General features: G+C 69.0%; 57 protein-coding genes and 1 riboswitch (1 of these 58 only partly in view). Of the genes, 24 read left to right on the top strand and 33 right to left on the bottom strand.

The window, feature by feature from the left end; translation table 11 throughout:
* The 11 genes from leuS to QSJ95_RS30670 form a co-directional block, all read left to right on the top strand.
* A protein-coding gene (gene leuS / locus QSJ95_RS30720) for a leucine--tRNA ligase (protein ID WP_069862104.1) crosses the window boundary here: on the top strand, positions 1-339 show its end. The gene continues 2,283 nt to the left of window position 1, outside the view; the window shows 339 of its 2,622 coding nt (coding positions 2,284-2,622); its start codon lies beyond the left edge, outside the window; its stop codon occupies positions 337-339.
* Between the two features lie 61 nt (positions 340-400).
* Complete coding sequence (locus QSJ95_RS30715) at positions 401-1,015, top strand: LPS-assembly lipoprotein LptE (protein WP_043273491.1); 615 nt, start codon at positions 401-403, stop codon at positions 1,013-1,015.
* Between the two features lie 39 nt (positions 1,016-1,054).
* Positions 1,055-2,092 carry a DNA polymerase III subunit delta gene (holA, locus tag QSJ95_RS30710; protein WP_009617330.1) on the top strand — a complete coding sequence of 346 codons (1,038 nt, stop codon included), beginning with the start codon at positions 1,055-1,057 and terminating at the stop codon, positions 2,090-2,092.
* A 347-nt stretch (positions 2,093-2,439) separates the two neighbouring features.
* Positions 2,440-4,176 (top strand): caprolactamase subunit beta, encoded by a 1,737-nt coding sequence (gene capB, locus QSJ95_RS30705; RefSeq protein WP_285647433.1) that lies wholly within the window; start codon positions 2,440-2,442, stop codon positions 4,174-4,176.
* A 10-nt stretch (positions 4,177-4,186) separates the two neighbouring features.
* The gene (capA, locus tag QSJ95_RS30700) at positions 4,187-6,268 is read left to right on the top strand and encodes a caprolactamase subunit alpha (RefSeq protein ID WP_285647432.1); all 2,082 of its coding nucleotides are present in this window, start codon (positions 4,187-4,189) and stop codon (positions 6,266-6,268) included.
* A gap of 105 nt (positions 6,269-6,373) precedes the next feature.
* On the top strand, positions 6,374-7,330 hold the full coding sequence (locus QSJ95_RS30695) for an AraC-like ligand-binding domain-containing protein (RefSeq protein WP_261746987.1): 957 nt from the start codon (positions 6,374-6,376) through the stop codon (positions 7,328-7,330).
* Between the two features lie 82 nt (positions 7,331-7,412).
* Positions 7,413-7,565, top strand: coding sequence for an alternative ribosome rescue factor ArfA (arfA, locus tag QSJ95_RS30690; protein ID WP_043313745.1), 153 nt, complete (start codon positions 7,413-7,415; stop codon positions 7,563-7,565).
* A 181-nt stretch (positions 7,566-7,746) separates the two neighbouring features.
* Positions 7,747-9,081, top strand: a complete 1,335-nt coding sequence (locus QSJ95_RS30685; RefSeq protein WP_285647428.1) for a purine-cytosine permease family protein — start codon at positions 7,747-7,749, stop codon at positions 9,079-9,081.
* Positions 9,082-9,143: 62 nt separating this feature from the next.
* Positions 9,144-10,313: a putative porin gene (locus QSJ95_RS30680; RefSeq protein ID WP_285647427.1), complete on the top strand. Its 1,170-nt coding sequence runs from the start codon at positions 9,144-9,146 to the stop codon at positions 10,311-10,313.
* 134 nt (positions 10,314-10,447) lie between these two features.
* Positions 10,448-10,738 carry a hypothetical protein gene (locus QSJ95_RS30675; protein WP_009617320.1) on the top strand — a complete coding sequence of 97 codons (291 nt, stop codon included), beginning with the start codon at positions 10,448-10,450 and terminating at the stop codon, positions 10,736-10,738.
* A 77-nt stretch (positions 10,739-10,815) separates the two neighbouring features.
* Positions 10,816-12,120, top strand: a complete 1,305-nt coding sequence (locus QSJ95_RS30670; protein ID WP_371263889.1) for a lytic murein transglycosylase — start codon at positions 10,816-10,818, stop codon at positions 12,118-12,120.
* A gap of 43 nt (positions 12,121-12,163) precedes the next feature.
* On the opposite strand, the gene QSJ95_RS30665 is transcribed toward QSJ95_RS30670, so the two are convergent.
* From QSJ95_RS30665 to QSJ95_RS30580, 18 genes are all read right to left on the bottom strand, one after another.
* The gene (locus QSJ95_RS30665) at positions 12,164-13,189 is read right to left on the bottom strand and encodes a fimbrial protein (protein ID WP_285647445.1); all 1,026 of its coding nucleotides are present in this window, start codon (positions 13,187-13,189) and stop codon (positions 12,164-12,166) included.
* A 243-nt stretch (positions 13,190-13,432) separates the two neighbouring features.
* Positions 13,433-14,419: a fimbrial protein gene (locus tag QSJ95_RS30660; RefSeq protein WP_058071577.1), complete on the bottom strand. Its 987-nt coding sequence runs from the start codon at positions 14,417-14,419 to the stop codon at positions 13,433-13,435.
* 8 nt (positions 14,420-14,427) lie between these two features.
* Positions 14,428-15,426, bottom strand: coding sequence for a fimbrial protein (locus QSJ95_RS30655; RefSeq protein ID WP_009617310.1), 999 nt, complete (start codon positions 15,424-15,426; stop codon positions 14,428-14,430).
* Between the two features lie 33 nt (positions 15,427-15,459).
* Positions 15,460-18,009, bottom strand: coding sequence for a fimbria/pilus outer membrane usher protein (locus QSJ95_RS30650; protein ID WP_081884753.1), 2,550 nt, complete (start codon positions 18,007-18,009; stop codon positions 15,460-15,462).
* A gap of 5 nt (positions 18,010-18,014) precedes the next feature.
* Positions 18,015-18,746 (bottom strand): fimbrial biogenesis chaperone, encoded by a 732-nt coding sequence (locus QSJ95_RS30645; RefSeq protein WP_064987593.1) that lies wholly within the window; start codon positions 18,744-18,746, stop codon positions 18,015-18,017.
* Between the two features lie 49 nt (positions 18,747-18,795).
* Positions 18,796-19,338, bottom strand: coding sequence for a fimbrial protein (locus tag QSJ95_RS30640; RefSeq protein WP_009617304.1), 543 nt, complete (start codon positions 19,336-19,338; stop codon positions 18,796-18,798).
* Between the two features lie 395 nt (positions 19,339-19,733).
* Entirely contained in the window at positions 19,734-20,717 is a 984-nt protein-coding gene (gene lipA, locus QSJ95_RS30635; protein WP_285647419.1) for a lipoyl synthase, read from the bottom strand.
* Entirely contained in the window at positions 20,714-21,376 is a 663-nt protein-coding gene (lipB, locus tag QSJ95_RS30630) for a lipoyl(octanoyl) transferase LipB (RefSeq protein WP_009617300.1), read from the bottom strand. The genes lipA and lipB overlap by 4 nt, the downstream gene beginning before the upstream one ends.
* Positions 21,376-21,666, bottom strand: a complete 291-nt coding sequence (locus tag QSJ95_RS30625; protein ID WP_009617299.1) for a DUF493 domain-containing protein — start codon at positions 21,664-21,666, stop codon at positions 21,376-21,378. The genes lipB and QSJ95_RS30625 overlap by 1 nt, the downstream gene beginning before the upstream one ends.
* A 196-nt stretch (positions 21,667-21,862) precedes the next feature.
* Entirely contained in the window at positions 21,863-23,023 is a 1,161-nt protein-coding gene (locus tag QSJ95_RS30620) for a D-alanyl-D-alanine carboxypeptidase family protein (RefSeq protein WP_009617298.1), read from the bottom strand.
* 89 nt (positions 23,024-23,112) lie between these two features.
* Positions 23,113-24,144 carry a septal ring lytic transglycosylase RlpA family protein gene (locus QSJ95_RS30615; protein ID WP_009617297.1) on the bottom strand — a complete coding sequence of 344 codons (1,032 nt, stop codon included), beginning with the start codon at positions 24,142-24,144 and terminating at the stop codon, positions 23,113-23,115.
* Positions 24,141-25,163 carry a lytic murein transglycosylase B gene (mltB, locus tag QSJ95_RS30610; RefSeq protein ID WP_099049029.1) on the bottom strand — a complete coding sequence of 341 codons (1,023 nt, stop codon included), beginning with the start codon at positions 25,161-25,163 and terminating at the stop codon, positions 24,141-24,143. Before mltB ends, QSJ95_RS30615 begins: the two co-directional genes overlap by 4 nt.
* A gap of 21 nt (positions 25,164-25,184) precedes the next feature.
* Entirely contained in the window at positions 25,185-26,288 is a 1,104-nt protein-coding gene (rodA, locus tag QSJ95_RS30605) for a rod shape-determining protein RodA (protein ID WP_099049098.1), read from the bottom strand.
* Between the two features lie 50 nt (positions 26,289-26,338).
* Complete coding sequence (gene mrdA, locus QSJ95_RS30600; protein WP_009617294.1) at positions 26,339-28,225, bottom strand: penicillin-binding protein 2; 1,887 nt, start codon at positions 28,223-28,225, stop codon at positions 26,339-26,341.
* 15 nt (positions 28,226-28,240) lie between these two features.
* Positions 28,241-28,708, bottom strand: a complete 468-nt coding sequence (gene rlmH / locus QSJ95_RS30595; protein ID WP_009617293.1) for a 23S rRNA (pseudouridine(1915)-N(3))-methyltransferase RlmH — start codon at positions 28,706-28,708, stop codon at positions 28,241-28,243.
* Between the two features lie 6 nt (positions 28,709-28,714).
* Positions 28,715-29,068, bottom strand: a complete 354-nt coding sequence (gene rsfS / locus QSJ95_RS30590) for a ribosome silencing factor (RefSeq protein ID WP_009617292.1) — start codon at positions 29,066-29,068, stop codon at positions 28,715-28,717.
* An 11-nt stretch (positions 29,069-29,079) separates the two neighbouring features.
* A complete protein-coding gene (gene nadD, locus QSJ95_RS30585) occupies positions 29,080-29,742 on the bottom strand; it encodes a nicotinate-nucleotide adenylyltransferase (RefSeq protein ID WP_043313759.1) in 663 nt (220 codons plus the stop codon).
* Positions 29,742-31,007: a glutamate-5-semialdehyde dehydrogenase gene (locus QSJ95_RS30580; protein WP_058488458.1), complete on the bottom strand. Its 1,266-nt coding sequence runs from the start codon at positions 31,005-31,007 to the stop codon at positions 29,742-29,744. Before QSJ95_RS30580 ends, nadD begins: the two co-directional genes overlap by 1 nt.
* A 318-nt stretch (positions 31,008-31,325) precedes the next feature.
* On the opposite strand from QSJ95_RS30580, the gene QSJ95_RS30575 reads away from it, so the two are divergent.
* Positions 31,326-32,552 (top strand): alpha/beta fold hydrolase, encoded by a 1,227-nt coding sequence (locus QSJ95_RS30575; RefSeq protein ID WP_285647416.1) that lies wholly within the window; start codon positions 31,326-31,328, stop codon positions 32,550-32,552.
* Between the two features lie 192 nt (positions 32,553-32,744).
* On the opposite strand, the gene QSJ95_RS30570 is transcribed toward QSJ95_RS30575, so the two are convergent.
* On the bottom strand, positions 32,745-33,599 hold the full coding sequence (locus tag QSJ95_RS30570; protein WP_009617287.1) for a class I SAM-dependent methyltransferase: 855 nt from the start codon (positions 33,597-33,599) through the stop codon (positions 32,745-32,747).
* 63 nt (positions 33,600-33,662) lie between these two features.
* Between QSJ95_RS30570 and QSJ95_RS30565 the strand changes: the two genes are divergently transcribed.
* Both QSJ95_RS30565 and QSJ95_RS30560 read left to right on the top strand, forming a co-directional pair.
* Entirely contained in the window at positions 33,663-34,382 is a 720-nt protein-coding gene (locus QSJ95_RS30565; RefSeq protein WP_061560635.1) for a DNA-3-methyladenine glycosylase, read from the top strand.
* Positions 34,379-35,692: a bifunctional DedA family/phosphatase PAP2 family protein gene (locus QSJ95_RS30560; RefSeq protein WP_285647415.1), complete on the top strand. Its 1,314-nt coding sequence runs from the start codon at positions 34,379-34,381 to the stop codon at positions 35,690-35,692. The genes QSJ95_RS30565 and QSJ95_RS30560 overlap by 4 nt, the downstream gene beginning before the upstream one ends.
* Before the next feature lie 3 nt (positions 35,693-35,695).
* Here QSJ95_RS30560 and QSJ95_RS30555 read toward each other — a convergent pair whose 3' ends face one another.
* Positions 35,696-36,598 carry a LysR family transcriptional regulator gene (locus tag QSJ95_RS30555; protein WP_285647413.1) on the bottom strand — a complete coding sequence of 301 codons (903 nt, stop codon included), beginning with the start codon at positions 36,596-36,598 and terminating at the stop codon, positions 35,696-35,698.
* A 103-nt stretch (positions 36,599-36,701) separates the two neighbouring features.
* On the opposite strand from QSJ95_RS30555, the gene QSJ95_RS30550 reads away from it, so the two are divergent.
* Together QSJ95_RS30550 and QSJ95_RS30545 are read left to right on the top strand one after the other, a co-directional pair.
* Positions 36,702-36,995, top strand: a complete 294-nt coding sequence (locus QSJ95_RS30550; RefSeq protein WP_064581873.1) for a putative quinol monooxygenase — start codon at positions 36,702-36,704, stop codon at positions 36,993-36,995.
* 9 nt (positions 36,996-37,004) lie between these two features.
* Positions 37,005-38,018 (top strand): zinc-binding alcohol dehydrogenase family protein, encoded by a 1,014-nt coding sequence (locus tag QSJ95_RS30545; protein WP_043313772.1) that lies wholly within the window; start codon positions 37,005-37,007, stop codon positions 38,016-38,018.
* Positions 38,019-38,483: 465 nt separating this feature from the next.
* On the opposite strand, the gene QSJ95_RS30540 is transcribed toward QSJ95_RS30545, so the two are convergent.
* The 12 genes from QSJ95_RS30540 to nrdR form a co-directional block, all read right to left on the bottom strand.
* Complete coding sequence (locus QSJ95_RS30540) at positions 38,484-39,284, bottom strand: cobalamin-binding protein (RefSeq protein ID WP_285647411.1); 801 nt, start codon at positions 39,282-39,284, stop codon at positions 38,484-38,486.
* On the bottom strand, positions 39,284-39,700 hold the full coding sequence (locus QSJ95_RS30535; RefSeq protein WP_276215057.1) for an MFS transporter: 417 nt from the start codon (positions 39,698-39,700) through the stop codon (positions 39,284-39,286). The genes QSJ95_RS30540 and QSJ95_RS30535 overlap by 1 nt, the downstream gene beginning before the upstream one ends.
* Positions 39,697-40,320 carry a GTP cyclohydrolase II gene (gene ribA, locus QSJ95_RS30530; RefSeq protein WP_285647408.1) on the bottom strand — a complete coding sequence of 208 codons (624 nt, stop codon included), beginning with the start codon at positions 40,318-40,320 and terminating at the stop codon, positions 39,697-39,699. Before ribA ends, QSJ95_RS30535 begins: the two co-directional genes overlap by 4 nt.
* A 261-nt stretch (positions 40,321-40,581) precedes the next feature.
* Entirely contained in the window at positions 40,582-41,229 is a 648-nt protein-coding gene (locus tag QSJ95_RS30525; RefSeq protein ID WP_058488453.1) for a retropepsin-like aspartic protease family protein, read from the bottom strand.
* 99 nt (positions 41,230-41,328) lie between these two features.
* The gene (locus QSJ95_RS30520; protein ID WP_009617274.1) at positions 41,329-41,844 is read right to left on the bottom strand and encodes a phosphatidylglycerophosphatase A family protein; all 516 of its coding nucleotides are present in this window, start codon (positions 41,842-41,844) and stop codon (positions 41,329-41,331) included.
* Between the two features lie 5 nt (positions 41,845-41,849).
* Complete coding sequence (gene thiL / locus QSJ95_RS30515; protein WP_285647406.1) at positions 41,850-42,809, bottom strand: thiamine-phosphate kinase; 960 nt, start codon at positions 42,807-42,809, stop codon at positions 41,850-41,852.
* 14 nt (positions 42,810-42,823) lie between these two features.
* A complete protein-coding gene (gene nusB, locus QSJ95_RS30510; protein WP_043273460.1) occupies positions 42,824-43,303 on the bottom strand; it encodes a transcription antitermination factor NusB in 480 nt (159 codons plus the stop codon).
* Positions 43,300-43,776, bottom strand: coding sequence for a 6,7-dimethyl-8-ribityllumazine synthase (gene ribH, locus QSJ95_RS30505; RefSeq protein WP_043273459.1), 477 nt, complete (start codon positions 43,774-43,776; stop codon positions 43,300-43,302). The genes nusB and ribH overlap by 4 nt, the downstream gene beginning before the upstream one ends.
* A gap of 100 nt (positions 43,777-43,876) precedes the next feature.
* On the bottom strand, positions 43,877-44,971 hold the full coding sequence (ribBA, locus tag QSJ95_RS30500; protein WP_058488451.1) for a bifunctional 3,4-dihydroxy-2-butanone-4-phosphate synthase/GTP cyclohydrolase II: 1,095 nt from the start codon (positions 44,969-44,971) through the stop codon (positions 43,877-43,879).
* Positions 44,972-44,985: 14 nt separating this feature from the next.
* On the bottom strand, positions 44,986-45,648 hold the full coding sequence (locus QSJ95_RS30495; RefSeq protein WP_043273458.1) for a riboflavin synthase: 663 nt from the start codon (positions 45,646-45,648) through the stop codon (positions 44,986-44,988).
* A gap of 176 nt (positions 45,649-45,824) precedes the next feature.
* A riboswitch (FMN riboswitch) is annotated at positions 45,825-45,990 on the bottom strand.
* 114 nt (positions 45,991-46,104) lie between these two features.
* Positions 46,105-47,205 (bottom strand): bifunctional diaminohydroxyphosphoribosylaminopyrimidine deaminase/5-amino-6-(5-phosphoribosylamino)uracil reductase RibD, encoded by a 1,101-nt coding sequence (gene ribD / locus QSJ95_RS30490; RefSeq protein WP_285647403.1) that lies wholly within the window; start codon positions 47,203-47,205, stop codon positions 46,105-46,107.
* Complete coding sequence (gene nrdR / locus QSJ95_RS30485; protein WP_024128042.1) at positions 47,202-47,666, bottom strand: transcriptional regulator NrdR; 465 nt, start codon at positions 47,664-47,666, stop codon at positions 47,202-47,204. Before nrdR ends, ribD begins: the two co-directional genes overlap by 4 nt.
* A 163-nt stretch (positions 47,667-47,829) precedes the next feature.
* Here nrdR and QSJ95_RS30480 point away from each other — a divergent pair, with 163 nt between their 5' ends.
* The 3 genes from QSJ95_RS30480 (at position 47,830) to trxA (ending at position 50,063) form a co-directional block, all read left to right on the top strand.
* Positions 47,830-48,276, top strand: a complete 447-nt coding sequence (locus QSJ95_RS30480) for a YbaY family lipoprotein (protein WP_285647402.1) — start codon at positions 47,830-47,832, stop codon at positions 48,274-48,276.
* A complete protein-coding gene (locus tag QSJ95_RS30475) occupies positions 48,273-48,932 on the top strand; it encodes a class I SAM-dependent methyltransferase (protein WP_285647401.1) in 660 nt (219 codons plus the stop codon). Before QSJ95_RS30480 ends, QSJ95_RS30475 begins: the two co-directional genes overlap by 4 nt.
* Before the next feature lie 261 nt (positions 48,933-49,193).
* Positions 49,194-50,063 (top strand): thioredoxin, encoded by an 870-nt coding sequence (gene trxA / locus QSJ95_RS30470; protein ID WP_043273454.1) that lies wholly within the window; start codon positions 49,194-49,196, stop codon positions 50,061-50,063.
* A gap of 324 nt (positions 50,064-50,387) precedes the next feature.
* On the opposite strand, the gene QSJ95_RS30465 is transcribed toward trxA, so the two are convergent.
* Complete coding sequence (locus QSJ95_RS30465) at positions 50,388-50,750, bottom strand: hypothetical protein (RefSeq protein WP_043273669.1); 363 nt, start codon at positions 50,748-50,750, stop codon at positions 50,388-50,390.
* Positions 50,751-50,885: 135 nt separating this feature from the next.
* Here QSJ95_RS30465 and QSJ95_RS30460 point away from each other — a divergent pair, with 135 nt between their 5' ends.
* The 5 genes from QSJ95_RS30460 to QSJ95_RS30440 all read left to right on the top strand — a co-directional run bounded on the left by QSJ95_RS30460 (position 50,886) and on the right by QSJ95_RS30440 (position 54,824).
* A complete protein-coding gene (locus QSJ95_RS30460; protein ID WP_285647400.1) occupies positions 50,886-51,464 on the top strand; it encodes a DUF2796 domain-containing protein in 579 nt (192 codons plus the stop codon).
* Between the two features lie 8 nt (positions 51,465-51,472).
* On the top strand, positions 51,473-52,180 hold the full coding sequence (locus QSJ95_RS30455) for an ABC transporter ATP-binding protein (protein WP_069862149.1): 708 nt from the start codon (positions 51,473-51,475) through the stop codon (positions 52,178-52,180).
* Between the two features lie 2 nt (positions 52,181-52,182).
* Entirely contained in the window at positions 52,183-53,448 is a 1,266-nt protein-coding gene (locus QSJ95_RS30450; protein WP_043313788.1) for an ABC transporter permease, read from the top strand.
* Between the two features lie 8 nt (positions 53,449-53,456).
* Positions 53,457-53,984, top strand: coding sequence for a DUF3299 domain-containing protein (locus QSJ95_RS30445; protein ID WP_043273451.1), 528 nt, complete (start codon positions 53,457-53,459; stop codon positions 53,982-53,984).
* A 135-nt stretch (positions 53,985-54,119) separates the two neighbouring features.
* Positions 54,120-54,824, top strand: a complete 705-nt coding sequence (locus QSJ95_RS30440; RefSeq protein ID WP_009617244.1) for an OmpW/AlkL family protein — start codon at positions 54,120-54,122, stop codon at positions 54,822-54,824.
* Positions 54,825-55,137 lie beyond the last annotated feature (313 nt).

The following is a 55,137-nucleotide window of genomic DNA, read 5'->3' as shown; positions in this document are numbered from 1 at the left end:
CTGCTGCAGGAAGGCCTGGAGACCGTCGCCCTGCTGCTGGCGCCGATCACCCCGCACATCTGCCACGTGCTCTGGCACGAGCTGGGCCACACCGGCGCGGTGATCGACGCGCCCTGGCCGCAGGTCGACGAGAGCGCGCTGGTGCAGGACACCCTGCAACTGGTGGTGCAGGTCAACGGCAAGCTGCGCGGGCACATCGAAGTGCCGGCCGAGGCCAGCCGCGAGGACGTCGAGGCCACCGCCCGCGCCAACGAGAACGTGCTGCGCTTCACCGACGGCCTGACCATCCGCAAGGTGATCGTGGTCCCCGGCAAGCTGGTCAACATCGTCGCCAACTGATGGCATTCGCCCGCGGCGCTTGCCGCGGGCAACCCGGATCAACAGGAGAGAGGGAAGCTTGATGAAACGTATCCTGACCGGCATCGCGCTGATCGGCCTGACCACCGTGCTGGCCGCCTGCGGTTTCCACCTGCGCGGCCTGGGCGATACGAACTTCGCGCTCAAGGAAGTCGACCTGAGCGCGCGCAACGCCTATGGCGACACCGTCAAGGACCTGCAGCGCCTGCTGGAGAACAGCGGCGTGAAAGTGACCAAGAGCGCGCCCTACCACCTGTTCCTCGCCAGCGAGGCCGAGACCCAGCGCACCGCCAGCTACAGCAGCTCGGCGCGCAGTGCCGAGTACGAGCTGACTACCACGGTCGACTACGAAGTGCGCGGCGCCGACAACCTGCTGCTGATGACCGACAAGGTCGAGGTGCAGAAGGTCTACCTGCACGACGAGAACAACCTGATCGGCTCCGACCAGGAAGCCGCCCAGCTGCGCAAGGAAATGCGCCGCGACCTGGTGCAGCAACTCGCCCTGCGCCTGCAGATGCTCACCCCGGCCCGCCTGGAATACCTGCAGCAGCAGGCCGAAGCCAAGGCCAAGGCCGAAGCCGACGCGCTCAAGGCCGCGGACGAAGCGGCCAGGCAGCAGCCGCAGCAGTCGCCGATCGAACTGCCCAAGGCGCAGTAAGAGGACCAGGGGGCCGGCCATGCCGGCCCCAGTACTTTCATGAAGCTCAATCCCGCCCAACTCGCCAAGCACCTGCAGGGCAGCCTGGCCCCCGTCTACGTGGTCAGCGGCGACGAACCGCTGCTCTGCCAGGAAGCCTGCGACGCCATCCGCGCCGCCTGCCGCCAGCGTGATTTCAGCGAACGCCAGGTGTTCAACGCCGAGGCCAACTTCGACTGGGGCCTGCTGCTGGAAGCCGGCGCCAGCCTCTCGCTGTTCGCCGAGAAGCGCCTGCTGGAGCTGCGCCTGCCCTCCGGCAAGCCCGGCGACAAGGGCGCCGCCGCCCTCCAGGAATACCTGCAGCGCCCGCCGGAAGACACGGTGCTGCTGGTCACCCTGCCCAAGCTCGACGGCGCCACCCAGAAGACCAAGTGGGCCAAGGCGCTGATCGACGGCGAGGCCGCGCAGTTCATCCAGATCTGGCCGGTGGACGTGCACCAGTTGCCGCAGTGGATCCGCCAGCGCCTGTCCCAGGCCGGCCTCGCCGCCAGCCAGGACGCGGTGGACCTGATCGCCGCAAGGGTGGAAGGCAACCTGCTGGCCGCCGCGCAGGAGATCGAGAAACTCAAGCTACTGGCCGACGGCAACCAGCTCGACGCCGCCACCGTGCAGGCGGCGGTGGCCGACAGCGCGCGCTTCGACGTGTTCGGCCTGATCGACGCGGCCCTGGCCGGCGAAGCCGCGCACAGCCTGCGCATGCTCGAAGGCCTGCGCGGCGAGGGCGTGGAGCCGCCGGTGATTCTCTGGGCCCTGGCCCGGGAAATCCGCCAGCTGGCCGGCATCGCCCAGCAGTTCGGCCAGGGCGTGCCCCTGGACAAGGCCTTCGCCCAGTGCCGCCCGCCGGTGTGGGACAAACGCCGCCCCCTGCTCACCCGCGCCTTGCAGCGCCACAGCGGCAACCGCTGGAACCAGCTGCTGCAGGACGCCCAGCTGATCGACGCGCAGATCAAGGGCCAGGCCCAGGGCGACGCCTGGAACGGCCTGGCGCGCCTGGCGCTGCTGCTGGCCGGCCAGCGCCTGCCGTTGCCGCCGGGTTGATTTCCCGGCCTGGCGCAATCGCGAATACGTCCTCCGGCAAACACGACACCCGTAGGATGGGTTGAGCGAAGCGATACCCATCACCACCACCGCATGGGTTTCGCAAGCTCAACCCATCCTACGAAAAGCGCCTCGGTGCAGTGGGCAAGACAGTCGCACGGCATCTCGTAGGAGCGCGCCCTGCGCGCGAATCGCGCGCAGGGCCCGCTCCTACAGGTTGATGCCGGACAGCCCCCGTTCGGCACCTGTGCGCTGTACGACAAGAACCACTGCGCTGCCGCGCAATACGCCCGGCCGGCGCCTCCCTATCGTCGCCCCATCGACCCGCCGATAAGGAGAACAAAGCGATGCCGGCCGATCCGATTACCCTGGCCGTGGTGCGCGGCGCGCTGGAGATGACCCAGCGCGAGATGACCCTGACGCTGGAGAAAACCAGCCGTTCCAGCGTCTTCAACCTCGCCCACGACTATTCCAACGCGCTCTTCGACCACCACTCGGAAATGATCCTGCAGGGCCAGGACATCCCCATCCACCTGGGCTCGCTGATCCCGGCGATGAAAGCCGTGTCCGGCTACTTCGGCGACGACATCGCCGAAGGCGACGTGATCTACCACAACGACCCCACCTACGCCGGCAGCCACATCATCGACTGCTGCATGTACAAGCCGGTGTTCTACCAGGGCGAGCTGGTGTTCTGGACCGTGTGCAAGGGCCACCTCACCGACATCGGCGGCCCGGTGCCAGCCGGCTACAACCCCGACGCCAAGGAAATCTATGCCGAAGGCCTGCGCATCCCGCCGGTGAAGCTGTGGGAAAAGGGCCGCCGCCGCGAGGACGTGATCAACCTGCTGCTCACCAACATGCGCGCCCGGCGCAACCAGGAAGGCGACCTCAACGCCCAGTACGGCGCCTGCCGCGTCGGCGAGCGCAACCTGGTCGCCCTGCTCGACAAGTACGGCGTGGCCACGGTGCGCGAGTGCATCGCCGAGCTGAAGGACATGGCCGACCGGCAGATGCGCGAGCTGATCCGCTCGGTGCCCGACGGCAGCTACACCGGCCACGCGGTGCTGGAGGACTCCGGCCACGGCCTGGGCGAGCTGGCCATCAGCGCCACCGTCACCATCGAGGACGACAGCTGCCACATCGCCGTGCAGAGCCCGCCGCAGGTGCCCTACTTCATCAACTCCTACGCCGGCAACTCGATGTCGGGCATCTACCTCGGGCTGATGATGTTCGCCCAGGTGCCGCCGCCCTATAACGCCGGGCTGTACCGCTGCGTGACCGTGGACCTGGGGCCGAAAGGCACCCTGTGCAACGCCGAGGAACCGGCGCCCCACGTCAACTGCACCACCACGCCCATGGAAACCCTCACCGACGCCGTGCGCCAGGCCTTCGAACAGGCCGCGCCGGAACGCGTCACCGCCTCCTGGGGGCACACCAGCGGGGTGAACATCGCCGGCGTCGACCCGCGCACCGGCGAGGAATACGTGACCATGGTGCTGGCCTCGATCATCTCCGGCGCCGGCGCCACCTCGGAGCTGGACGGCTGGCACGCCTGCGGCCCGCTGTGCTGCTTCGGTGCGCTCTACTCCGGGGACATCGAGCTGCTGGAGTACAGCTACCCGATCCTCATCCACCGCTACGGCCTGATGGCCGACAGCGCCGGCGCCGGCCAGCTGCGCGGCGGCTCGGGCACCTGCCTGGAAGTGGAGCCGCTGGACCACGAGATGACCGTGATCTCCTTCGGCGAAGGCCGCCAGCGCGCCACCATGGGCGCCGCCGGCGCGGCCAACGGCCTGGACGCGCCCAAGCTGGGCGGCGTGGAGATCGTCCGCGGCGGCGAGCACGAGAAGCACACCCGCAACGTCATGACCGTGCTCAAGCCCGGCGAACGCCTGGTCAACCGCACCCCGGGTGGCGGCGGCTACGGCCCGGCCTTCCGCCGCCTGCCCGAGGCGGTCGCCCGCGACGTGCGCGACGGCCTGGTTTCGCCGCAGGGCGCCGAACTCGACTATGGCGTGGTGCTCAGCCCCGCCGGCGAAGTCGACCACGACGCCACCGCCCAACGCCGCCAAACCGCCTGAGGAAACCGACATGCACAGCCAATACCGCCTCGGTGTCGACGCCGGCGGCACCTTCACCGACTTCATCCTGGCCGAGCGCGAAGGCCGCGTTCACCTGTTCAAGGCCCTTTCCACCCCGCAGGACGGCACCCTGGCCATCGCCGACGGCCTGCGCCAGATCAGCCAGGCGCTGGGCCGCCCGGTGGAAGAGGTCGTCGCCAACTGCGATCTCTGCATCAACGGCACCACCGTGGCGCTCAACGCGCTGATCGAACTCAAGGGCGTGAAGGTCGGCCTGCTGGCCAGCGCCGGCCACGAGGACAGCATCGAAATCCGCCTGGGCCACAAGGAAGAAGGCTACCGCTACGACCCCGACTACCCGCCGGCGCCGCAGCTGGCCCCGCGCTTCCTGCGCCGCCCGGTGCGCGGGCGCATCCTCGCCGATGGCCGCGAGCACACGCCGCTGAACGAGGACGACGTGCGCGAGGCCGCGCGGCTGTTCGCCGAGCAGGGCGTGGAGGCGGTCGCCGTGTCCTTCCTCTGGTCGGTGCGCAACCCGGCCCACGAGCAGCGCGCCGCGGCCATCCTCCGCGAGATGCTGCCGGGGGTATTCGTCTGCACCGGCACCGAGGTGTTCCCGCAGATCCGCGAATACACCCGCACCTCCACCACCCTGGTCAACGCCTACCTGAGCCCGGTGATGGCGCGCTACGTGGCTAAGATCGACGACTACTTCCGCCAGCTCGGCGCGCAGCGCCCGGTGCGCTACTTCCAGTCCAACGGCGGCCTGGCCACCGGCGAGCACATGCGCGGCCGCGCGGTGAACGCGATCAACTCCGGCCCGGCCTCGGCGCCCCAGGCCGGGCTGTTCGTGGCCCAGCCGTTCGGCATCCGCAACGTCATCACCGTGGACATGGGCGGCACCTCCTTCGACATCACCCTGACCCGTGAAGGCAAGACCAACCTCAGCCGCGACGCCGACTTCCTGCGCCAGCGCATCGGCGTGCCGATGATCCAGGTCGAGACCCTCGGCGCCGGCGGCGGCTCCATCGCCCACATCAACCCCTACGGCATGCTCGAGGTGGGTCCGCAGAGCGCCGGCTCCAGCCCCGGTCCGGTGGCCTACGGCCAGGGCGGCGAGCAGCCGACGGTGACCGACGCCAACCTCGCCCTGGGCTACCTCAACCCCGAGGCGCGCCTGGGCGGGCGCATCAGCCTGGACCGCGAGGCGGCGCTGGCGGCGATCCGCGGGAAGATCGCCGAGCCCCTGGGCATGGACGTGGACAAGGCGGCCTGGGGCATCCACGCCATCGTCAACGCCAACATGGTCAACGGCATCCGCCGCGTGTCCATCGAGCGCGGCTACGACCCGCGCGACTTCGCCCTGATCGGCGCTGGCGGCGCGGCGGGCGTGCACATGACCGCGCTGGCCGAGGACATGGGCATCGACACCGTGCTGATCCCCAAGGTCGCCTCCGGCCTGTGCGCGCTCGGGCAGATCCTCTCCGACGTGAAGCACAACTACCTGGCCACCTACCCCATCCTCGCCCGCGAGGACGCCGACCTGGCCGGCCTGGAAGCGGCCTTCGCCGAACTGGAGCAGCAGGGCCGCGCCACCCTGCGCGGCGACGGCTTCCGCGACGAGGACATCGCCGTGGTGCGCAGCCTGGAGATGCGCTACGTCGGGCAGATCCACGAATGCACGGTGGAAATCGGCGACCTGCAGGTCAACGCCGACACCCTGCCGGCCATAGTCGAAGCCTTCCACCGCCGCCACGAGGCGCTCTACACCTACGCCGAGGCGGACAACCCGGTGGAGATCGTCAACCTGGAAAGCCAGGTGATCGGCCGCGTCTCGCGCCCGCCCTTCCCCAGCCTGGCGGCCAGCGACGGCCATGCCCGGCGGGCCCTGGCCGGCAGCCGGCCGATGCTTTTCGGCGAGGACGGCATCCGCACCGACACGCCGGTCTACCAGGGCGCCCTGCTGCTGGCCGGCGACCGCCTGCACGGCCCGGCGGTGATCGAGGAAGCCACCACCAACATCCTCATCCGCCCCGGCTGGGTCGTCGAGCTGCACGAGTCCGGCTGCTACCGCCTGACGCGCCAGCGCTGAGCCGGGAGCGCCGGGCCTCCCGCGGAGGTCCGGCGCCCCTGCGCCTGGCAAGGCACAAGAGCTGCATGGATATTCCACCCCGAATACGCTGCAACCGCCGCCGCCATGACCAAGCAAGCCTGCTTCGACACCACCGATATCGCCAGCGAGCGGCGCCAGGACTACTGGAAGCGCTGCGTCAGCGACACCTATTTCCCGCTGGAACTGGACTACATGGCGGGCGAGCGCTTCCAGGGCCGGCTGGAGCTGTTCAGCCTGGGCGACCTGAGCCTGTCCTACCTCGACTCCTCCCCCCTGCGCTACCGTCGCCAGAACCATCATCTCGGCCAGAGCGAGGACGAGTCGTTTCTGCTCTCCCTGCCCCTGCGCAGCTGTTTCGAATTTACCCAGCGCGGCCGCCGCACCGTCTGCCAGCCCGGCAGCTTCGTGCTGGAGCGCAGCGGCGAACCCTATGAATTCCTCTACGCCCAGAGCAACGCCCTGTGGGTGCTGAAGCTGCCCGAACGCACCCTGCGCCGCCACGTCGCCACGCCCGACCAGCGTTGCGCGCTGAATTTCGACGCCACCCGCGGCGCCGGCGCGCTGTTCGCCGACTACCTGGCCCTCAGCGCGCGCCGCCTGGGCGAGCTCGAACCCGGCGATGGGCAACGCCTGAGCCGCCAACTGCTCGAACTGCTGGGCATGGCCCTGGAGCGCCAGCACCCCGGCGAAAGCCAGTCCAGCGCCGTCGCCGCGGCCCACCTGCGCCGCGTCGAGCAGCACATCCACCGCCACCTCGACGACAGCGCCCTGAACCCCGCCGGCATCGCCCAGGCCTGCGGCATTTCGGTGCGCTACCTGCACCGGCTGTTCCAGGGCAGCGGCCGCAGCGTGCAGGAGTGGGTCCGCGAACTGCGCCTGCAGGCCTGCCACGATGCCCTGCTGGCCACGCCGCCACCGCCGTCCATCGGCGAGCTGGCCTACCGCTGGGGCTTCGCCGACCAGGCCCACTTCAACCGCGCCTTCAAGGCCCGCTACGGCATCGCGCCCGGCGAGCTGCGCAGAGCTCCGCGGATCAACTGACCCCCGGCCTGGACTTCCCCGATAAAAGCGCCGATGATGCCGATGCCCGCAATGGGCGGGCGTTCATCCCGAGGAGAAGAGCATGGCGAAGAAAGCCAAGCGGCCGAACAAGGCCAAGTCCCTGGTAGCCCAACCGCTGTTCCGCAGCCGCCAGGAAAAACCGCAGAAAGGCAAAGGCAGCTACCGCCGCGAAGCCTCCCACAACTGGGAGGCTTCGTTCTTTCTGGCAGCCTGAAAATCCCCGCGAAAGCCCCCTCCTGCAACCGCCCGCATCATCCCCCCTCTCTGCAACCTCCTCGCCCTGAACCCGCTTGCGCTGGCCGACAAAACTTCCTGCGCTGTCGGCAAATACCTGGCGAAGCCGTTCCCCTAATGTCGTGCGACCGCTCATTTCAACAACAACAAAGGGGACGGTCATGGCAGGAGCAATCTCGAATTCGGCTTCATCCACGGAACTCGCCGCGGGAGTGATTCCCGAGGCCCAGCGGCTCGGCCGCGGCTCGCTGACGATGGCCTGGTGGGGCATCTGCAGCGCGATGTTCTACCTGGTGGTCGCCGCGGCGCTGGCAATGGGCTACGGCACCCTCAACGCACTCATCGGCCTGTTGCTGTCGGTGCTCAGCTACGGGGCGATCAATGCGGTCATCAGCCGCTACGCCATCGCCAGCGGGCTGTCGGTGGCGCTGTTCTCCCAGGTGCTGTTCGGCAAGGCCGGCGCGGCCCTGGCCAGCCTGATCTTCTGCGCCACGGCGGTCTACTACAGCGTGTTCGAAGGCTCGGTGATGGCCGTGGCGCTGCAGCACAGCTTCCCCGTGCTGGGCACGCACGCCTCGGCGCTGGTGGTGGTTATCTACAGCGTGCTGATGATCTTCGGCAACGCCATGCGCCGGCTGGACAAGCTCAACGGCGTGCTGCTGCCGCTCTACCTCATCGGCCTGTTCGCCCTGGTCGGCATGAGCATCGCCGAATACGGCTACTCCACTGCCTGGCTGGAACTGGCACCACCCGGCGGCCCGGTGGCGCACGGCTGGTGGAACTGCTTCACCTACTTCATGGGCGTCTGGGTGCTGATGATGTACACCTGGGACTACGCCCGCTACGGCCGCCCAGAGGATAGCGACTACCACGCGCGGGTGAACTTCGGCATCCCGTTCTACATGGTCACCTTCCTGCTCAACGGCACGGTCGGCATCTTCCTCGCCGCGACCATCCCCAGCGACGGCGGCCTGAGCGAGGTCTCGGTGGTCCTGGCGATCCTCAAGCTGATGGGGCTGGGCGGCCTGCTGTTCGTCTGGATCACCCAGACGCGCATCAACACCGGCAACTTCTTCCTCGCCGCGACCAACATGCAGGCCTTCTTCGGACGCCTGGGCCTGCGCCGGGTGCCCTACGCGGCCTGGGCGCTGCTGACCGGGACGCTGGTCTACCTGCTGATGCTGCTGGACGTCTTCGGCTACATCCTCCAGGCGCTGTCCTACCAGAGCATCTTCATCGTCTCCTGGGTGGCGATCGCCCTCGCGGAAATACGCAGGACGCGCAGCCAGCCGGGCCGCCATCCCGCGCAACTGCCCGCCTTCAACGCCCGCGGCCTGCTGACCTGGTTCCTTTCCGCCGCAGTGGGCATCGCCCTGCTCGGCCACGCCGAGCTGTCCACCTTCTCCGCGCCGGCTTCCTTCTGCCTGGCCTTCCTCGGCTACCTCTGGGCGCCCTCCCTCACCCGCCGCCCTCTGGCCGAAAGCGACATCGGCTGACCCCGAGCGGCCCGGCGCCGCTCGCTCCCGACAACAAGAACCGACAAACACTGGAGCACTCCATGCTGCACCTGCATCTGCGGCTCATCGCCTGCCTTTTGCCGCTGGCCCTGCTGGCCAGCGGCGCCCACGCGGTAGCCATCACCGACGATCTCGACCTCGGCGGCGCCCTGCGCGGCCGCCTGGACTACGACCCGGACCGGGATATCTCCAAGTTCAGCTTCGACACCTTCTTCCTCACCGCCGACTACCACTCCGACACCTGGATAGCCGCGGCCAAGTACCGCTTCTACGGCGACGCCTATCCCTACGAATACACCGACCGGGTCGGCGACATCGCCTTCGCCGAGTACGCCTGGGTCGGCTACAAATTCTCCGCGCAGCGCCAGGTGCAGGTCGGCCAGACGCCCATCCCCTTCGGCCTACTGCCGTATTTCGGCAGCACCTTCTTCGAAACCCTGGGCAACGTGATCGGCCTGGAAGACACCCAGGACATCGGCGTGAAATACCTGCAGAACAGCGCCGGCTGGGACCTGCAGGCCGCCTACTACCCCATCCCGGCGGAACAGGGGCGCGGCACCAGCCGCGGCGGGCGCACCTACGGCACCAGCGTGGCGACGGCCGACGACTACGTGGTCGACGGCAGCAACAACCATGAGCGCAACATCCTGGTCGGCCGGCTGGCCCGCAAGTTCGAAGGCGGCGGCTGGAACTCGGAGATCGGCGCCTCCGTCCTGGGCTCGACCCTGGACAACCGGGACACCGACGACAACGGCAGCCGCTACGCCTTCGCCCTGCACTACAGCGGCAAGCGCGGCCCCTGGGGCATACAGGCGCAGGCCACGCGCCAGCAGATGAATGCGAAGAACCCGGGCAGCGACAGGCTGGTCAGCTTCGGCAGCTTCGACGGCACCTTCAACGTCGCGGCCAAGGGCAACCTCTACGTCGCCGACCTCAGCTACGACATCCCCGGCCGCTACGGCTGGCTCTCCGGCATCAAGGTCTACGGCAACTACAGCCTGTTCGACAAGGACGAAAGCGCCTTCAGCGACTCCCAGCGGCTGATCCTCGGCAGCTCCTTCAGCCTCGGCCCGCTGTGGATAGCCCTGGAATGGCTGCACGGCAGGAACGATCCATACATCGGCGGCAGCGACTACACCCAGAGCCTGGGCGCCGGCGGCACCGGCCACTGGGAAAACCAGCTGTACAGCAACATCGGCTACTACTTCTGAGGCCCGGCCCACGCGCCGGGGGAGCGTGGAGGCTTCCCCGCCGCGAAGGGATCCTGAACCCGAGGCCAAGATCGATGGAACTCCGGCCCCCCGTGCGGCCTCCATGGAATAGGCACGACACCCGGAGAAGCACGATGAACACCAGGACACTCGCCGCCGGCCTGGTGCTGGCCCTGCTGCCCATGGCCGGCTCGGCCTGGGCCTTCTGTTCCGACCAGCAGGCCCTGGCCAAGGGCCGCCAGGTCGCGGACAAGGTCGCCGCCATCACCCAGCGCGACCCGGAAACCGCCAAGCGCCTCAACGCCCAGCTCGCCGCCATGAAGAAGAGCCGTTCCAGCAAGGAGCGCCCGGACGACTGCGCGGCCTACGACCAGATGCTCAAGGAGCTGGACCAGAGCGCCGCCAAGGCCAAGCCCGCCCCCTGAACCTGCAACAACCTGTCATCGCGGCGCCCGGCCCGGCGGCAGACGCTCCGGCGTCCGCGTGCTAAGGTGGCCGCTGCCTGAAGAACCCGCCGAGGAGCGCAATGCGCACACCCGCTTCACCCTTCCGTCTGTTTCCCCTCTGCCTGACCCTTCTCAGTGCCTGCGTGCTCTCCGCCTGCGCCGACGCGCCGGCGGCGAATTCGCAGCCGTCCACGGCCAGCGTGCTGCTCGACGCCGATGGCCAGCCGCTGCCGTCCATCAGCTTCGAGACCTGGCGCGAGGGCTTCCGCCAGCAGGCCCTGGCCGCCGGCATCAGCGCGCAGACCTTCGACCAGGCCTTCGCCGGCCTGGAGCCCGACCCGGCGGTGGTCACCGCCGACCGCAGCCAGCCGGAGTTCACCCGGCCGGTGTGGGAATACCTGGCCGGCGCCGTGTCGCCGGCGCGCATCCGCAATGGCCAGGGCAAGCTGACGCAGAACGCCGCCGTGCTGCAGCGCATCGACAGCCGCTACGCGGTGGATGCCGAGGCCGTGGTGGCGATCTGGGGCATGGAAAGCAACTTCGGCAACAACATGGGCGAGCGCAACGTGATCCGCTCCCTGGCCACCCTGGCCTACGAAGGGCGCCGCCCGGAGTACGCCCACGGCCAGTTGCTGAGCGCCCTGCGGATCATCCAGCACGGCGACGTGCCGGCCAGCGCCATGGTCGGCTCCTGGGCCGGCGCCATGGGCCAGACGCAGTTCATCCCCACCACCTACGACCAGTACGCGGTGGACTTCGACGGCGACGGCCGCCGCGACATCTGGCGCTCCGCCGACGACGCCCTGGCCTCCACCGCCAACTACCTCCAGGCCTCCGGCTGGAAGCCCGGCCAGAGCTGGGGCTTCGAGGTGCGCCTGGCCCAGGGCTTCGACTACGCCCAGGCCGACATGAGCATCCGCAAGCCGATCGGCGAATGGCTGCGCCTGGGCGTGCAACCGGTGGGCGGGCGCCTGCCGGGCAACCCCCAGGCCACGGCCTCGCTGTTGCTGCCGGCCGGCTACCGCGGGCCGGCCTTCCTGGTGCTGGACAACTTCCGCGCCATCCTCAGGTACAACAACTCCACCGCCTATGCGCTGGCCGTCGGGCTGCTGTCGGACAGCTTCAAGGGCCTGGGCCGCATCGAGGCCGGCTGGCCGGTGGAAGACCGTCCGCTCAGCCGCAGCGAGCGCATCGCCCTGCAGCAGGGCCTGGCCGCTCGCGGCTACCAGCCGGGCAACCCGGACGGCATCATCGGCGCCAACACCCGCACGGCCATCCGCGCCTACCAGCAGAGCCAGGGCCTGCCGGCCGACGGCTACCCCACTCCGGCGCTGCTGGCGCGCCTGCAGCAAGGCGACTGAAAGGTCCAGTGCGGGCCGGCAACGCCGGCCCGCACCGACCGCCTCATTCGTAGAACAGCGTGAACATCGCCGAAGCCCGCACCGCACCGCCGCTGATGCGGTTGGAAGTCTTGTAGTACCTGGCCACCAGCGGGATCGACAGCGGCAGGTTGGAGCCCGAGACGTTCGCCTGGGTCAGGCGGGTGGACAGCGGCAGCACCGTGGAACTGGACGCGTCGCCCTGGAACAGTTGGATGCCGACGCCCGCCGCGTAGTCCGCGCCCTTCGCATTGTCGATGACGTTGGCGACGGTCGTGGCGTTCAGCGGATCGATCCTGTAACTGACCTTCATGCTGCCGCTGCACAGCAGGCCGATATTGAACGGGGCGGCCTTGCTGTCGTCGGTCATCACCCCGATGCCCGGCGGGAAGTCGGTGACCGTCACCTGGGGCATCCGCACGCGCACGTCGGTGCCCGAGGTGATCTGGCAGGCGGGCGCGCTGACGATGGTCTGCCCCGACAGGGTCAGCTGGGAGACCTCGATGGCGTTGTAGAACACTTGTGACAGGCCACCGATCCGTATCACGCCGGGGCTGACGTCGCCGGTCTTCACCAGATACACGATGAAGTGCGTGAAAGGATCGTAGGTGCCGGCCCGGTAGCTCCAGTTCAGCGCCGAGACTTCCGACCAGGTGCGGTTGTCGGTCAGCCCGAGCGGAAACGGATCGGGCACACAGGAAGACTGGCCCACGTTGCACCAGAACACCGCGATGCCGATACCGGGAACGTTCGTGGCATGGACCGCAGGATTGCCGGTGGGCTGGCCGATGTCGCTGCTCAGGCGGCCGCTGATACGCCCCGCCGAACAGCGGTTGAGCATGCCGGTGGCCCCCCATTTCCAACCCGAACGCCAGAGCACCGCGCCTACCGGTTTATCCCGCGGAACCGACAGCGTGGCAGGTAGAGGCCAATCGACTTTGCCGGGGCCAGCATACCCCGAGCCGCCGTTACTCCAGGAGCAGTCGGCCTGGGCCAGCACCGGCGACAGTAGCGCCAGGCCCGAGGCGATCGACAACCCCAGGGATTTCATGGGCAATGACAAGGATCCGACACGCAAGCATTTCCGTGACACTTCTCGTTCTCCATCCAGTGGCAGACGAACGGTGCCCGGAACCTCCGCACACGACTCCCCCGCTCCGTGGCAATGTGCCCCGGCTCGGCGGCAGGCGCCTGCCGGGTCGGACCATGATCGGGGTGCCGCCGCCCTGGCTCAACGGCCCGTCCGCGCAAATGCAAACGGGTTCCGCCGCCAGGGCTCAGGATGTCGAATGCGTCACTCGTAGATCATGCTGAAGGTCGCAGCGGTGTTGAGGGCGCCGGGCGTGACCCGCGCGCCGGTCTGGTAGTAGCGGGCGAACAGCGAGATACGCTGCGCGCCGCCCTGGGTCCAGCCCTCGAACACCGTCATCCGCAGCGGCAGCACCACGCTCTTGCCGCCAAGCTCGCGGAACAGCTGGATGCCGACGTTGCGCGCCAGGCCGTCGCCCTGCCGGTTGGCCAGGACGTCGGGGAAGTTGCTGGGGTACAGCGGATCGATGCGGTAGCTCAGGCGAATGTCCGGATCGCACTCCATGCGCAGGTCGAACGGCCGCCCCAGCCAGGGGTCGGGCAACACGCCGCCCTCCTGGAAGGCATCCACCGGGACCGTCGGCAGGCGTATGGTCTGGGTGCTGCTGGCGGGGTCGAGCCGGCAGCCCCGGGCGGTCACCTTCAAGCGCCCGTGGATGCTCAGCTCGCCGACGTCCAGGTTGTCGTAGCGCACCGTCGCGGTGCCGAGGAAGTCGTGCACGCCCGAGGCGATCGGCCCGGTCTTGACCAGCAGCACCAGCCAGTTGTTCTCCGGATCGTAGTCCCAGGGCCCGACCTCCCAGTCCAGACTGGTGACCGGCAGCGAGGGCTCGCAGCTGTTGCCCCGGTTGCACCAGTACACGGCGACGCCCACGCCCGGCACGTTGGTGGAATGCACGCCGCCGTTGTACCAGCCCGGCACCTCGAGCAGCGGGCCGATGTGCCCCGCCACCCGCCCGGACACCCTGCCCGAGGCGTTGCAGGCGATGCGCACGCCGGTGGCGTTTTGCCAGGCGCTGGAATACAGCATCCGGCCTGGCGCCAGGTCCTGGGGGAAATCCAGGTCCGCCGGCAGCTCGACCTTGTAGACGGACTTCATGTAGCCCTGCTTGAAACTGCATTTCGCCCAGGCCGCCGGTGCGGCGAGGCACAGCAGCAGGCACAGGGCACAACCCAGGGTTCTGTTGAACATGGGAGGCCTCACTCGTAGGTCAGGGTCAGCGTGGCCGAGGTGGTCACCAGCCCCGAGGTGACCTTCGGGGAAATCTGGTAGTACCTGGCCAGCAGCGGGATGCGCACCAGGCCGGCCGCGGTCGAGGGGGTGTGCAGCAGCTTGGTCATGATGGGCAGCGGCTGCGCGTCCTCGCCATCGCCGTGGAACAGCTGGATGCCGACGTTCCTGGCCATGTGCGGCCCCTCGCGGTTGGCCATGACGCCCACCGCCGCGGCCGACAGCGACAGCGGGTCGACCCGGTAGCTGAGGCGGATGCCGGCGTCGCACTGCAGGTTGATGTCGAAGCGCTTCTGCCAGGGCTCCGGCAATACCCCCGGGCCCTGGAAGGCATCCAGGGGCGCGGTGGGCATCTGCACCACCAGGTTGGGCGTGTCCAGCCGACAGGTCGGTGCGCTGGTGGTCAACGAGCCCTGGACGCTGAGCGTACCGATGTCCAGGTCGATGTAGCGTACCGTCGCCGTGCCAGCGAAGCTGTGGAGGCCAGCCTGGAGCGGCCCGGTCTTCACCAGCCGCACCCACCAGTTGTTCCTGGGCGAATAGGTCTCGGCAAACACCCGCCAGTCCAGCTTCTGTACCAGCGACACGCTCTCGTTCGGCACGGGAGGGCTTCCGCACTTGGAGTCGTAGTTGCACCAGAACACCTGGATGCCCACACCCGGAATGTCGGTATCCAGCACCTCGCCATTGCCGAACCCGGGAATGCCCGACAGTGGCGCACCGAAGCCGCCGCCCAGTTGGCCCTGGGCTTGGCCGCTGCTGTCGCAGCGGATGGTCACGCCGGTCGCGCGCCGCCAGCCGCTGTCGAACAGCGCGGTGCCGACCGGCACGTCCCGCGGAACGGCCAGGACGTTATCGATGTGCACGCCGAAGGCCGAGGTCATGTAGCCCTCGTCGAAGGCGCAGGAAGCCCAGGCCGAGGGCGCGGCGAACAGCAGCAGGCAGAGCGACAGGGTTGTTCTCAGCATGGGGAGTCTCCGTGGACGCCGGGCGCCCACCTGTCAGTTGGCGGATCGGCGGCAGAGCGCCTCGAGACGGAAGAACGGCTGGCCTTCGGCCTTCGCTTCCGGCAGTTGGTAGGCGGCCGCGCACTGGCGGTCGGGGCTGGTTCCCCAGCGCACCAGCAGTTCGCCCTGCGCCTGTTCGGCGCGCAGGAACACGCGGCTGCCCTGCCCCACCAGGGTCAGGCTGGTACCCTCGGCATCCAGCACCTCGGCGCCCACCGGCAGCTTGCCGCCGTCCTCGTCCCGCAGCGTCAGCAGCAGCGGCTGGCCGTTGCGCGTCGGGTACTTGAGCAGGGCCACCGAGCCGAAGCGCGGGGCCACCGTCTGCTCGGTCAGTTGCAGTTCGACGTCCTCGCCCAGGCCCTTGGGGTCCAGCCCCACGCGATTGCGCCGGTAGGGGGTGAGGCCGCTGGTGAAGGCGAAGCCGTTGCCGGCGACCTGCGCGCCGGTGCTGTTGACCAGGCCGGCGCCGCTGGCGCCGCGGGCCTCGACCAGGACCTTGGTCTCGCCCTGGTCGGGGCTGAAGTTGATGCCGCCGGCATGGGCCAGCAGGCTGCCGGACAGGCCCACGCCCAGTTGCCGGTAGCCGTCGCCATCGCTGACGCTGGCCGACAGCGAGGCGGCCGAGGCGCGATACTGGGCATTGGCGCCGCTGCTGGTGCTGCTGCCGCCGTCGTTGCGGCTGCGCGATGCGTAGACGCCGTAGCTGAAGGCGCTGCGCTCGCCGAGGGAGCCGGACAGGCCGAGCTGGGCATCGCTGGCGCCGTTGTCGGTGCGGCTGTAGGAACTGCTCAGGTAGGGCGAGCTGGGCGCGCGGCCCAGGGGCAGCGACAGGCTGAGCATGTACTGGTTCTGGCTCTGCCCGGACTGCGAGCGGGTGCGGCTGGCCGACAGGTTCAGGCTGCCCCAGCGCCAGCCGTTGCTGTAGCCGGCCTGGTAGCTGAGGTCGCTGCCGGCGTCGACGTTCCAGTAGTTCTGCGCCGAGCCGCTGAGGTAGAAGCTGCCCCAGCCGTCCGCCAGGGGCTGGCTGATGTTGGCCTGCAGGCGGTTGCGCTGGCGGAAGCGCCCGGTGCCGCCGGAGCCGTCGCTCAGTTCGGCGAACTCGCCCAGCCCCAGGTAGCCTTCGCTGGAAAAGCGGTAGGCGGCGACCGCGAAGTTGGTGCGCGTCGACTCCACCAGCTTGCTGTAGCTCAGCCGGTAGCTCTCCCCGCTGGCATCGCCGCCCAGGCCGTGGACCGGGTCCAGGCCGGAGGCGCTGGAGCGGGTGACGTCGAAGGCGAAGGCGCCCACCGGCGTGCTCAGCGCCACCCCGCCCTGCAGCGCCAGGTAGTTCTGCGCGACTATGCCGCCGGTGTAGCCGGTCCACAGGTTGGACAGGCCGCGCTGGTAGGTGCCCTGGAGGAACTTAGGCGCGTCGTCCAGGCGCTCGTCGCGGTACTCGCCGGCGCTGAGGCTGTAGCGCGACACGCCCGGACGCAGCAGCTGCGCCACGCTGGCGAAGGGCACGGTGAAGCGCCGTTCGCGGCCGTCGGCCTCGGTCACGGTGACTTCCAGGTCGCCGGCATAGCCGGTGCCGTAGAGCTCGTCAATGATGAAGGGGCCGGGCGCCACCGTGGTTTCGTAGAGGATGTTGCCGCCCTGGCGCACCGTGACCTTGGCGTTGGTCTCGGCGGTGCCGCGGATGGCCGGGGCGAAGCCACGCTGCGAGTCGGGCAGCATGCGCTCGTCCGAGGCCAGCTGGACGCCGGTGAAGGGCACGCTGTCGAACAGGTCGGCGGGGGTGTAGTACTCGCCCAGGGTCAGCTGCGACTTCAGCGCGGTGATGTCGCGCTGGGCGTAGCTGCTGATGGCGTCGTACTCGGAAACGCCGTCGGAGCGGCTGTAGCTGCCGTTGTGGCGCAGGCGCCAGTCGCCGAGGTTCACCCCGCTGTTGAGCCCGGCGTAGTACTGGCTGGAGCTGCTGCCGCCGACGTCGCTGCGGTAGGCGTTGGCGTTGTAGTCGACGAAGGCCGCGGTGATGCCACGGTCCCAGTCGCGCGGGTCGACGTGGTCGGCGCGGGTGCGGCGCAGGTAGGCCTGGGGAATGCTCAGTTCCAGGCGCATGTCGGCCAGGTCGGGCGCAACCCGGCTGTCCGGGATCAGGCGCTGGAGGTCGATGCACGCCGGGTCGGCGGCCTGCAGCGCCTCGCGGGCCTCTGCCGGCAGGCGGTCGATGGCCAGCCCCAGCAGCGGCAGTTGCTCGCGCGCCCAGCACACGCTGGCGTCCTCGCGCACCTCGACGCGCTGCCGCCCCTGCCAGTTGTCGTTGAGGTACAGGTCCAGCGTGTAGCTGCCGGGCTGCACCGGGCTGCCCTGCTCGAAGCGCGTCAGGTCGACCGTCTGGCCCGGCGCGTTGCGCAGGAAGTCGGTGTCGAAGCGCACCGGCTGGTCGTCCGCCCAGCCGACGAGGCTCGGCAGGCCGGCCAGGGCGGCGGCGAGCGAGCCCAGGGCGACGGTGGTCCCGCGCCGCCCGCTCCAGCGCCGGATGAAGCCTGTGCAGGAGCCCATGCCGGTCACGGCAGCTTGACCTTGTCGTCGGTGGCGACGCCGTAGTCGCTCATCCAGCTGTACTCCAGGGTGCCGCCGGCGGCCTTCAGGGTGGCGGGCAGGGCGAAGTCCTCGTGGGAGAACGGCTTGAGCATGCCCGGGCCGAGATCGTGGCCGCGCCCGCCCTGCTTCAGCCCCAGGCTGGCGTAGGAGACGTGGTAAGGCGTGGGATTTTCCCCGCGCAGTACGCGCTTGCCCGCCTGCTCCAGCACCTGCCAGCGCACCTTGCGCACCGCCTCCGCGGCGCTGCCGGGCAGCCCCGAGGGGCGGTAGAACAGCTTCAGCCGCGAACGCACGGCGATCTGCATGTAGCTGCGCTCGCTGGCGTCCGGCAGCGGCGGGATCTCCAGGGCGTTGAACCAGAACAGCGACTCGCGGTCGTCCGGCAGCGTCTCGCCGCTGAAGGCCACGCGCACCGACTGGCCCTTGGCGGGGTCGAGGCGGAAGATCGGCGGGGTGATGACGAAGGGCGCGTCGGCATCCTGGGGTTGCGTCTGGATGTCGCCTTCGTCGACCCAGATCTGCATCAGCGCCGGGACCTTGCCGTCGTTGCTCAGGCGGACGGTGATTTCCCGCTCGCCGGCGGGGTAGACCAGGCGGGTGCCCTGGACGGTGACGGCGGCCCAGGCGGAAGTGCTCAGGCACGCGGCAAAGGCGAGCCCTGCCGTCATTGCGACAGCACGAATCAGCATGCTCATGGAAACCTCGGTGGATGCCCCGGGAGTCGCCTCCCGGGGGAAGCGGGACTTACTGGTAGCTCATGGTGTACTGCAGGTTGGTCTTCAGTACGCCAGGGGTGGTGGTGGCACTGCTCGCGGCATACTTGGCGACGAACCCCAGGGAGGCCTTGCCGTCGGCACCGGACTCCACCTGGTAGCCGCCGGAGCTGGAGATGTCGCTCAGGTCGATCTTGGTGGTGCCGTCGGCGCGGAACAGGGCGACTTGCGCATTGGTGCCGCCGTTCGCGGGAGGGATGGTGTTGTTCAGGTTGCCGGTGGCGGGGTCGACGTTGCCGCCGGTGGCGAACACCGCGGCGACCATGGCATTGGCGTCGCAGCCGGTGGTGTTGAGGGTGAAGGTCTGCGAGCCGGCAACCGTCCCTGCGCCCTGCAGGAGGTCGGCGTTCACCGGCTGCAGGGTGACGAGCTGGCTGGCGCTGGAAGGCTCGAGGGTGCAGGTCTTGGCGTTGACCAGGCCCTCGAAGGTCAGGGTACCGTCGGCAGCCGTTGCCGCACCGGACAAGCCGGCCACGGAAAGACACGCCAGGGCGGCGATTAGCTTCTTGCTCATTTGTTCGAACTCCAGGTCGATACGGCGTCAGGCAGCGCTTGGCTGGCACTGACTCGTTGGTTGTCAGGGCGTCTTCAAAGGCCCGGACAAATGGTCGAACAAACTCGGAAATGAATTAAGGTAAGGGAACCCCCAAAAAACGTAGGAAACGCCCTATACGCCCAATCGAACTTTTCCCCTATACAGTCAGGGAAAGGCGCCTTCAGCCCCACTTATTTCCTGGCAATGTGCCACTATTCCCGTAAGCCATATCTGTGACCGGCCGCACAGAGGCCCGGGGCAAGCGCGGTTCGTGGGTATGGCGCGGAGGGGAAAGAGAGGTGTCGCAGGGAGGGGAAAATTCGCAGGATGAACGGCCGGCCCCTTGCGGGCCGGCCGGGGGTATCGGGCGCCGGTCAGCCGATCTTGCTGCCGTGGGCCTGCTGGTCGGCGTGGTACGAGGAACGCACCAGCGGGCCGGAAGCGACGTTCTTGAAGCCCATCTTCGCGCCTTCCTCGGCGAACCAGGCGAAGGTGTCCGGGTGGACGAAGCGCTGCACCGGCAGGTGGTTGCGCGAGGGCTGCAGGTACTGGCCGAGGGTCAGCATGTCGATGTCGTGCTCGCGCATGCGCTGCATGACCTCGATGACCTCGTCGTCGGTCTCGCCCAGGCCGAGCATCAGGCCGGACTTGGTCGGCACGTGGGGCACCAGTTGCTTGAACTTCTGCAGCAGGTCCAGCGACCACTCGAAGTCCGAACCCGGGCGCGAGGACTTGTACAGCCGCGGCACGGTTTCCAGGTTGTGGTTGAACACGTCCGGCGGCTCGGCGGCGGTGATTTCCAGGGCGATGTCCATGCGTCCGCGGTAGTCCGGGACCAGGGTTTCCAGCTGGATGCCGGGGGACAGCTTGCGGATTTCGCGCAGGCAGTCGGCGAAGTGCTGGGCGCCGCCGTCGCGCAGGTCGTCGCGGTCCACCGAGGTGATCACCACGTACTTCAGGCGCAGGTCGGCGATGGCGATGGCCAGGTTGGTCGGCTCGTCCACGTCCAGCGGCTTCGGCCGGCCGTGGCCGACGTCGCAGAACGGGCAGCGGCGGGTGCAGATGTCGCCCATGATCATGAAGGTCGCGGTGCCGCCGGAGAAGCACTCGCCCAGGTTCGGGCAGGAGGCCTCTTCGCACACGCTGTGCAGCTTGTGCTTGCGCAGCAGTTGCTTGATGCGGTCCACCTCGGGCGAGACCGGGATGCGCACGCGGATCCAGTCGGGTTTCTTCGGCAGTTCCTCGGTGGGGATGATCTTCACCGGAATGCGCGCCACCTTCTCGGCGCCGCGCAGTTTCACGCCGACTTCCACCTTGCCCGGCTTGCCTTGGCCCGGGGTCTCCACAACAGTGCTCATCTCAGTTCGATCCCGCCCGTTAGGGTCTTCTGTTCAGCGTAGCCAAGACGCTCGGTGAGTTCGCCGCGCAGGCGTTCGCGCACCTCGGCCAGGGTGATGGGGCCGGCCAGCTCGCGCAGCTGGGTCATGGCCATGCCTGCGTAGCCGCAGGGATTGATACGACGGAAAGGCTCCAGGTCCATGTCGACGTTCAGCGCCAGGCCATGGAAGGACCGGCCGTTGCGAATGCGCAGGCCGAGGGAGGCGATCTTCGCGCCGTCCACGTAGACGCCCGGGGCGTCGGGTTTGGACACGGCGCTGACGCCGAAGCCCTCGAGCAGGCCGATCAGGCTCTGTTCGATGCGCGTGACCAGCTCGCGCACGCCCAGGTGCGAGCGGCGCACGTCGAGCAGCAGGTAGGCCACCAGTTGGCCGGGGCCGTGGTAGGTCACCTGGCCGCCGCGGTCCACCTTGACCACCGGGATGTCGCCGGGCATCAGCACGTGTTCGGCCTTGCCGGCCTGGCCCTGGGTGAACACCCGCTCGTGCTCCAGCAGCCAGACTTCGTCGGGCGTGCCCTCGTCGCGCTCGGCGGTGAAGCGCTGCATGGCGTGCCAGGTCGGCTCGTAGGGCAGCACGCCGAGTTCGCGGAAGCCCAGGGAAGAACCGGCCTCGGGCATCACAGCACCATGTGCACGCGGCCGCTGGCGCGCAGGTCGCTGTGGATGTTCTGCAACTGGTCGACGCCGGTGGCGGTGATCAGCACCTGCACCGAGAGGAAGCGCCCGTTGCGGCTGTCGCGGCTCACCAGGGTGGTGACGTCCAGGTCCGGCGCGTGGCGCTGGATGATCTCCACGACCAGGTCGGCGAAGCCGTCGCCGGCGTCACCGATCACCTTGATCGGGTAGCGTTCGCAGGGGAACTCGATCTTGGGCGCGGGAGGAGTGCTGGTATCAGTGGTTTCAGTCATGGCTGTCGCGGGCGGGTAGCCCGCCTCCGCACGAAGCTCCCGGGTCGGGAGGTTCCGGATGGATCGGACCTGACGGCTGCCGACGCCACGGGGGAGGTCGATCAGGCGCAGGCGCGCATTTTACCTGAGTCGAACGCGCGCATGCGTAGAAATTCCCGGGCTTGTATACAAAAGTACGAGCCCGGGGGACCGTCGGTCAGTTGAACAGGCCGTAGAAGAACAGGCGGATGCTATCCCACAGGCGGCGGAAGATACCACCCTCCTCCACGGCGTTCAGGGCCACCAGGTCGGAGGTGCGCACGACCTTGTCGCCCAGCTTCACTTCCACCTTGCCGATCACCTGGCCCTGCTGGATCGGGGCCATCAGCTGCGGCTGCAGCACCATGTTGGCCTGCAGCTGCTTGAGCTGGCCGCGCGGCACGGTCATGGTCAGGTCTTCGGACAGGCCGGCCTTCACTTCATGCTCGGAGCCCTTCCAGACCATGGCCTTGGTCAGCTCGGCACCCTTCTTGTAGAAGGTCTGCGATTCGAAGAAGCGGAAGCCGTAGGTCAGCAGCTTCTGCGTCTCGGCGGCGCGGGCCTGCTCGCTGTTGGTGCCGAACACCACGGCGATCATGCGCTGGCCGTCACGCACGGCGGAGGCCACCAGGCAGTAGCCGGCTTCCTCGGTGTGGCCGGTCTTCAGGCCGTCGACGGTCTTGTCGCGCCACAGCAGCAGGTTGCGGTTGGGCTGCTTGATGTTGTTCCAGAGGAATTCCTTCTGGGCATAGATGGCGTAGTGGGTCGGCTCGCCGTAGATGATGGCGCGGGCCAGGGTCGCCATGTCGCGGGCCGAGGAGTAGTGCTCCGGGTTCGGCAGGCCGGTGGCGTCCATGAAGTGGGAATTGGTCATGCCCAGCTTCTGCGCGGTGTTGTTCATCATGTCGGCGAAGGCGTCCTCGCTGCCGGCGATGTGCTCGGCGAGGGCGACGGAGGCGTCGTTGCCCGACTGGATGATGATGCCGTGCAGCAGGTCGCTGACCGACACCTGCGAGCCCAGCTTGATGAACATGCGCGAGCCGCCGGTGCGCCAGGCGTGCTCGCTGACGGTCACCATGTCGCTCTCGGCGATGCGCCCGCCCTCGATTTCCTTGGTGGCGATGTAGGCGGTCATCAGCTTGGTTAGGCTGGCCGGGGGCAGGCGCTCGTCGGCGTTGTTCTCCACCAGGACCTGGCCGCTGGCGCCGTCCATCAGCACCCAGGCCTTGGCCGCCAGCTGCGGCGCGGCGGGGACAACGGATTCAGCCGCCCAGCCGGCCACGGGGGCGCTGAGCAACACGAGCATGGACAGGCGTTTGGCGATGGTGATGATATTCATCCGTCTCTCTGGGTTCACTAATGGTCAAACAATCCCTTGGGGGAATTCCCGGGCGGCCTCTGGCGTGCCGCTTGATCGGTGCGCCGCGTTCAGTCCGGGCGCACCAGCTTGGGTTGGCCGAGGTTGGCCAGGCGGATGCTGTCCTGCATCCGCGCCGCTTCATCCTGCGTTCCGATCGGCCCCAGGCGTACCCGGTGCAGGGTCTGCTTGTTGACCACGACCGAGCTGATAAAGACCTGGGCGGAAGTCATGCCGCTGATCTTGTCCCTGAGCAGTTCCGCAGCGTCCGGGTTGGCGAAGGCACCCACCTGGAGATACAGGCCAGCGGCTGGTAATGAAGCGTTTTTTTTTGAGTCGACCTGCACCGGCGCCACGGGCGCGGCGTGCTGCGCCGGCGGCGGGGTGTAGACCTCGATCGGCTGGGCCATGGCCACCGCCTGGGGCTGCGCGCCGGCCGCCGGGGCGCTCTGCACCGGCGCCATCTTCGGCTGCGCCAGGACCATCGGCACCGGCCGCCCCTGGGCGGCCCACCAGCGCTGCGGGTCGATGCCCTCGACCTTGACCCGCGCGGTGCCGGTCTCGGCGTAGCCGAGCTTCTTGGCCGCGGCGAAGGACAGGTCGATGACGCGGTCGGAATAGAACGGGCCGCGGTCGTTGACGCGGACGATGACGCTCTTGCCGTTGTCCAGGTTGGTCACCCGCACGTAGCTGGGCAGCGGCAGCGTCTTGTGCGCCGCGGTCATGCCGTAGAGGTCGTACATCTCGCCGTTGGCGGTGGCCTGGCCGTGGAACTTGGTGCCGTACCAGGACGCCGTGCCGGTCACGCTGTAGGCGCGCGCGTCGCTGAGCGGGTAGTAGGTCTTGCCCAGCACGGTGTAGGGATTGTTCTTGAACGGGCCGTTGTGCGGCATCGGCACGGCATCGGGGATGCGCGATACGTCGACGTCCCACCAGGGGGCGCCGTCGCGGTGCGGCCGGTTGTAGTCCATCGGCCCGGAAAGGCCGCCGCTTTTCGCCGGCTGCGGAGCCCGGGAGCTGGTGCAGCTGGCGAGCAGCACGGCGCTCAGGCCGAAGCACGCCGCCGCCGACCAGAAGCCCGGTCGCTTCAGTCGCTGGTTCACTGGACACCTCGCGCCCGGACGATCTCGCCGGCCAGCTGATGGACCGCCATGGCGTACATGGCGCTGCGGTTGTAGCGGGTGATCACGTAGAAGTTGGGCAGCCCGACCCAGTATTCGGGGCCGTCGGCGCCTTCGAAGCGGATGGCGGTGACCTTGAGGTCGTCGCGCAGCACGTCATGGGTGCGCCAGCCCGCGGCGCGCAGCTGGCCGAGGCTCATCTGCGGCTCCAGGCCCTGGGTGATGGCGTCCTGGGCGCTGTCCATGCTCAGCTCGGCCTGCGACACCACCGGCTCGCCGGCCTGCCAGCCATGCTGCTTGAAGTAGCTGGCGACGCTGCCGATGGCATCGGTCGGGTCGGTCCAGATGTTGATGTGGCCGTCGCCGTCGAAGTCCACGGCGTAGGCGCGGAAGCTGCTGGGCATGAACTGCGGCAGGCCCATGGCGCCGGCGTAGGAGCCGTTCAGGCCGAGCGGGTCGACCTGCTGCTCGCGGGCCAGCAGGAGGAACTGCTTGAGTTCCTTGCGGAAGAAGTCGGCGCGCGGCGGGTAGTCGAAGGCCAGGGTGGACAGCGCGTCCATCACCCGGTAGTTGCCGGTGTTGCGGCCGAAGAAGGTCTCGACGCCGATGATCGCCACTATGTACTGGGCCGGCACGCCGTAGTCCTTCTCCGCGCGGGCCAGGGCCTCGGCGTTCTGGTTCCAGAACTCCACGCCGCGCTTGATGCGCGCGTCGGTGAGGAAGATCGGCCGGTAGTCCTTCCACGGCTTGACGCGCTCGGCGGGCCGGGAAATGGCGTCGAGGATCGACTGCTTGCGTTCGACGTCCTGGAACAGCGAAAGCAGCTGCTCGTCGGCGAAGCCGTAGTCGCGGGTCATCTCGCCGACGAACTGGGCGACCTGGGGCGAGCCGTCGTAGTCGCCCGCCTGGGCGGCGCCGCCGAAGCCGATGGCCCCGGCCAGCCCCACCCAATGGACACCCCTGACGGCCCACTCGCGCAGTATCTGCATTCCTTTCTTCACTCTGGTCTCAACGTTTCTTCTTCAAACCTGGGCGATCCATTTCCGGTGCGTATGAATCGACATCAAAACCCCGAACCCTGACATCAGCGTCACCAGCGAAGTTCCGCCGTAGCTGATGAAGGGAAGCGGAACCCCCACGACCGGCAGCAACCCGCTGACCATACCAATGTTGACGAACACGTACACGAAGAAGGTCATGGTGATGCTGCCGGCCAGCAGCTTGCCATACAGCGTCTGGGCCTGCGCCGTGATCACCAGCCCGCGGTAGATCACCATCAGGTACAGGGCCAGGAGCAGGCATACCCCCACCAGGCCGAACTCTTCGCCGAGCACGGCAATGATAAAGTCCGTATGGCTTTCCGGCAAAAAATCCAGGTGCGACTGGGTGCCCAGCAGCCAGCCCTTGCCGAACACGCCGCCGGAACCGATGGCCGCTTTTGACTGGATGATGTTCCAGCCGGTGCCCAGCGGGTCGCTTTCCGGGTCGAGGAAGGTCAGCACGCGCTGCTTCTGGTAATCGTGCATGACGAAGAACCACATGGCCACCGCCACCGGCACCGCCGCGGTCACTGCGCCGAGGATCCAGCGCCACTGCAGGCCTCCGACGAACAGCACGAAGGCGCCGGAGGCCAGCACCAGCATGGCAGTGCCCAGGTCCGGCTGCTTGAGGATGAGCACGAAGGGCACGCCGATCAGCGCCAGGCTGATCGCCAGGTGCTTGAGGTTGGGCGGCAGGTTGCGCTTGGACATGTACCAGGCCAGCGTCATGGGCATGAACAGCTTCATGAACTCGGCGGGCTGGAAGCGAATCACCCCGGGGATGTTGATCCAGCGCGTGGCGCCCATGGCGTTGTGGCCCATGACGTCCACCACCACCAGCAGCAGCACCCCGATCAGGTAACCCAGCGGCACCCAGCGCGCCAGGAAGCGCGGCTCGATCTGGGCGATGACGAACATCATCACCAGGCCCAGGCCGAAGGACGAGGCCTGCTTGAGCAGCAGGTCCCAGCTCTTGCCGCTGGCCGAATAGAGGACGAACAGGCCGGCCGCGCCCAGCACCAGCAACAGCAGCAGCAGCAAGCCGTCGATGTGCAGCCGCTGCAGCAGGCTGGCGCGCCGCTTCATCACGTCCTCGTTGGACAGCGTGCGGTCGAAGTTGGGGTTCATGTTCATGCTCATGGCTTCGGCGCCTCCGCCACCTGTGGCGCGAATTCGGGCTTGAGCTTGCCGCTCTCGTCCAGCAGCCAGGCGTCCATCACCTGCTTGAGCACGGGGGCGGCGACGCCGGAGCCGGACTCGCCGTTCTCCACCATCACCGACACCGCGATCTGCGGGTTGTCCGCCGGGGCGAAGCCGATGAACAGCGCGTGGTCGCGGTTGCGCTCGTTGAGCTTGGAACGGTCGTAGCGCTCGTTCTGCTTGATCGCCACCACCTGCGCGGTACCGGACTTGCCGGCGATGCGGTAGACCGAGGCGGCGCCGACCTTGTGCGCGGTGCCGCGGGCATTGTGCACCACTTGCTGCATGTCGGAGTCGATCAGTTCCCAGTTGCCCGGCTCGCGCAGCTCGATGTCGGGCATCGGCTCGGGGTCGACCGGCGGCTGGCCGTCGACGGTCCTGGCCAGGTGCGGGCGGATCCACTTGCCGTGGTTGGCGATCAGCGCGGTCATCTGCGCCAGCTGCAGCGGCGTGGACTGCATGTAGCCCTGGCCGATGCCGAGGATCAGCGTCTCGCCGGGGAACCAGACCTGGCGGCGGGTGGCGCGCTTCCACTCGCGCGAGGGCATCAGCCCCGGCGACTCGCCGTACATGTCCAGGGACACGCGCTGGCCGAAGCCGAAGCGGCTCATGTAGTCGTGCAGCCTGTCGATGCCGAGCTTGTGGGCGAGGTCGTAGAAGTAGGTGTCGTTGGAACGCATGATCGCCGTCTCCAGGTTCACCCAGCCCTCGCCGGAACGGTTCCAGTTGCGGTACTTGTGATCGTAGTTGGGCAGTTGGTAGTAGCCGGGGTCGAAGACCCGCGAGCTGGGCGTGACCACCCCGGCGTCGAGGCCGGCCAGGGCCACCGCCGGCTTCACCGTCGAGCCCGGCGGGTACAGGCCGCGCAGCACGCGGTTGTACAGCGGGCGGTCGATGGAATCGCGCAGCGCCGAGTAGTCCTTGAAGCTGATGCCGGTGACGAACAGGTTGGGGTCGTAGCTGGGCTGGCTGACCATCGCCAGCACCTCGCCGGTGGCCGGCTGGATCGCCACGATGGCGCCGCGGCGCCCGCCCAGGGCCTCCTCGGCCTTGGCCTGCAGCTTGCTGTCGATGCTCAGGACGATGTCCTTGCCCGGCACCGGGTCGGTGCGCTTGAGCACGCGCAGCACGCGGCCGCGGGCGTTGGTCTCGACCTCCTCGTAGCCCACGGTGCCGTGCAGCTCGGCCTCGTAGAACTTCTCCACGCCGGTCTTGCCGATGTGGTGGGTGCCGGAATAGTTGACCGGGTCGAGCACCTTCAGCTCTGCCTCGTTGATCCGCCCGACGTAGCCCACCGAATGGGCGAAGTGCTCGCCCAGCGGGTAGTGGCGGACGAACTGCGCGGTGACGTCGATGCCCGGCAGACGGTACTGGTTCACGGCGATGCGGGCGATCTGCTCCTCGGACAGCTCGAACATGATCGGCACCGGCTCGAACGGCCGCCGGCCCTGCTTCATGCGCTTCTCGAAGATCGCCTTGTCTTCCTCGGTCAGGCCGAGGATCTCCACCAGCGCCTGCAGCTCCTGCTGCAGGTTCTCGGTGCGCTCGCGGGTGACCGTGAGGCTGAAACTGGGGCGGTTGTCGGCGATCAGCACGCCGTTGCGGTCGTAGATCAGGCCGCGGTTGGGCGGGATCGGCTGGACGTGGACGCGGTTGTTCTCCGACAGCGTCGAGTGGTACTCGTACTGGGTGACCTGCAGGTGGTACATGCGCGCCACCAGCACCAGGGCCAGGAGGAAGATCGCCACCGCGCCGACGACGACCCGGCGACGCACCAGGCGGGCGTCCTTCTCGTGGTCCTTGAGTTGTATCGGCTGCGGCATCGGGTACGGCTACGACTACTTGTGGTAGGGGTGCCCGGACAGCACCGTCCAGGCGCGGTAGATCTGCTCGCCCACCAGGATGCGCACCAGCGGGTGCGGCAACGTCAGCGGCGACAGCGACCAGCGCTGTTCGCTGCGCGCGCAGACCTCCGGCGCCAGCCCTTCCGGGCCGCCGACCATGAGGTTGACGGTGCGCGCGTCCAGGCGCCAGCGGTCCAGCTCGGCGGCCAGTTGCGGGGTGCTCCAGGGCTTGCCTTCGACTTCCAGGGTCACCACCCGTTCACCGGGCTGCACCTTGGCCAGCATGGCTTCGCCTTCCTGGCGGATCAGCCGCGCCACGTCGGCGTTCTTGCCGCGCGTGTTCAGCGGGATCTCCACCAGTTCCAGGGACAGCTCCGAGGGCAGGCGCTTGACGTACTCCTGCCAGCCCTCCTCGACCCAGCGCGGCATGCGCGAGCCGACCGCGATCAGACGCAGGCGCAAGGGCGCTTACTCGCCGCTGTGGTGGGCGCGGCTCTGTTCGGCGCCGAGCCAGAGGCGCTCCAGGTCGTAGAACTGGCGGGTGGCCGGCTGCATGACGTGGACCACGACGTTGCCCAGGTCGATCAGCACCCATTCGCCGCCTTCCTGGCCTTCGCTGCCGATGGGCTTGACGCCCTGTTCCTTGACCTTCTCCAGGACGTTGTCGGCCAGCGACTTGACCTGGCGGCTGGAGGAGCCGGAGGCGATGACCATGACGTCGGTGATGCTGGTCTTGTCGCGTACGTCGAGGACGGTGATGTCCTGCGCTTTCATGTCTTCCAGAGCGGCGACGGCCAGCTCGACCAGTTGTTCGGTTTGCATTGAATGACTCTCTAGTTTGCCAGGGACGCGCGGTACAGCCCGTGCGCCTCGATGTAGTTCAATACCGCGTCCGGCACCAGGAAGCGCGGCGAGCGCCCCTGCGCCAGCAGGGCGCGGATCTGGGTGGCCGACACCGCCAGGGGCGTCTGCCAGATGAAAGTGACCTGCCCGGCCGGCCCGGCGAGGGCGTTGGGGTCGGCCATGCTACGCGCCGCCAGCAGGTCGCGCAGGGCTTCCGGCGCTTCCACGTCGGCATCCGGGCGCTGCAGCACCAGCATGTGGCAGTGCTGCAGCAGCTCGTCCCAGCGGTGCCAGGTGGGCAGGCCGCAGAAAGCGTCCCAGCCGACCATCAGGAACAGCTGCGCCTCGCTTCCCAGCTCCGCGCGCAGCGATTCCAGGGTGTCGATGGTGTAGGACGGCTTGTCGCGGGCCAGCTCGCGGGCATCCACCGTCAGGGGCGCGACGCCGGCCACCGCCAGCTCGACCATGGCCAGGCGCTGCTGCGCCGAGACCTGCGGCGTCTCGCGGTGCGGCGGGCGCGCCGCCGGCAGCAGGCGCAGCTCGTCCAGGCCCAGCAGCTCGGCGGTTTCCAGCGCACTGCGCAGGTGCCCGATGTGCACCGGATCGAAGGTGCCGCCGAAGAGGCCGATCCGCCGCGCTTGCCGTTTACTCATCAGGTGCGCACGTGCCCGTCGCCGAAGACCACGTACTTCTCGCTGGTCAGGCCTTCCAGGCCGACCGGGCCGCGGGCGTGCAGCTTGTCGGTGGAGATGCCGATCTCCGCCCCCAGGCCATACTCGAAGCCGTCGGCGAAGCGCGTCGAGGCGTTGACCATGACCGAAGCCGAATCCACCTCGGCGAGGAAGCGCCGGGCGTTGCTGAAGTTCTCGCTGACGATGGCGTCGGTGTGCTGCGAGCCGTAGGTGTTGATGTGCTCGATGGCGCTGTCCAGGTCGTCGACGATGCGGATCGACAGGATCGGCGCGTTGTACTCGGTGCGCCAGTCTTCCTCGGTGGCCTCCAGCACGTCGCTGCCCAGCAGCGCGCGGGTGGCGGCGTCGCCGCGCAGCTCCACGCCCTTGTCGCGGTAGATGGCGGCCAGCGGCGGCAGCACGCGCGCGGCGATGGCCTTGTGCACCAGCAGGGTTTCCATGGTGTTGCACGGCGCGTAGCGCTGGGTCTTGGCGTTGTCGGCGATGCGGATGGCCTTGTCGAGGTCGGCCGACTCGTCGATGAACACGTGGCAGATGCCGTCCAGGTGCTTGATCACCGGCACCTTGGCCTCGCGGCTGATGCGCTCGATCAGCCCCTTGCCGCCGCGCGGGACTATCACGTCGACGTACTCGGGCATGCTGATCAGCGCGCCCACGGCGGCGCGGTCGGTGGTCTCGACCACCTGCACGGCGCTCGCCGGCAGGCCGGCCGCGGCCAGGCCCTGCTGGATGCAGCGGGCGATGGCCTGGTTGGAATGGATGGCCTCGGAGCCGCCGCGCAGGATGGTGGCGTTGCCCGATTTCAGGCACAGGCTGGCGGCGTCGATGGTCACGTTCGGCCGCGACTCGTAGATGATCCCGACCACGCCCAGGGGCACGCGCATCTTGCCGATCTGGATGCCCGAGGGCACGAAGCGCATGTCGCGGATCTCGCCGATGGGGTCCGGCAGCTTGGCCACCTGGCGCAGGCCCTCGATCATGTCGTCGATGCGCGCCGGGGTCAGCGCCAGTCGGTCGAGCATGGCTGGCTCCAGGCCATTGGCCCGGCCGGCGGCCAGGTCCTGCTCGTTGGCGTGGGCGAGCTGCTCGCGGGCAGCGTCCAGGGCATCGGCGGCGGCCAGCAGGGCGGCGTTCTTCTGCGCGGTGGAGGCCCGCGCGAGCACGCGCGAGGCTTCACGGGCGGCGCGGCCCAGGCGGCTCATATAGTCGAGGACGGACTCGGTCATGGTTCGTACGCGTCTGCGTGAGGGAAATGCGCGATTATAGCGACCCCGCCTGCGCCCGCCCAGCCACAGCAGCCAGCCGGTAGACAGGGCGTCCCACCGGCGCGCCGGTAACGCCGCCCGGGCGCCGCGGGCCGCGCCCCGGCTGCGGAACGGTGACACCCGCAACAGCGCGTTGCGATTTCCCCCGCCCGAAGGTTGGGTAAACAAAAGGCCGGCCTCTGTCTACCTTGGAGCCACCCCGCCGCGCACTGCCAGCCGTTCGCCATCCGGCACGCCAGGGAAGAACAACAAGAGGCGGAACACCGCCGGAGATTCGCCATGCGCTACCGCACCGACTACAGCGCCCAGGCCCTCACCGCCGCCCCGGCGGTGCTCGAACTGGACGGCTGGCAACTCCACTACCAGGCCTTCGCCCACCGCGCGGACGACCCGCGCCCGCCGGTGCTGCTGCTCGGCGGCGCCTTCCAGAGTTTCCGCTCCTTCGCCGGCGAAGTCAGCGAGCTGCTCGCCGAGCACCCGGTGATCCTCCTCGACCTGCCCAGCCAGGGCGGCAACCTGCAACTGGCGCCGCAGCTGAGCCTGGAGGACCTGGCCGACCTGATCGCCGCCTTCGCCGAGGCGCTGCGCCTGCCGCCGCTGATGCCCATCGGCCTGTCCTACGGCTCGGCCCTGGCCGCCCTCTTCGCCGCCCGCCACCCCGGACGCTGCGCGCGCCTGCTGCTGGCCGGCATCACCGCCTTCGGCCGCCCCGGCGCCCGCGCCCTGCTGGAAGAAGCCCTGGCGCGCCTGGACCTGGGCCAGCACGAGCCCTTCGCCAACGGCGTGCTGACCGGCCTGGTCAACCCGCTGCGCCTGGCCGATACCGGCGTCTCCCCGATGTTCCGCAAGGCCCTGCTGCGCCAGTTGCAGCGCCTGACGCCGGCGGAAGTCGAACGCTACCGGCAGAACAGCCGGCGCCTGCTGGCCTTCGGCGGTTTCGAGCGCCACCCGCAATGCCCGACCCTGGTGCTGGCCGGCGAATACGACCACTTCACCCAGCCCTGGGAACACGCCGAATTCGCCCTCGCCTGCGCCGACGCGCAGTTCGCCCTGATCCACGACGCCGACCACCTGGCCCAGTTCGAACGCCGCGGCGCCTGCGCCCGGCTGTACACACCCTTCCTCGACGGCCAGCCGCTACCACTCAACGCCGCCGGCAGCACGCGCTTCCAGCGCCAGCAGCTGCCGCACCTGGAACGCCGCTTCGAACCGCGCCTGGCGCCACCGCAACCCCGCGCCCTGCTGCGCCACGCCGACGGCGGGCAATGGCGCGCCGAACTGGTGGAAATCGGCTACTTCGGCGGCCTGGCCCACGCCGACCTGCCGCCGGAACTGCCGCAACGCGGCTGGCGCCTGACCATCCCCGGCGTGGAAGAACTGGACATCCTCCCGCTGCGCCGCACCACGGACGGCGTCACCTTCATCTTCCCCCACGGCGATCCCCGCGCCAGCGCCAGCCTGGCGGAGATGGTGGTGCCGCTGCAGCAAGGGGCCTGCGCGGCCTGAGGCAATGGAACGGCGGATAACCGCGAACGGTTATACGCCCTACGCCCAAACTCCCGTAGGGCGCATAACGCCCCAGGCCCGCGCCTACACTTCCGGCAAACACAACGCCCCGTAGGATGGGTGGAGCGAAGCGATACCCATCACCGTGACCGCATGGGTTTCGTAAACTCAACCCATCCTACGAAGAGCCGGTCAGGTGCGGGCTTCGATGACGCGCACCAGGCTCGGCATCCGCCCGCGCGGCAGGCACAACTCGGCGCCGTGCACCTGCGGGTCGAGCACTTCCACGCCGGCGAAGCCGCAGCCGCGGAAGGCCGCGGCTATTTCCGCCTCGCTGCGGTAGTGCAGCGGGTAGCCGCCGCGGGTGAGCCGGCCGATCAGGCCGACGCCCCAGCGGATCTGCCGGTAGCGCGGGTGTTCGCGCAGGTCGGGGTAGAGTTCGGTAAGGTAGGTGGCGGCCGGGAAGTCGGCCAGGACCGCCGCCAGGCGCGTCCAGAAGCCCTCGATCAGCGGGCGCTGGAAGTAGTTCACCAGGCCCTCGGTGATCACCACCACGGGGCGCTGGCGATCGAGCTGGGCGAAGAGCGCGGCCAGGGTGTGCGGGCCGGTCTCGGCGAGAATGTCCACGGGGTGCACCCGGTGCCTTTCGTCCAGCCAGCCCTGCCCTTGCAGCAGGGCCGACTTGCGCGCGGCCATGGGCGGCAGGTCCGCCTCCAGGTAGTCCAGTTGTGGGTAACGCTGACGGAAGCGCCTGCCGCGCGGCGACAGGCCGCAGGCGATCTCCACCACCTGGGTGACGCCGCGCTGCTCGATGGCCTGGCGCAGGCGCGCGTCTATCAGCAGGTGGCGCTGCAGCAGGAAGTCCTCGATGTTCAGCCCGAAGCCCAGGCGCGCGCCCCAGGCAATCGGCGCCACGCAGCCGTGCACCCAGCGCCCGAAGGCGGTGGCGAAGGCCGGCTCGGCGAGCTTGTGGCGGAACCAGACATAGCCGGTGTAGTGCGCACTGGGGGTGATGTGCGCGCTGTCGGCGCGGATGCGTTCAGCCATGATTCAGTCTCTTGTTGTTATCATCCGCCAGCCTAAGAGCGCCCTGGTACCCACGACAATCCCATGCCTGCCGATCCCATCCTTGGTTTGCCCTGGCCCGAAGCGCGGCCACTGCCCCATTCCTTCTTCGACCGCGACGCCCTGCTGGTGGCGCGCCAGCTGCTGGGCAAGGTGATCCGTCACCGCGTCGGCGAGCTCTGGCTGTCCACGCGGATCATCGAGACCGAAGCCTATTACCTGGCCGAGAAAGGCAGCCACGCCTCGCTCGGCTACACCGAGAAGCGCAAGGCGCTGTTCCTCGACGGCGGGCACATCTACATGTACTACGCGCGCGGCGGCGACTCGCTGAACTTCAGCGCAGGCGGCGCCGGCAATGCCGTGCTGATCAAGTCCGGCCACCCGTGGATGGACCGCGTCAGCGGCGACGAGGCCCTGGCCCGCATGCGCCAGCTCAACCCCGCCGCCGATGGCAGCGAGCGCCCGCTGGGCAAGCTCTGCGCCGGCCAGACCCTGCTGTGCAAGGCCATGGGCCTCAAGGTGCCGGACTGGGATGCCAGGCAGTTCGACGTGCAGCGGCTGTTCGTCGACGACATCGGCGACACCCCGGCCCAGGTCATCCAGACCACCCGCCTGGGCATCCCCCACGGCCGCGACGAGCACCTGATGTACCGCTTCGTCGACGCCGCCTTCGCGCCCTTCTGCACGCGAAACCCGCTGCGCCGCGGCCAGGTCGAAGGACGCGACTATTACCTGCTGGACAGCTCGGAAGCGCACCGCACATGAGCCTGGACCTGTTCAACCAATGGATCGCCGGCCACCCGCAGTGGCTGGGGCTGGTGGTCTTCCTCATCGCCTTCCTCGAATGCGCGGCGGTGGTCGGCCTGGTGCTGCCCGGCGTGGTGATGCTCTTCGCCGTGGCCGTGCTGGCCGGCGGCGGCGCCCTGGGCCTGGGGCAGACGCTGCTGCTGGCCTTCGCCGGCGGCCTGCTGGGCGACCTCTGCTCGTACTTCCTCGGCCGCCGCTTCCACCAGGACATCCGCCGCCTGCCGCTGCTGCGCCACCATCCGGAATGGCTGGCCGGCGCAGAAGGCTTCGTCGCCCGCTACGGCGTCACCAGCCTGCTGGTGGGCCGCTTCATCGGCGCCCTGCGGCCGTTCCTGCCGCTGGTGGCGGGCATGCTCGACATGCCCTTCGGGCGCTTCCTGGCGGTCTCCATCCTGGCCGCCGCCGGCTGGTCGGTGGCCTACCTGCTGCCCGGCTGGACCACCGGCGCGGCCTTGCGCCTGCCACTGCCGGAAGGCTTCTGGCCGGAGATGGCGGTGGTCGCCGGCGGCCTGGCCGTGCTCGGCGGCGCCTTGATCCATGCCTGCCTGAAGCGGCGCCACGGCACCGCACTGATCGCCGCCGGGCTGAGCACCGCCCTGCTGCTGGGTATCCTGATCGGCTGGCCGCACCTGGATGCCCTCGACCACGGCCTGATGACGCTGATCCAGCAGGAACGCAGCCCGCTGCTGAACCACATCATGGTGGCGGTGACGCGCCTGGGCGACTTCCGCACCCAGGTGATCGTCGGCATCGTCGTCAGCGGCCTGCTGCTGGGCCTGGGCAAATGGCGCCACGCGCTGTTCGCCGGCGGCACCCTGCTGGCCACGGCGCTGCTCAACACCACCCTCAAGCACTTCTTCGGCCGCGCCCGCCCGGAGGTGATCGCCGACCCGCTGAGCGCCTTCAGCATGCCCAGCGGGCACAGCTCGGCGTCCTTCGCCTGCTTCCTGGTGCTCGGCGTGCTGGCCAGCCGCGAGGGCTCGCCGCGGGTGCGCCTGACCTGGCTGCTGCTGGCCATGCTGCCGGCCGCGTGGATTGCCGGCTCGCGCCTGTACCTGGGCGCGCACTGGCCCAGCGACGTGATCGCCGGCGCCCTGCTCGCCGCCGCCGTCTGCGCCGCCGCGCTCTGGGCCAGCCAGTTGCGCCAGCCGCTGCCGGCCCTGCCCAGGCGCATCTGGTGGTGCCTGGTGCCGGTCCTGCTGCTGGTGTTCTCGGTCTCGGTCGGCTGGGACCTCAGCCACGCCGTGGCGCGCTACACCCCGCTCTGAGCCTCAACGCCAGGGCGCGCCGCGCAGATGCTCGGCGCAGCGCTGCTGGACGAACTCGCGCAACAGCGTCACCGGCGGGCTCAGCTGCGCGCGGTGGGTGCAGAACAGGTTCAGCGGCGCCGCCTCGCCCCGGTGGTCGGCCAGGGCCACTTCCAGGCGCCCGGCGCGCACGTCGGCGGCCACGTCCAGCCAGGACTTGTAGACCAGCCCGCGCCCGGCCACCGCCCAGCGCCGCACCACGTCGGCGTCGTCGCTGACGCGGTCGCCGGCCACCTCGACCGTCTCGTCGCCGAAGCGCCAGCGCTCGTGCACGCGCCCGCCGAGCATGTACAGCAGGCAGTTGTGCCGGGCCAGGTCCTGCGGCCGCTGCGGCCGGCCATGCTGGGCGAAGTAGGCCGGCGCGCCGCACAGCACGCGGCGGTTGTCCGCCGCCAGGGGCAGCGCCACCAGGCTGGAATCCGGCGGCTGGCCGAGGCGGATGGCCACGTCCACCGGCTGCCGGTAGAGGTCGGCCTGGCGGTCGCTGAGCAGCAGGCGCAGGACCAGCCGCGGGTGCTGCGCCTGGAACTCGTCCAGCCAGGGCAGCAGCACGTTGCGCCCCAGGTCCGAGGGCGCCGAGACCTGCAGTGGCCCGGCGATCTCGCTGCGCCCGCCGGCCAGCAGCTGGCGGCCCTCCTCCAGGCTCTGCAGCGAGGCCCGCGCATGGGCCAGGAACAGCTCGCCCTCGGCGGTCAGCCGCAGGCTGCGGGTGGAACGGGCGAACAGGCGCGCCTGCAGGGCGCCCTCCAGGCGCTTGAGCGCGGCGCTGGCCACCGCCGGCGACACCTCCAGCTCGCGGGCCGCGGCGGACAGGCTGCCGCGCTCGGCGGTGCGGACGAACAGTTGCAGGTCGTCGAAACGCAGCATTTTCAATTTTCCTTTGAAAGAGACTTTCTTCCTACCCGGTTTTTCTTCACAACGAAAGAGCGGAGGATGCGCCCATCCCCCACTGCCGCAAGGAAGAGTCCCGATGAGCAGCCCCCTCACCCTGATCGCCATCATCCGCGCCAAGCCCGGCCGCGCCGACGCCCTGCAGGCCCGCCTGGCCGAGCTGCGCGTGCCCTCGCGGGCCGAGCCCGGCTGCATCCAGTACGACCTGCACCGCGACCGCAAGGACGCCGACCTGATCTACATGATCGAGCAATGGCGCGACGAGGCAGCCCTCGCCGAGCACGAGGCCAGCGAGCACTTCCAGGCCTTCGTCGCGGCCAGCCGGGACGACCTGGCCGAGCTCGACATCCGCCTGATGAACCGCATCGACTGAGGAGCCGCCATGAAAGCCATCGGTTACACCCACAGCCGCCCGATCGACGCCGACGACGCCCTGCTCGACATCCAGCTGCCGGAGCCGACGCCCGGCCCGCGCGACCTGCTGGTGGAGGTCCGCGCCATTTCCGTCAACCCGGTGGACACCAAGGTGCGCCAGCGCGCGGAGCCTGCGGCCGGCGAATACAAGGTGCTGGGTTGGGACGCCGCCGGCGTGGTCCGCGCGGTGGGCAGCGAGGTCAGCCTGTTCCGCCCCGGCGACGAGGTGTTCTACGCCGGCGACCTGACGCGCCCGGGCAGCAACGCCGAACTGCAACTGGTGGACGAACGCATCGTCGGCGCCAAGCCGGCCAGCCTCGACTTCGCCCAGGCCGCGGCCCTGCCGCTGACCAGCATCACCGCCTGGGAACTGCTGTTCGAACGCCTGCAGATCGCCGAGGGCCCGGGCAGCGCCGGGCAGAGCCTGCTGATCGTCGGCGCCGCCGGCGGCGTGGGCTCCATCCTCGTCCAACTGGCCCGGCACCTGACCGGTGTAACCGTGATCGGCACCGCCTCGCGGGCGGAAACCCGGGAATGGGTCCGCGACCTCGGCGCCCACCACGTCATCGACCACGGCAAGCCGCTGAGCGAGGAACTGCAGCGCATCGGCATCGGCCAGGTGAGCCACGTGGCCAGCCTGACGCACACCGACAGTCATCTGCAGCAAATAGTCGCCAGTCTGCGCCCGCAGGGCCGCCTGGGCCTGATCGACGACCCGGCGAACCTGAACGTGAGCCTGCTCAAGCAGAAGAGCCTGTCGCTGCACTGGGAGTTCATGTACACCCGCTCGATGTTCCAGACCGACGACATGATCGAGCAGCACCGCCTGCTGCAGCGCGTGTCCAGCCTGGTCGACCAGGGCGTGCTGCGCACCACCCTGGGCGAGCACTTCGGCCGCATCGACGCCGCCAACCTGCGCCGCGCCCACGCGCTGCTGGAGAGCGGCAAGGCCAAGGGCAAGATCGTGCTGGAGGGGTTCTGAACGGCGGGAGGCACGGTACGCCGCCCCCACGCCATCCCCATGTAGGAGCACGCCCTGCGCGCGAACCGCGGGCAGGGCCCGCTCCTACAGTTCGCCGTGAGGCACGGCATTCCTCCCCCGGACCTTGTCCGCGATAGCCGGAGGTTTCGGCGCGATTCGCGGATAAGATCCGCTCCTACGCTGCCCCACCCGCACCGTTCCCTTGTAGGAGCGCGCCCTGCGCGCGAAATCGCGGGCAGGGCCCGCTCGCCGGGAGGCACGGCATTCCTCTCCTGTAGGAGCGGACCTTGTCCGCGATAGCCGGACATACCGACGCGATTCGCGGATGAGGTCCTACGCTGCAGGCGAGCACAGCTTTTCGTAGGAGCGCGCCCTGCGCGCGATTTCGCGGGCAGGGCCCGCTCCTACAGGTTATGGGGAGGTACGGCATCCCGGCCGGCGGATAACCGCGAACGATTATCCGCCCTACGGCTCGGCCTTGGCGAGCAGGCGACAGAGTTTTTCGGTGGCGGCCAGCATAGCGTAGCTCGGCCGCTCCAGGTTGCGGTCGGGCAGTACCCACAGCTGGTTCAGGCGCGTTGCGCTCAGTTGTTTCATGGCCCGCCATTGCGCCGCCTGTTCGGCGTTGGGCGCCAGTATCACTTGCGGATCGCGGGCCAGCACCGCTTCCATGCCCACCTGCGGCGCCGGCTGCTGCAGGTCGTCGAACAGGTTGCGCGCGCCGCACACCTGCAGGGCGTCGCTGACCACCTGGCGTCCGCCCAGCGTGTACAACGGGCGGTTCCATACCTGGTAGAACAGCCGCAGCGGGCGCTCGCGGGCGTACTGCCGGCGCAGCTCGGCGATGCGCTGGCGGAAGCTGGCGGCCAGGGCCGCGGCCTTGTCCTGGGCGTCGAGCAGAGCGCCCAGCTCTTCCAGTTGCCTGGGGATATCTTCCAGCCGGTGCGGCTCGGCGACGTAGAGCTTCAGGCCCAGGCCCTTCAGCCGCGCCATCTGCGCATCGGGAATGCTGCCGGGCCAGACCAGCACCAAGTCCGGCCGCAGGCTCAGCAGGCGCTCCAGGTTCAGTTGCCCGTAGCGCCCCAGCGAAGGCAGCGCCGCCAGTTGCGCCGGGCGTTCGTCGCCGTCGAGCACACCCACCAGGCGCGCGCCGGCGCCCAGTTCCAGGACGCTGTCGGTCATCGAGGGCGACAGGCTCACCACCCGCTGCGCCGCCAGTGCCGGCAGGCCTAGCGATAGCAGCAGGACGGCAACGAGCAGGCGCATCAGAGCAACTGGCGCGGCAGGCGGTACAGCCAGAGGATCAGCAGGCTGGTCAGCCCGAGGAGGATCAGCGCCACGCCGGACAGGTCGGTGAAGCACGCCAGCACGCCGATCCAGGCCGGCAGGCTGGCGCCGAGGACGCCGTTGCGCCAGGTGCGCGCCAGCTCCGCCCAGGCGGCGGGCTCTTCGGCCGTGTCACGGGCCTTGCCGGCGTCGATCAGGGCGAGCTTGTAGCGGCGGAACAGCGGCAGGGTGAAGTACATCGAGACCAGCGCGGCGACGTACAGCGGGGTGGCCAGCACGGCCAGGGCGTCGATCTCGAAGCCCCACAGCAGCAGCGCCAGCAGCGGCCCGAGAGCCAGCGCCAGGTGCAGCCACCACAGACGCCCCAGGCGGCCGAACTCGGCGGCGCGGTTCACTGCGTCTCGATCTCCGCCTCGCCCTGGTGCAGCTCGCCGAGCATGTGCCCGAGCTTGCCGGCCTTGGTCGCCAGGTAGCGCTTGTTGTGCGGGTTCAGGCCCTTCTGCAGGGGCACGCGCTCGGCCACGGTGAGGCCGTAGCCTTCCAACGCCTTGACCTTGCGCGGGTTGTTGGTCATCAGCTTCAGCGAGCAGACGCCCAGGTGCTGCAGCATCGGCAGGCACATGGCGTAGTCGCGCTGGTCGGCGCCGAAGCCCAGCCTGAGGTTGGCTTCGACCGTGTCCGCGCCTTCGTCCTGCAGGGCGTAGGCGCGGATCTTGTTCAGCAGGCCGATGCCACGGCCCTCCTGGCGCAGGTACAGCAGCACGCCGCGGCCTTCGCGGGCGATGGCCGAGAGCGCGCCTTCGAGCTGGAAGCCGCAGTCGCAGCGCAGGCTGAACAGGGCATCGCCGGTCAGGCATTCGGAATGCAGGCGACCGAGCACCGGCTGGCCGTCGTCGAGGGTGCCCATGGTCAGGGCGACATGTTCCTTGCCGGTTTCCTCGTCGAGGAAGCCATGCATGGTGAATTCGCCAAAGGGAGTGGGCAGCTTGGAGGCGGCGACGAACACGACGGACACCGGAAACTCCTGAAAGTCAGACAGTAGTAAGGAGCCGGCATTGTAACAGCAGTGCCGGGGCCGCCGTCATTGCGAAATCCGCAAGTTGGCTATCGAAGCCATCGATGGATCGGCGATCTGGCAGAGTCCATTCACGGCCTCGCGAGCTAGAGCAGAACAAGGCGGGAACAGGTTCGGAAACGCAGTTCAGGCCGCTAAATGAGCATTTCGAACCTGTTCCCAACGCAGTTATGCCGACGCGCAGCAGGCTGTGGAGGGCTCTCAATGTTTGGACTGGATATACATCATCCCCTGCTCCTCCCGCCAACCCACGCGGTTGAGGAAGCTCATGCCCAGCAGGATCTCGGTGGGGAACTCGCCCTCCAGCACGCTGGCGTCCACGCCCAGCACCTCGATGCCGCCGAGCTTCACACTGTTCAGGCTGATGCGCCAGCCCTTGACGGTGCCGCTGGCGGTGGAGGCGACCATGGGCTTGCCGACCACCCGGTAGTCGATGCCCAGGCGCCGCGCCTGGGCTTCGTTCATCGCCACCGTGGTGGCGCCGGTGTCGACCAGGAACTGGGCGTTCTGGCCGTTGATCGAGCCGGACACCCAGTAATGCCCGCCGGTGCCGCGGGCGATGCTCATTTCCTGCACCGGCGCCGGGGCCGAGTAGCCGCTGGCGTTGTATTCGCGACTCAGTTCGTAGGTGCGCTCCACGCCCTCGACGCGCAGCACCGCCTTGTGCGCGTCGGCGCTGACCACCTGCACGCCCAGCGGCCCGGTCTCGCCGACGCGGAGGAACTTGCGCTGGCCGTCGATGTTGACCACCGCGGCGTTGGGGAACAGCCCCACCACCCATACCTGCGGGGCGGCGAGGGCCGCGCTGGCGGCAAGGGCGAGGCTCAGGGCGGGCAGCAGGCGCAGCATGGTGGGGCTCCTTGTCGGCTGGCGCGAGGGTGGCGCCACGTTACACCTGCGCCGCTGCGCCGTCAGTGATGAAGTCGGCTGTTGTCAGGGCGGCTGTCGTCAGAGCAGCCAGGTGGCCCAGGCCCAGACCAGGCCCTGCATGGCCAGCCAGGCGAAGACCCCGGCGAGGACGTCGTCGAGCATGATGCCCACGCCACCGTGCACGTGGCGGTCGACCCAGCGGATCGGCCAGGGCTTGAGGATGTCGAAGAAGCGGAACACCAGGAAGCCCACCAGCAGCCACCACCAGCCCTCGGGCACCAGCCAGAGGGTGATCCACATGCCGACCATCTCGTCCCAGACGATGCCTTCGTGGTCGTGCACGCGCAGGTCGTCGGCGACCTTGCCGCACAGCCAGAAGCCGAACAGCATGGTCAGCCCCAGCATCAGCCAGTAGCCCCAGTCCGGCAGCAGCTGCCACAGCGGGACGAAGGGAATGGCCACCAGCGAGCCCCAGGTGCCCGGCGCCTTGGGCAGGGTTCCGGAGCCGAAGCCGAAGGCCAGGAAGTGCCAGGGGTTGCGCCAGACCGACGGCGGCACGGGCTGGGCGGGGGCTTGGTCGGGATGTTCGGGCACTGCGGTCACTCCGTGAAATGCAGGTAGCCGCCCTGGCGCGGCGTGATGTCGTGGCCTGCGCCGTCCAGCACGCGCACCCCGCTGCCGGCCTCGACGCGGCCGATGGCCGCCAGCTGCGGCCATTGCGCCTGCAGAACCGGCAACTGCGCAGGCGGCAGGGTGAAGGCGATGACGTAGTCGTCGCCGGCGCCGAGCTTGGCCTGCAGCGCGCGCTCGGCGCCCAGCAGGCTTTCCAGCGGCGCACTGGCCGGCAGGCGCTCGGCCTCGATGACCAGGGCCACGCCGGAGGCGCGGGCGATGTGGCCGCAGTCGGCGAGCAGGCCGTCGGACACGTCCAGCGCCGCCGTGGCGCGACCGCGCAGGGCCTGGCCGAGGGCCAGTTGCGGCTGCGGCGCCCAGTAGCGCGCCAATAGCGGCTCGGCCACTCCGGGTTCGGCGGCCAGGCGGCCGAGCACCAGCTCCAGGGCGCCGCCGGCCTCGCCGACCGGGCCGCCGACGCAGAGCAGGTCGCCGGGACGGGCGCCGCTGCGGGTCAGCGCCTGGCCGACGGACACCTGGCCGAACACCGTGAGGGTCATGCTCAGCGGGCCGCGGGTGGTGTCGCCGCCGACCAGCGCCAGGCCGCAGGCCGCGGCCATGCGGTTCAGGCCCCGGGCGAAGGCTTCCAGCCAGGCCGGGTCGGCCTCGGGCAGAGTCAGGGCGAGGGTGAAGGCCAGGGGCGCGGCGCCCATGGCCGCCAGGTCGCTGGCGGAAACCGCCAGGGCGCGCTGGCCGAGCAGGAAGGGATCGCACAGCGCGGGGAAATGCACGCCGGCCACCAGGGTGTCGGTGGACACCGCCAGTTGCTGCCCGGCGGCCGGCGCCAGCAGGGCGCAATCGTCGCCGATGCCCAGGGCCACGCCATCGGCCGCGGCCGCACAGGCGGCCGCGGCGAAATAGCGGCGGATCAGTTCGAACTCACCCATGCCTTGCGGCGGACTCAGCGCTTGGCGCCGCGCAGCTCGGCGGCGCGCAGACGCGGCGCCAGCTTGTCCAGCACACCGTTGACGAACTTGTGGCCGTCGGTGGCGCCGAAGGTCTTGGCCAGCTCGATGCCTTCGTTGATCACCACCTTGTAGGGCACGTCCAGGCGGTTGCGCAGCTCGTAGGTGGCCAGGCGCAGGATGGCCAGCTCGACCGGGTCGATCTCTTCCAGCGGGCGGTCCAGGCAGGGGGTGAATTCCTGGTCCAGCTCGGTCTTCAGGCGCGGCACGCCGTGGAGGATCTCGTGGAAGTAGGCGCCGTCGACGTCGCTGAAGTCGTTGTCGGTGCGGAAGGTCGCCTCGATCTCGTTCAGCGGCTGGCCGGCCATCTGCCAGGAGTACAGGGCCTGCACCGCGAGGCTGCGGGCCTTGCGGCGCATGGCGATCTTGTTGGGCTTGGCCGGCTTGGACGGAGCGCCGTTGTCGTTGCTGCTCACTTGGCCTCCAGCTGCGACAGCAGGCTCACCATTTCCAGGGCGGACAGCGCGGCCTCGGCGCCCTTGTTGCCGGCCTTGGTGCCGGAACGCTCGATGGCCTGTTCGATGGAGTCGACGGTCAGCACGCCGAAGGCCACCGGCACGCCGAACTGCAGGGAAACCTGCGCCAGGCCCTTGGTGCACTCGCCGGCAACGTATTCGAAGTGCGGGGTGCCGCCGCGGATCACCGCGCCGAGGGCGATGATGGCGTCGAACTCGCCGCGCTGGGCGACTTTCTGGGTTACCAGGGGGATCTCGAAGGCACCCGGGGCGCGGATGATGGTGATGTCGCCTTCGGCGACGCCGTGGCGCACCAGCGCGTCGATGGCGCCTTGCACCAGGCTTTCCACCACGAAGCTGTTGAAGCGGCCAACCACCAGGGCGAAGCGGCCTTTGGGGGCGATGAAGGTACCTTCGATGGTCTTCAGGGTCATGGGGCAGGTCTCGTCTGTTAAAGAGCCAGAGCGTCGGCGACGCTCCGCGAAATTAGGCTAGAAGAACAACGCCGCCGTGCCAGGGCACGGCGGCGCGGGTTCATTCGGCGGGCAGGTATTCTACAACTTCCAGGTCGAAACCGGATATCGCGTTGAAGCGCATCGGCGCCGACATCAGGCGCATCTTGCGCACGCCCAGGTCGCGGAGGATCTGCGAGCCGGCGCCGACGGTGCTGTAGGTGGTGGTGGGCTTGGGCGCCGGCGCGCTGGCGGCGATCTCGCGCACGTGGGCCAGCAGGTCCTCGCCGCCGATCTGGTGGCCCAGCAGCAGCACCACGCCGCTGCCGGCCTCGGCCACCTTGGCCATGGCCGCGCGCAGGCTCCAGCGTCCGGCCTGGTTGACCATCAGCAGGTCGCGCAGCGGGTCCATGTTGTGCACGCGCACCAGGGTCGGCTCTTCCGCGCAGATCTCGCCCAGGGTCAGCGCCAGGTGCACCTCGCCCTCCACCGAGTCGCGGTAGGTGATCAGGTTGAACTGGCCCAGTTCGGTGTCCAGCGGCTGCTCGGCGAGGCGCTCGACGGTGCGCTCGTGGATCAGCCGGTAGTGGATCAGGTCGGCGATGGTGCCGATCTTGATGCCGTGCTGCGCGGCGAAGGCTTCCAGCTCCGGGCGGCGGGCCATGCTGCCGTCGTCGTTCATGATCTCGCAGATCACCCCGGAGGCCTCGAAGCCGCCCATGCGCGCCAGGTCGCAGGCCGCCTCGGTGTGGCCGGCGCGGGCCAGCACGCCGCCGGGCTGGGCCATCAGCGGGAAGATGTGGCCGGGGCTGACGATGTCGGCGGCCACCGCTTCCTTCGCGGCGGCGGCCTGCACGGTGCGTGCGCGGTCGGCGGCGGAGATGCCGGTGGTGACGCCTTCGGCGGCCTCGATGGAAACGGTGAACTTGGTGCCGAAGCCCGAGCCGTTGCGCTGCACCATCAGCGACAGGCCCAGGCGCTCGCAGCGCTCGCGGGTCATCGGCATGCAGATCAGGCCGCGGGCGTACTTGGCCATGAAGTTGATGTCTTCGGTGCGCACGCACTCGGCGGCCATGATCAGGTCGCCTTCGTTCTCGCGGTCCTCGTCATCCATGAGGATGACCATCTTGCCTTGGCGGATGTCTTCGACCAGTTCTTCGATGCTGTTGAGTGCCATCTGGGCAGCTCCTATCAATGCTTCATGAAGCCGTTTTCGGCCAGGAATGCTTCGGTGATGCCGCTGGCGGCGGGCTCGGCGGCCTTGTCGCCGAGCAGCAGGCGCTCCAGGTAGCGCGCCAGCAGGTCCACTTCCAGGTTCACCTGGAGACCGGGGCGGTAGTCGCCCATGATGGTCTCGAGCAGGGTGTGCGGGACTATGGTCAGTTCGAACTCGGCGCCATTCACCGCGTTGACCGTGAGGCTGGTGCCGTCGACGGTGATCGAGCCCTTCAGCGCGATGTACTTGGCCAGCTCGCGCGGGGCGCGCACGGTGAACTGGATGGCGCGGGCGTTATCCTCGCGCTTGACGATCTCGCCGACGCCGTCGACGTGGCCGCTGACCAGGTGGCCGCCCAGGCGGGTGGTGGGGGTCAGGGCCTTCTCCAGGTTGACGCGGCTGCCGACCTTGAGCTGGGCGAAGGCGGTGCGCGCCAGGGTCTCGCGGCTGACGTCGGCCCAGAAGCCGTCGCCGGGCAGCTCCACGGCGGTCAGGCAGATGCCGTTGACGGCGATGCTGTCGCCGAGCTTGACGTCGGCGAGGTCGAGCTTGCCGGTCTGCACGTAGAGACGCACGTCACCGCCCTTGGGGGTGATCGAGCGGATGCTGCCGATGGCTTCGATTATGCCGGTGAACATGGGGCCTCCCGGACGGCGCAATGCGGTTGCGCGCAGGCGTGCCGGCCGGCGCGAGCCAGCGCAGTGGAAACGAAGGGGTGGTGCATGGTGTTGGAACTCCTGTTTTGGGAAAAACAGGGCATACCGATCGAAGGGACACGACGCGCAGACGTGCAGACGCACCTTGCGCAGGTTCATCCCGTTCTCTCTTCATCCGGACTGTTACCGTCGGCCCCGGGATCGCACCGGGTCTGCTGACCTTGCCGCTGCGGCGGTAAGCCGGTCGTGGCAAGCGCTCGCGGGCTCGACGCGTTGCGCGCCATCACCGCCGGTGGGGACTTGCACCCCGCCCTGAGAACGTCAATCGCGGCCGTTACAGCGTTGGCCGCGTGTGGCGTTTTACCACAGGCCGGCGCAAGTCGGAAGGTTCAGTTTGCTCTCCCCGCGCATTCGCAGGAGGTAGCGCAGACAATTCCGTCAGACCGGCCGCGCCGTGACCAGCCAGTCGTCGCCCACGGCGCGGATGTCGGCAATCTTCAGCTCGCGCGCCTCGGCCATCGTCTCCAGCGGCAGCTCCAGCAGCGGGCGGGCGCTGGAACCCAGTAGCTTGGGCGCAACGAATATTTGGTACTCGTCCACCAGCCCCAGGCGGGCGAAGGCCCCGGCCAGGCGCGGGCCGGCTTCCACCAGCACTTCGTTGGCGCCGCGCGCGCCCAGTTCGGCGAGCAGCTTCGCCAGGTCGACGTGGCCATCGGCGCCGGGCAGCACCAGCAGTTCGCGGCCCTCGGCGGCGAAACCGTCGCGTTCGGCGCAGCTGGCCACCAGCGCCGGGCCGGCCTGGTAGAAAGCAGCGTCGGTCGGCACCCGCAGGCGGCCGTCCACCAGCACGCGCAGCGGCTGGCGCGCAGCGGCCAGGGCGGTCTGTTCGGCGTCCAGGCCCAGTTCGTCGGGGCGCACGGTCAGGCGGGCAGCGTCCAGCAGCACGGTGTCGGCGCCGGAGAGCACCACGCTGGAGCGCGCCCGCAGGCGCTGCACGGCACGGCGAGCGGCGGGGCCGGTGATCCACTGGCTCTCGCCGCTGGCCATGGCGGTGCGCCCGTCCAGGCTCATCGCCAGCTTGACGCGAACGAAGGGCAGGCCGGTCTCCATGCGCTTGATGAAGCCGGCGTTGATTTCCCGGGCCTCGGCCTCCAGCACGCCGCAGGCCACCTCGATGCCGGCCTCGGCCAGGCGCCGCAGCCCCTGCCCGGCGACCTGCGGGTTGGGGTCCTGCATGGCCGCCACCACGCGGGCGACGCCGGCCTTCACCAGGGCATCGGCGCAGGGCGGGGTGCGGCCGAAGTGGCTGCAGGGCTCCAGGGTGACGTAGGCGGTGGCGCCACGGGCGTTGTCGCCGGCCTGGCGCAGGGCGTGGACCTCGGCATGGGGCTCGCCGGCGCGGACGTGCCAGCCTTCGTCGATCACCACGCCGTCCTTGACCAGCACGCAGCCGACGCGGGGGTTGGGGTGGGTGGAATACAGCCCCTTGCGCGCCAGCTCCAGCGCGCGGGCCATGTAGGCCTGGTCGACGGCGCTCATTCCTTGGACGGCTCCCGGGCCAGGCGCTCGATTTCCTCGCGGAACTCGTTGAGGTCCTGGAAGCGCCGGTACACCGAGGCGAAGCGGATGTAGGCCACCTCGTCGAGCTTCTGCAGCTCGGCCATCACCAGCTCGCCGAGCACCCGCGACTTCACCTCGCGCTCGCCGGTGGCGCGCAGCTTGTGCTTGATGTGGGCGATGGCCTCTTCCAGGCGCTCGACGCTGACCGGACGCTTCTCCAGCGCGCGCTGCATGCCGGCGCGCAGCTTGTCCTCGTCGAACGGCTGGCGGCTGCCGTCCTGCTTGATCAGCCGCGGCATGACCAGCTCGGCGGTCTCGAAGGTGGTGAAGCGCTCGCCGCAGGCCAGGCACTCGCGGCGGCGGCGGACCTGGTCGCCCTCGGCGACCAGGCGGGAATCGATGACTTTGGTGTCGTGGGCACCGCAGAAGGGACAATGCATGGCAGAGAATGGCCCTACGAAATGGTGGCCCATGGTACCCCATCCGCCCGGGCCCTTCGACCGGCCGTTCGACGAAACATCCGGCGCCGCGCTCCCCGAGACAAGCCGCAGGCTTTACGCTATACAGGCGCCGCCCTGGAAACCGCCGCGAGGGAAATCGCCCATGCCGCACCGCCTTCTCTGCCTGCTCGCCTTGGCCCTGCTGGCCGCCTGTTCGAGCAAGCAACCCGCTCCGCAGTCTCCCGCCGCCAGCGCCCCGGCCAAGGCCGTCGCGACGCCGCTGCCGGCCAACCAGCGCGAATTGTCCGGGGTGCTCACCAGCAGCCGCGGCGCCTTGCCCGATGGCGCCGAAGTGGAACTGGCCCTGTTGTTGATGGACGAACGCGACCGCCCGCAGCGCGCCCTGGCCAGCCTGGAGCTGGTGGGCAACGGCGGCGCCCTGCCCTTCAGCCTGCGCTACGACCCCAGCGACTTCCCCAGCGGCGGGCGCATCGAACTGCATGCGCGGGTGGCGCAGAACGGCCAGTTGGCCTGGCGCCTGCGCCCGCTGACCATCGCTCCCGGGCAGTCCCGGGCCCTCGGCGAGCTGCGCCTGGAGCCGGCGCCGTGAAGGCCCCGCAGGACCTGCAGCAGGCCCTGGGCGAGCTGCTCGGCGACGCCCGCCTGGGCGCCGAGCGCCTGCCCGGCACCGACCTGGCGCTGTGGCTGATCGATGCGCAGAACATGGACCGCCAGTTCAGCCTCGACGAGACCCGCCGCATCCTCGAAGAACCGCCCTACTGGTGCTTCTGCTGGGCCAGCGGCCTGGCCCTGGCGCGCTGGCTGGCCGAGCGCCCGCAGTGGGTGGCCGGCAAGCGCGTGCTGGACTTCGGCGCCGGCTCCGGCATCGCCGCCATCGCCGCGGCCAAGGCCGGCGCCGCCGAAGTGGTGGCCTGCGACCTCGACCCGCTGGCCCTGGCCGCCAGCCGCGCCAATGCCGAGCTGAACGGGGTGCAACTGAGCTATTCGGAAGACTTCTTCGGCGAAGAGGACCGCTACGACCTGATCCTGGTCGCCGACGTGCTCTACGACCGCGCCAACCTGCCGCTGCTCGACGCCTTCCTCGGCAAGGGCCGCGAGGCCCTGGTGGCCGACTCGCGGGTGCGCGACTTCCAGCACCCGCAGTACCGGCGCCTGGACGTCCTCGACGCCTGCACCTGGCCGGACCTGGCCGAGCCCCACGAATTCCGCAAGGTCAGCCTGTATCACGCCAGCCGCCCCCTGTAGGAGCAACCGTCTGCGTCGAGGTGCTTTTCGTAGGATGGGTTGAGCTTGCGAAACCCATCGGGCCATGGTGATGGGTATCGCTTCGCTCAACCCATCCTACGGGCTTTCCTGGAACTGTAGGAAGCGGGCCCTGCCCACGATTCGCGCGCAGGGCGCGCTCCTACAGGAACCCAGGGCGCGGCATTGCCTTGTTTCCGTCCGCCGCGCCCCCACTTATAGTGACCAGCCCCCTTTCGCCCCTTTCGCCCGACGAGAGCCCCCATGAGCGACACGCCCTACATCTTCGACGTCACCAGCGCCGACTTCGACCAGTTGGTGATCCAGAACTCCTTCCACAAGCCGGTGCTGGTCGACTTCTGGGCCGACTGGTGCGCGCCCTGCAAGGCGCTGATGCCGATGCTGGCGCAGGTCGCCGAGTCCTACCAGGGCGAGCTGCTGCTGGCCAAGGTCAACTGCGACGTCGAGCAGGACATCGTCATGCGCTTCGGCATCCGCAGCCTGCCCACCGTAGTGCTGTTCAAGGACGGCCAGCCGGTCGACGGCTTCGCCGGCGCACAACCGGAATCGGCGGTGCGGCAGATGCTGGAGCAGCACGTGCAGCCGCCGGCGGCCCCCGCCGCCAACCCGCTGGACGCCGCCGAAGCCGCCTTCGCCGAAGGCCGCTTCGCCGAGGCCGAGGCCCAGCTCAAGGCCCTGCTGGGCGAAGACAACACCAACGCCGCGGCGCTGATCCTCTACGCCCGCTGCCTGGCCGAGCGCGGCGAACTGGGCGAAGCCGAGACGGTGCTGGACGCGGTGAAGAGCGACGAGCACAAGTCCGCCCTGGCCGCCGCCCGCGCCCAGCTGACCTTCCTGCGCCAGGCCGCCGACCTGCCCGACGCCGCCACCCTGAAAACCCGCCTGGCGGCCGACGCCGGCGACGACGAGGCCGCCTACCAACTGGCCGTGCAGCAACTCGCGCGGCAGCAGTACGAAGCGGCGATGGACGGCCTGCTGCGCCTGTTCCAGCGCAACCGCAGCTACGGCGAAGACCTGCCGCGCAAGACGCTGGTGCAGGTGTTCGACCTGCTGGGCAATGAGCATCCGCTGGTGATCGCCTATCGGCGGAAGTTGGCCAATCTGCTGTATTGAGTGGCGGGGTTCGTTTCGTGTAGGAGCGAGCTTGCTCGCGAACCTGGCGCGGGGTTCAACTCCGCTCCCTCTCCCTAACCCTCTCCCTGAAGGGAGAGGGGACCGTTCGGCGTGCTCGGGTATTTCGGCATTAGCCGGCTACCACGAAGCTTCCGACTGACTCCAAATCCTTTCTCGGCACGGACAAGCCCCCTCTCCCTTCAGGGCGGGGCGCGCAGCCGAGGGCTGGGGAGAGGGAAAGGCGCCACACCCAGCATCAGAGCATCCGGTTGGCACCGTTCGCGAGCAAGCTCGCTCCTACGAAAAGCAAAAATCAAAAAGCCCCTACTCCCCAACCCAGGTAAACACCTGAGTCCCCTCCCGCACCTCGATCCTCACATCCGCGCTATGCCGCAAGCGCACCAACAACCCCTTCGCCGCGCCAGCGCTACCAGCCAGAGCCGCCAGTTCATCGAGCAGCTGCGGGCCTTCATAGCTGCCGGCCTGGCGCAGCAGGTCGCGGGCCGCCTGCCACAGTCGATCAACGCCGCTGGGCGCCACCGGCGGGTTATCCACAGGCGCTGCCGGCGCGGCGACCGGGGCGGCGGGCGCATGGCGCAGTGCCGCGCCCAGGCGCTGCCACTCTTCCTCGTCCAGTTCCAGGCTCAGGTCCACCGGCCAGTCGCCGATGCTTCCACGGATTCGCATGTCGGTTTCCTCCTGCATGGCCGGCATGCTCCCACGCCTGCCCGGCCGCGCCAATCTCCCGGAGCGCCTCTAGCCAGCCGCAATATTTCGTTATAACGTAACGCACCCTCGATTTTCCCCTCCCGGAGACCGTCCATGCGCCCCTTGCTGCTCGCCCTCGCCCTGATCCCCTTCGCCGCCGCCCAGGCCCATGACGAACACGAGCACGGCAGCCTCGGCAAGCACGAGCACGGCGTGGCCCAGCTCAACGTCGCGCTGGACGGCAACACCCTGGAGCTGGAAGTGGACAGCCCGGCGATGAACTTCGTCGGCTTCGAGCACCCGGCCAGCAGCGCCGCCGACCAGGCCACCGTGGCCGCCGCCCGCGCCCAGCTGGGCAAGCCGCTGGAGCTGGTGCAGGCGCCGGCCGCGGCCAAGTGCGGCGTCGCCGAGGTGGAACTGGAAAGCCCGCTGTTCGGCAATGCCAAGACCCACGAACACGACCACGACGACGACCACGACCACGATGGCGACGAGCACGAAGGCCACCAGCACAGCGACATCAACGCCCACTACAAGCTGACCTGCGCCGCGCCCGAGGCCCTCGCCAGCCTCGATTTCGCCCCGCTGTTCAAGCGCTTCCCCGGCACCCAGAAGCTGGTGGTGCAGCTGATCGGCCCGAACGGCCAGCAGGGCGCCGAGCTGACCCCGGCCAGCAGCCTGCTGAAGTTCTGACGCGTCCCATGGACACCCTGCTCGAACTCCGCGACCTCGGCTTCGCCTGGCCCGGCCAGGCGGAGCTGCTGGACATCCCGCAGTTTTCCCTCGGCCGTGGCGAGACGCTGTTCCTCAAGGGCCCCTCCGGCAGCGGCAAGACCACCCTGCTCGGCCTGCTGGGCGGCGTGCAGAAGCCCCGGCGCGGCAGCATCCGCCTGCTCGGCGAGGACCTGGCGCAGCTCTCCGCCGCGCGCCGCGACCACTTCCGCGTCGACCACACCGGCTACATCTTCCAGCAGTTCAACCTGCTGCCGTTCCTCTCGGTGCAGGAGAACGTCGAGCTGCCCTGCCACTTCTCGCGCAGCCGCGCGGCCCGCGCCCGCGAGCGCCACGGCAGCGTCGGCGAAGCCGCCAGCGCCCTGCTCGCGCACCTGGGCCTGGGCGACGCGGCGCTGCTGCAGCGGCGCGCCGACAACCTCTCCATCGGCCAGCAGCAGCGCGTCGCCGCGGCGCGCGCGCTGATCGGCCAGCCGGAACTGGTGATCGCCGACGAGCCGACCTCGGCGCTGGACGCCGACGCCCGCGAAGCCTTCCTCCAACTGCTGTTCGCCGAATGCCGCGCGGCCGGCGCCAGCCTGCTGTTCGTCAGCCACGACCAGAGCCTGGCGCCGCTGTTCGACCGCAGCCTGTCGCTGGCCGACCTCAACCGCGCCGCCACCGCCCCCGGGATCTGAGCATGTACCTGTTGCGTCTGGCCCTGGCCAGCCTTTCCAACCGCCGTTTCACCGCGTGGCTCACGGTCTTCGCCATCGCCCTCTCCGCCTGCCTGCTGCTGGCCGTGGAGCGGGTGCGCAGCGAGGCCCGCGCCAGCTTCGCCAGCACCATTTCCGGCACCGACCTGATCGTCGGCGCGCGCTCGGGCTCGATCAACCTGCTGCTGTACTCGGTGTTCCGCATCGGCAACGCCACCAACAACATCCGCTGGGAGAGCTTCCAGACGGTCAAGGCCAGCCCGCTGGTGAAATGGGCCATCCCGATCTCCCTGGGCGACTCGCACCGCGGATACCGGGTGATGGGCACCGACACCGGCTACTTCGAGCACTACCGCTACGGCCGCGACCAGCAGCTGCAACTGGCCGAGGGCCGGCCCTTCGGCCAGGACCTGTTCGACGTGGTGCTCGGCGCCGAGGTGGCCGAGGCGCTGCACTACAAGCTGGGCGACCACATAGTGCTGAGCCACGGGGTGAGCACCATCAGTCTGGTGCAGCACGACGACAAGCCGTTCACCGTGGTCGGCATCCTCAAGCGCACCGGCACCCCGGTGGACCGCACCCTGCACATTTCCCTGGCCGGCATGGAGGCGCTGCACGTCGACTGGAAGAACGGCGTGCCGGCCCGCGGCGCCGGACGCATCAGCGCCGACCAGGCGCGCCACATGGACCTGCAGCCGACCGCCATCACCGCCTTCCTGCTCGGCCTGAAGAGCAAGGTGGCGACCTTCGCCCTGCAGCGGCAGATCAACGAATACGACGGCGAGCCGCTGCTGGCCATCCTCCCCGGCGTGGCCCTGCAGGAGCTGTGGGGGCTGATGGGCACGGCGGAGAAGGCGCTGTTCGTGGTCTCGCTGTTCGTGGTGCTGACCGGGCTGATCGGCATGCTCACCGCCATCCTCACCAGCCTCAACGAACGCCGCCGCGAGATGGCCATCCTGCGCTCGGTGGGCGCGCGGCCCTGGCACGTGTTCAGCCTGCTGCTGGCCGAGGCCTTCGCCCTGGCGCTGGCCGGCGTCACCCTCGGCCTGGGCCTGCTGTACGCCGGCATCGCCGCCGCCCAGGGCTACGTGCAGGCCAACTACGGCATCTTCCTGCCGCTGGCGGCGCCGAGCGCCTATGAGTGGTCGCTGCTCGGCGGCATACTGCTGGCCGCCCTACTGATCGGCTGCGTGCCGGCCTGGCGTGCCTATCGCCAGTCGCTGGCCGACGGCCTGTCGATCCGCATCTGAGTAGCCCCATGAAAACAACCGCTTCCACTCTCCTCGCCCTGTGCCTGCTCGCTACCAGCGCGGCCTGGGCCGCCACGCCGCAGACGCTGACCTGGCCGCAGCTGATCCCCGAGGGCGCGCCGCCGCCCCCGCCGCCGGTGCCGCTGCACGACATTTCCCAGCTCAGCGACGCGCTCAACGCCGAGAGCGGCCCGGCGGCCAGGCAACAGTCGCCGGCCGCCCCGGTGGTGCAGGCGCTGGACGGCCAGCAGGTGAAGCTGCCCGGCTACATAGTGCCGCTGGACGTCGGCCAGGACGGCGAGGTCAACGAGTTCCTCCTGGTGCCCTACTACGGCGCCTGCATCCACGTGCCGCCGCCGCCGTCCAACCAGATCGTCTACGTGCACCAGGCCCACGGGGTGAAGATGGACGAGCTGTACCAGCCCTACTGGGTGGTCGGGCGCATGCAGGTGAAGCACATCGACAGCGACCTGGCCCAGGCCGGCTACCAGCTCAAGGCCGACGAGGTCACGCCCTACGAATACGAGGGCGAATGACCTGCGACCATCTGCCACAGGCATTACCCCTACGAGGTAGGGGGGCTTTATTGAGCTGAATCAAGAAGAATCGCTTAGCGCTGTCTACCATGATGCTTACCAACGCTTATTCCAAAATCATGGAGCATCACCATCATGCGCAAGTCCTGGCTCACCGCCTCCCTGCTCGCCGCCGCCGTATCCACGCCGTTCGCCGCCCAGGCTGCGGACATCCAGGGCCACAAGGCCGGTGACTTCATCGTCCGCGGCGGCTTCGCCACCGTCGACCCCAACGACGACAGCGGCAATCTCAAGCTCGACGGCGGCAAGGTCGGCGGCACCAAGGCCACCGTGGACAGCGATACCCAGCTGGGCCTGACCTTCAGCTACCTGATCACCGACAAGATCGGTGTCGAGCTGGTCGCCGCCACCCCGTTCAACCACCAGGTCGACGTCAAGGGCCTCGGCCCGGGCCTGGACGGCAAGCTGGCCGACATCAAGCAGCTGCCGCCGACCGTGCTGCTGCAGTACTACCCCATGGGCGGCACCAACTCCGCCTTCCAGCCCTACGGCGGCCTGGGCGTGAACTACACCACCTTCTTCGACGAAGACCTGGCCGGCTTCCGCAAGGACCAGGGCTTCAGCAACCTGAAGCTGCAGGACTCCTGGGGCCTGGCCGGCGAACTGGGCTTCGACTACATGCTCAACGAGCACGCCCTGTTCAACGTTGCCGTGTGGTACATGGACATCGACACCAAGGCCAGCGTCAACGGCCCGGGCGCCCTGGGCATCCAGAAGACCAAGGTCGACGTGGACGTCGATCCGTGGGTGTACATGATCGGTTTCGGCTACAAGTTCTAAGCGCCTGACCACGATCTGTTGCGAGTCGGCATAACGGCGATAGCCGTCGACAAATGCCGGTAGTGCTTAAGAAGGGATGCCGTTTCTCTGTCTGGGGAAACGGCATTTTTTCATTTGGGGGGCTGTGGTTTCGCTTACGAATCCTGATTCCTCGCTCCGATCCCCACCTCGTCATTCACGCGAACACGCACTACTGTCCGGAATATTTTCGAGGGGGCGTCTGGAGGGCTTGCGGGGGCTGAAGGCACGGGTTAAACCGTTGAGCGCCAACTCAACCTCACAGCCCCCGCAAGATGTTCAGGATAAGCCGTTT

The sequence above is a fragment of the Pseudomonas sp. NBRC 100443 genome (assembly GCF_030268185.1).
Lineage (GTDB): Bacteria > Pseudomonadota > Gammaproteobacteria > Pseudomonadales > Pseudomonadaceae > Pseudomonas > Pseudomonas citronellolis.
Note: the sequence above shows the minus strand (reverse complement) of the source record. Positions and strands in the feature narration are given on the sequence as shown.

Excerpts from the sequence above, each read along its gene's own strand:
- QSJ95_RS30715 (WP_043273491.1), top strand. The coding sequence starts at position 401 with ATGAAACGTATCCTGACCGGCATCGCGCTGATCGGCCTGACCACCGTG.
- holA (WP_009617330.1), top strand. The coding sequence starts at position 1,055 with ATGAAGCTCAATCCCGCCCAACTCGCCAAGCACCTGCAGGGCAGCCTG.
- capB (WP_285647433.1), top strand. The coding sequence starts at position 2,440 with ATGCCGGCCGATCCGATTACCCTGGCCGTGGTGCGCGGCGCGCTGGAG.
- capA (WP_285647432.1), top strand. The coding sequence starts at position 4,187 with ATGCACAGCCAATACCGCCTCGGTGTCGACGCCGGCGGCACCTTCACC.
- QSJ95_RS30695 (WP_261746987.1), top strand. The coding sequence starts at position 6,374 with ATGACCAAGCAAGCCTGCTTCGACACCACCGATATCGCCAGCGAGCGG.
- arfA (WP_043313745.1), top strand. The coding sequence starts at position 7,413 with ATGGCGAAGAAAGCCAAGCGGCCGAACAAGGCCAAGTCCCTGGTAGCC.
- QSJ95_RS30685 (WP_285647428.1), top strand. The coding sequence starts at position 7,747 with ATGGCAGGAGCAATCTCGAATTCGGCTTCATCCACGGAACTCGCCGCG.
- QSJ95_RS30680 (WP_285647427.1), top strand. The coding sequence starts at position 9,144 with ATGCTGCACCTGCATCTGCGGCTCATCGCCTGCCTTTTGCCGCTGGCC.
- QSJ95_RS30675 (WP_009617320.1), top strand. The coding sequence starts at position 10,448 with ATGAACACCAGGACACTCGCCGCCGGCCTGGTGCTGGCCCTGCTGCCC.
- QSJ95_RS30665 (WP_285647445.1), bottom strand. The coding sequence starts at position 13,189 with ATGAAATCCCTGGGGTTGTCGATCGCCTCGGGCCTGGCGCTACTGTCG.
- QSJ95_RS30660 (WP_058071577.1), bottom strand. The coding sequence starts at position 14,419 with ATGTTCAACAGAACCCTGGGTTGTGCCCTGTGCCTGCTGCTGTGCCTC.
- QSJ95_RS30655 (WP_009617310.1), bottom strand. The coding sequence starts at position 15,426 with ATGCTGAGAACAACCCTGTCGCTCTGCCTGCTGCTGTTCGCCGCGCCC.
- QSJ95_RS30650 (WP_081884753.1), bottom strand. The coding sequence starts at position 18,009 with ATGGGCTCCTGCACAGGCTTCATCCGGCGCTGGAGCGGGCGGCGCGGG.
- QSJ95_RS30645 (WP_064987593.1), bottom strand. The coding sequence starts at position 18,746 with ATGAGCATGCTGATTCGTGCTGTCGCAATGACGGCAGGGCTCGCCTTT.
- QSJ95_RS30640 (WP_009617304.1), bottom strand. The coding sequence starts at position 19,338 with ATGAGCAAGAAGCTAATCGCCGCCCTGGCGTGTCTTTCCGTGGCCGGC.
- lipA (WP_285647419.1), bottom strand. The coding sequence starts at position 20,717 with ATGAGCACTGTTGTGGAGACCCCGGGCCAAGGCAAGCCGGGCAAGGTG.
- lipB (WP_009617300.1), bottom strand. The coding sequence starts at position 21,376 with ATGCCCGAGGCCGGTTCTTCCCTGGGCTTCCGCGAACTCGGCGTGCTG.
- QSJ95_RS30625 (WP_009617299.1), bottom strand. The coding sequence starts at position 21,666 with ATGACTGAAACCACTGATACCAGCACTCCTCCCGCGCCCAAGATCGAG.
- QSJ95_RS30620 (WP_009617298.1), bottom strand. The coding sequence starts at position 23,023 with ATGAATATCATCACCATCGCCAAACGCCTGTCCATGCTCGTGTTGCTC.
- rodA (WP_099049098.1), bottom strand. The coding sequence starts at position 26,288 with ATGAAGCGGCGCGCCAGCCTGCTGCAGCGGCTGCACATCGACGGCTTG.
- mrdA (WP_009617294.1), bottom strand. The coding sequence starts at position 28,225 with ATGCCGCAGCCGATACAACTCAAGGACCACGAGAAGGACGCCCGCCTG.
- rsfS (WP_009617292.1), bottom strand. The coding sequence starts at position 29,068 with ATGCAAACCGAACAACTGGTCGAGCTGGCCGTCGCCGCTCTGGAAGAC.
- nadD (WP_043313759.1), bottom strand. The coding sequence starts at position 29,742 with ATGAGTAAACGGCAAGCGCGGCGGATCGGCCTCTTCGGCGGCACCTTC.
- QSJ95_RS30580 (WP_058488458.1), bottom strand. The coding sequence starts at position 31,007 with ATGACCGAGTCCGTCCTCGACTATATGAGCCGCCTGGGCCGCGCCGCC.
- QSJ95_RS30575 (WP_285647416.1), top strand. The coding sequence starts at position 31,326 with ATGCGCTACCGCACCGACTACAGCGCCCAGGCCCTCACCGCCGCCCCG.
- QSJ95_RS30570 (WP_009617287.1), bottom strand. The coding sequence starts at position 33,599 with ATGGCTGAACGCATCCGCGCCGACAGCGCGCACATCACCCCCAGTGCG.
- QSJ95_RS30565 (WP_061560635.1), top strand. The coding sequence starts at position 33,663 with ATGCCTGCCGATCCCATCCTTGGTTTGCCCTGGCCCGAAGCGCGGCCA.
- QSJ95_RS30560 (WP_285647415.1), top strand. The coding sequence starts at position 34,379 with ATGAGCCTGGACCTGTTCAACCAATGGATCGCCGGCCACCCGCAGTGG.
- QSJ95_RS30555 (WP_285647413.1), bottom strand. The coding sequence starts at position 36,598 with ATGCTGCGTTTCGACGACCTGCAACTGTTCGTCCGCACCGCCGAGCGC.
- QSJ95_RS30550 (WP_064581873.1), top strand. The coding sequence starts at position 36,702 with ATGAGCAGCCCCCTCACCCTGATCGCCATCATCCGCGCCAAGCCCGGC.
- QSJ95_RS30545 (WP_043313772.1), top strand. The coding sequence starts at position 37,005 with ATGAAAGCCATCGGTTACACCCACAGCCGCCCGATCGACGCCGACGAC.
- QSJ95_RS30540 (WP_285647411.1), bottom strand. The coding sequence starts at position 39,284 with ATGCGCCTGCTCGTTGCCGTCCTGCTGCTATCGCTAGGCCTGCCGGCA.
- QSJ95_RS30525 (WP_058488453.1), bottom strand. The coding sequence starts at position 41,229 with ATGCTGCGCCTGCTGCCCGCCCTGAGCCTCGCCCTTGCCGCCAGCGCG.
- thiL (WP_285647406.1), bottom strand. The coding sequence starts at position 42,809 with ATGGGTGAGTTCGAACTGATCCGCCGCTATTTCGCCGCGGCCGCCTGT.
- ribH (WP_043273459.1), bottom strand. The coding sequence starts at position 43,776 with ATGACCCTGAAGACCATCGAAGGTACCTTCATCGCCCCCAAAGGCCGC.
- ribBA (WP_058488451.1), bottom strand. The coding sequence starts at position 44,971 with ATGGCACTCAACAGCATCGAAGAACTGGTCGAAGACATCCGCCAAGGC.
- QSJ95_RS30495 (WP_043273458.1), bottom strand. The coding sequence starts at position 45,648 with ATGTTCACCGGCATAATCGAAGCCATCGGCAGCATCCGCTCGATCACC.
- ribD (WP_285647403.1), bottom strand. The coding sequence starts at position 47,205 with ATGAGCGCCGTCGACCAGGCCTACATGGCCCGCGCGCTGGAGCTGGCG.
- nrdR (WP_024128042.1), bottom strand. The coding sequence starts at position 47,666 with ATGCATTGTCCCTTCTGCGGTGCCCACGACACCAAAGTCATCGATTCC.
- QSJ95_RS30480 (WP_285647402.1), top strand. The coding sequence starts at position 47,830 with ATGCCGCACCGCCTTCTCTGCCTGCTCGCCTTGGCCCTGCTGGCCGCC.
- trxA (WP_043273454.1), top strand. The coding sequence starts at position 49,194 with ATGAGCGACACGCCCTACATCTTCGACGTCACCAGCGCCGACTTCGAC.
- QSJ95_RS30465 (WP_043273669.1), bottom strand. The coding sequence starts at position 50,750 with ATGCGAATCCGTGGAAGCATCGGCGACTGGCCGGTGGACCTGAGCCTG.
- QSJ95_RS30460 (WP_285647400.1), top strand. The coding sequence starts at position 50,886 with ATGCGCCCCTTGCTGCTCGCCCTCGCCCTGATCCCCTTCGCCGCCGCC.
- QSJ95_RS30455 (WP_069862149.1), top strand. The coding sequence starts at position 51,473 with ATGGACACCCTGCTCGAACTCCGCGACCTCGGCTTCGCCTGGCCCGGC.
- QSJ95_RS30450 (WP_043313788.1), top strand. The coding sequence starts at position 52,183 with ATGTACCTGTTGCGTCTGGCCCTGGCCAGCCTTTCCAACCGCCGTTTC.
- QSJ95_RS30445 (WP_043273451.1), top strand. The coding sequence starts at position 53,457 with ATGAAAACAACCGCTTCCACTCTCCTCGCCCTGTGCCTGCTCGCTACC.
- QSJ95_RS30440 (WP_009617244.1), top strand. The coding sequence starts at position 54,120 with ATGCGCAAGTCCTGGCTCACCGCCTCCCTGCTCGCCGCCGCCGTATCC.